Annotated in this window: 60 protein-coding genes and 1 pseudogene (2 of these 61 running past the window's edge); 22 read left to right on the forward strand and 39 right to left on the reverse strand. The window is 62.8% G+C overall.

The genetic code is table 11. The features are described 5' to 3' along the window. Window positions 1-1,455, forward strand: partial view of an ABC transporter ATP-binding protein gene (locus EB235_RS12575; protein ID WP_027030660.1) — the 3' portion only. It extends 429 nt beyond the left edge of the window; the window shows 1,455 of its 1,884 coding nt (coding positions 430-1,884); its start codon lies beyond the left edge, outside the window; the stop codon is at window positions 1,453-1,455. A 36-nt stretch (window positions 1,456-1,491) separates the two neighbouring features. Next, a complete protein-coding gene (locus tag EB235_RS12580) occupies window positions 1,492-1,803 on the forward strand; it encodes a DUF6665 family protein (RefSeq protein ID WP_027030659.1) in 312 nt (103 codons plus the stop codon). Window positions 1,804-1,806: 3 nt separating this feature from the next. On the opposite strand, the gene EB235_RS12585 is transcribed toward EB235_RS12580, so the two are convergent. Further along, window positions 1,807-2,151, reverse strand: a complete 345-nt coding sequence (locus EB235_RS12585) for a cupin domain-containing protein (RefSeq protein ID WP_027030658.1) — start codon at window positions 2,149-2,151, stop codon at window positions 1,807-1,809. Between the two features lie 374 nt (window positions 2,152-2,525). Here EB235_RS12585 and petA point away from each other — a divergent pair, with 374 nt between their 5' ends. The 6 genes from petA to EB235_RS12615 all read left to right on the forward strand — a co-directional run bounded on the left by petA (window position 2,526) and on the right by EB235_RS12615 (window position 7,937). After that, window positions 2,526-3,026 (forward strand): ubiquinol-cytochrome c reductase iron-sulfur subunit, encoded by a 501-nt coding sequence (petA, locus tag EB235_RS12590; protein WP_245268956.1) that lies wholly within the window; start codon window positions 2,526-2,528, stop codon window positions 3,024-3,026. 17 nt (window positions 3,027-3,043) lie between these two features. Next, window positions 3,044-4,345: a cytochrome b gene (locus EB235_RS12595; protein ID WP_027030656.1), complete on the forward strand. Its 1,302-nt coding sequence runs from the start codon at window positions 3,044-3,046 to the stop codon at window positions 4,343-4,345. Window positions 4,346-4,372: 27 nt separating this feature from the next. Continuing rightward, window positions 4,373-5,239 (forward strand): cytochrome c1, encoded by an 867-nt coding sequence (locus tag EB235_RS12600; RefSeq protein ID WP_027030655.1) that lies wholly within the window; start codon window positions 4,373-4,375, stop codon window positions 5,237-5,239. A 132-nt stretch (window positions 5,240-5,371) separates the two neighbouring features. After that, the gene (locus EB235_RS12605) at window positions 5,372-6,067 is read left to right on the forward strand and encodes an acid phosphatase (protein WP_027030654.1); all 696 of its coding nucleotides are present in this window, start codon (window positions 5,372-5,374) and stop codon (window positions 6,065-6,067) included. Between the two features lie 169 nt (window positions 6,068-6,236). Next, window positions 6,237-7,382: an alpha-hydroxy acid oxidase gene (locus EB235_RS12610; protein ID WP_027030653.1), complete on the forward strand. Its 1,146-nt coding sequence runs from the start codon at window positions 6,237-6,239 to the stop codon at window positions 7,380-7,382. Between the two features lie 9 nt (window positions 7,383-7,391). Beyond that, window positions 7,392-7,937, forward strand: coding sequence for an adenine phosphoribosyltransferase (locus EB235_RS12615; protein ID WP_027030652.1), 546 nt, complete (start codon window positions 7,392-7,394; stop codon window positions 7,935-7,937). Window positions 7,938-8,111: 174 nt separating this feature from the next. On the opposite strand, the gene EB235_RS12620 is transcribed toward EB235_RS12615, so the two are convergent. The 8 genes from EB235_RS12620 to EB235_RS12655 all read right to left on the reverse strand — a co-directional run bounded on the left by EB235_RS12620 (window position 8,112) and on the right by EB235_RS12655 (window position 14,705). Further along, the gene (locus EB235_RS12620) at window positions 8,112-8,582 is read right to left on the reverse strand and encodes a MaoC family dehydratase (RefSeq protein WP_027030651.1); all 471 of its coding nucleotides are present in this window, start codon (window positions 8,580-8,582) and stop codon (window positions 8,112-8,114) included. Then, on the reverse strand, window positions 8,579-9,049 hold the full coding sequence (locus EB235_RS12625; protein ID WP_027030650.1) for a MaoC family dehydratase: 471 nt from the start codon (window positions 9,047-9,049) through the stop codon (window positions 8,579-8,581). Before EB235_RS12625 ends, EB235_RS12620 begins: the two co-directional genes overlap by 4 nt. A 124-nt stretch (window positions 9,050-9,173) precedes the next feature. Further along, window positions 9,174-10,148: a magnesium/cobalt transporter CorA gene (corA, locus tag EB235_RS12630; RefSeq protein WP_027030649.1), complete on the reverse strand. Its 975-nt coding sequence runs from the start codon at window positions 10,146-10,148 to the stop codon at window positions 9,174-9,176. A gap of 143 nt (window positions 10,149-10,291) precedes the next feature. After that, a complete protein-coding gene (locus tag EB235_RS12635) occupies window positions 10,292-11,080 on the reverse strand; it encodes an APH(3')-II family aminoglycoside O-phosphotransferase (protein ID WP_027030648.1) in 789 nt (262 codons plus the stop codon). Between the two features lie 15 nt (window positions 11,081-11,095). Next, the gene (gene ychF / locus EB235_RS12640) at window positions 11,096-12,199 is read right to left on the reverse strand and encodes a redox-regulated ATPase YchF (RefSeq protein ID WP_027030647.1); all 1,104 of its coding nucleotides are present in this window, start codon (window positions 12,197-12,199) and stop codon (window positions 11,096-11,098) included. A 512-nt stretch (window positions 12,200-12,711) separates the two neighbouring features. Continuing rightward, window positions 12,712-13,431 carry an aminoacyl-tRNA hydrolase gene (gene pth, locus EB235_RS12645; protein ID WP_027030645.1) on the reverse strand — a complete coding sequence of 240 codons (720 nt, stop codon included), beginning with the start codon at window positions 13,429-13,431 and terminating at the stop codon, window positions 12,712-12,714. Window positions 13,432-13,454: 23 nt separating this feature from the next. Beyond that, window positions 13,455-14,096 carry a 50S ribosomal protein L25/general stress protein Ctc gene (locus EB235_RS12650; RefSeq protein ID WP_027030644.1) on the reverse strand — a complete coding sequence of 214 codons (642 nt, stop codon included), beginning with the start codon at window positions 14,094-14,096 and terminating at the stop codon, window positions 13,455-13,457. A 180-nt stretch (window positions 14,097-14,276) separates the two neighbouring features. Beyond that, entirely contained in the window at window positions 14,277-14,705 is a 429-nt protein-coding gene (locus EB235_RS12655; RefSeq protein WP_027030643.1) for a MarR family winged helix-turn-helix transcriptional regulator, read from the reverse strand. Between the two features lie 148 nt (window positions 14,706-14,853). Here EB235_RS12655 and EB235_RS12660 point away from each other — a divergent pair, with 148 nt between their 5' ends. Further along, window positions 14,854-15,696, forward strand: a complete 843-nt coding sequence (locus EB235_RS12660) for an alpha/beta fold hydrolase (protein ID WP_027030642.1) — start codon at window positions 14,854-14,856, stop codon at window positions 15,694-15,696. 59 nt (window positions 15,697-15,755) lie between these two features. Here EB235_RS12660 and EB235_RS12665 read toward each other — a convergent pair whose 3' ends face one another. After that, entirely contained in the window at window positions 15,756-16,505 is a 750-nt protein-coding gene (locus tag EB235_RS12665; RefSeq protein ID WP_027030641.1) for an SDR family oxidoreductase, read from the reverse strand. A gap of 149 nt (window positions 16,506-16,654) precedes the next feature. Next, window positions 16,655-17,899, reverse strand: coding sequence for an MFS transporter (locus tag EB235_RS12670; protein ID WP_032925519.1), 1,245 nt, complete (start codon window positions 17,897-17,899; stop codon window positions 16,655-16,657). Window positions 17,900-18,076: 177 nt separating this feature from the next. Between EB235_RS12670 and EB235_RS12675 the strand changes: the two genes are divergently transcribed. After that, window positions 18,077-18,967 carry an AraC family transcriptional regulator gene (locus EB235_RS12675; RefSeq protein WP_027030639.1) on the forward strand — a complete coding sequence of 297 codons (891 nt, stop codon included), beginning with the start codon at window positions 18,077-18,079 and terminating at the stop codon, window positions 18,965-18,967. Here EB235_RS12675 and EB235_RS12680 read toward each other — a convergent pair. The 7 genes from EB235_RS12680 to EB235_RS12710 form a co-directional block, all read right to left on the reverse strand. Beyond that, complete coding sequence (locus EB235_RS12680; RefSeq protein ID WP_015316090.1) at window positions 18,964-19,899, reverse strand: ribose-phosphate pyrophosphokinase; 936 nt, start codon at window positions 19,897-19,899, stop codon at window positions 18,964-18,966. The genes EB235_RS12675 and EB235_RS12680 overlap by 4 nt on opposite strands. Window positions 19,900-20,057: 158 nt before the next feature. Continuing rightward, the gene (locus EB235_RS12685) at window positions 20,058-20,684 is read right to left on the reverse strand and encodes a hypothetical protein (protein ID WP_027030638.1); all 627 of its coding nucleotides are present in this window, start codon (window positions 20,682-20,684) and stop codon (window positions 20,058-20,060) included. A 43-nt stretch (window positions 20,685-20,727) separates the two neighbouring features. After that, window positions 20,728-21,879: a M24 family metallopeptidase gene (locus tag EB235_RS12690; RefSeq protein WP_027030637.1), complete on the reverse strand. Its 1,152-nt coding sequence runs from the start codon at window positions 21,877-21,879 to the stop codon at window positions 20,728-20,730. Then, window positions 21,879-22,673 carry a peptidoglycan editing factor PgeF gene (gene pgeF / locus EB235_RS12695; protein WP_027030636.1) on the reverse strand — a complete coding sequence of 265 codons (795 nt, stop codon included), beginning with the start codon at window positions 22,671-22,673 and terminating at the stop codon, window positions 21,879-21,881. Before pgeF ends, EB235_RS12690 begins: the two co-directional genes overlap by 1 nt. 103 nt (window positions 22,674-22,776) lie before the next feature. After that, window positions 22,777-23,865: a class I SAM-dependent methyltransferase gene (locus tag EB235_RS12700; RefSeq protein WP_027030635.1), complete on the reverse strand. Its 1,089-nt coding sequence runs from the start codon at window positions 23,863-23,865 to the stop codon at window positions 22,777-22,779. Next, the gene (lgt, locus tag EB235_RS12705) at window positions 23,862-24,722 is read right to left on the reverse strand and encodes a prolipoprotein diacylglyceryl transferase (protein ID WP_027030634.1); all 861 of its coding nucleotides are present in this window, start codon (window positions 24,720-24,722) and stop codon (window positions 23,862-23,864) included. The genes EB235_RS12700 and lgt overlap by 4 nt, the downstream gene beginning before the upstream one ends. A 135-nt stretch (window positions 24,723-24,857) precedes the next feature. Next, window positions 24,858-25,091 (reverse strand): BrnA antitoxin family protein, encoded by a 234-nt coding sequence (locus EB235_RS12710; RefSeq protein WP_027030633.1) that lies wholly within the window; start codon window positions 25,089-25,091, stop codon window positions 24,858-24,860. A 221-nt stretch (window positions 25,092-25,312) separates the two neighbouring features. On the opposite strand from EB235_RS12710, the gene EB235_RS12715 reads away from it, so the two are divergent. The 3 genes from EB235_RS12715 to EB235_RS12725 all read left to right on the forward strand — a co-directional run bounded on the left by EB235_RS12715 (window position 25,313) and on the right by EB235_RS12725 (window position 26,831). Beyond that, a complete protein-coding gene (locus EB235_RS12715) occupies window positions 25,313-25,615 on the forward strand; it encodes an accessory factor UbiK family protein (protein WP_027030632.1) in 303 nt (100 codons plus the stop codon). A gap of 338 nt (window positions 25,616-25,953) precedes the next feature. Next, entirely contained in the window at window positions 25,954-26,454 is a 501-nt protein-coding gene (locus EB235_RS12720; protein ID WP_027030631.1) for a YbjN domain-containing protein, read from the forward strand. 17 nt (window positions 26,455-26,471) lie between these two features. Continuing rightward, on the forward strand, window positions 26,472-26,831 hold the full coding sequence (locus tag EB235_RS12725) for a tRNA-binding protein (RefSeq protein WP_027030630.1): 360 nt from the start codon (window positions 26,472-26,474) through the stop codon (window positions 26,829-26,831). Here EB235_RS12725 and EB235_RS12730 read toward each other — a convergent pair. The 4 genes from EB235_RS12730 to EB235_RS12745 form a co-directional block, all read right to left on the reverse strand. Further along, the gene (locus EB235_RS12730; protein WP_027030629.1) at window positions 26,828-27,850 is read right to left on the reverse strand and encodes a glycosyltransferase family 4 protein; all 1,023 of its coding nucleotides are present in this window, start codon (window positions 27,848-27,850) and stop codon (window positions 26,828-26,830) included. The two genes, EB235_RS12725 and EB235_RS12730, sit on opposite strands and share 4 nt — an antisense overlap. A gap of 207 nt (window positions 27,851-28,057) precedes the next feature. After that, window positions 28,058-29,473 carry an ATP-binding protein gene (locus EB235_RS12735; RefSeq protein ID WP_027030628.1) on the reverse strand — a complete coding sequence of 472 codons (1,416 nt, stop codon included), beginning with the start codon at window positions 29,471-29,473 and terminating at the stop codon, window positions 28,058-28,060. A gap of 123 nt (window positions 29,474-29,596) precedes the next feature. Further along, a complete protein-coding gene (locus tag EB235_RS12740; protein WP_027030627.1) occupies window positions 29,597-30,313 on the reverse strand; it encodes a response regulator in 717 nt (238 codons plus the stop codon). Further along, window positions 30,300-30,833: a MarR family winged helix-turn-helix transcriptional regulator gene (locus EB235_RS12745; RefSeq protein ID WP_027030626.1), complete on the reverse strand. Its 534-nt coding sequence runs from the start codon at window positions 30,831-30,833 to the stop codon at window positions 30,300-30,302. The genes EB235_RS12740 and EB235_RS12745 overlap by 14 nt, the downstream gene beginning before the upstream one ends. A 260-nt stretch (window positions 30,834-31,093) precedes the next feature. Here EB235_RS12745 and EB235_RS12750 point away from each other — a divergent pair, with 260 nt between their 5' ends. The 3 genes from EB235_RS12750 to EB235_RS12760 all read left to right on the forward strand — a co-directional run bounded on the left by EB235_RS12750 (window position 31,094) and on the right by EB235_RS12760 (window position 33,228). Next, window positions 31,094-31,987 (forward strand): branched-chain amino acid aminotransferase, encoded by an 894-nt coding sequence (locus EB235_RS12750; RefSeq protein WP_027030625.1) that lies wholly within the window; start codon window positions 31,094-31,096, stop codon window positions 31,985-31,987. Window positions 31,988-32,132: 145 nt separating this feature from the next. Then, window positions 32,133-32,447 carry a hypothetical protein gene (locus EB235_RS12755; RefSeq protein ID WP_027030624.1) on the forward strand — a complete coding sequence of 105 codons (315 nt, stop codon included), beginning with the start codon at window positions 32,133-32,135 and terminating at the stop codon, window positions 32,445-32,447. A 142-nt stretch (window positions 32,448-32,589) separates the two neighbouring features. Further along, complete coding sequence (locus EB235_RS12760) at window positions 32,590-33,228, forward strand: MBL fold metallo-hydrolase (RefSeq protein ID WP_027030623.1); 639 nt, start codon at window positions 32,590-32,592, stop codon at window positions 33,226-33,228. 186 nt (window positions 33,229-33,414) lie between these two features. Here the strand turns inward: EB235_RS12760 and EB235_RS12765 are convergent, their stop codons facing one another. From EB235_RS12765 to EB235_RS12775, 3 genes are all read right to left on the reverse strand, one after another. Beyond that, on the reverse strand, window positions 33,415-33,840 hold the full coding sequence (locus EB235_RS12765; RefSeq protein ID WP_027030622.1) for a BA14K family protein: 426 nt from the start codon (window positions 33,838-33,840) through the stop codon (window positions 33,415-33,417). A 183-nt stretch (window positions 33,841-34,023) separates the two neighbouring features. Then, window positions 34,024-34,236: a cold-shock protein gene (locus tag EB235_RS12770; protein WP_008877668.1), complete on the reverse strand. Its 213-nt coding sequence runs from the start codon at window positions 34,234-34,236 to the stop codon at window positions 34,024-34,026. 277 nt (window positions 34,237-34,513) lie between these two features. After that, window positions 34,514-34,726 (reverse strand): cold-shock protein, encoded by a 213-nt coding sequence (locus tag EB235_RS12775; RefSeq protein ID WP_006202520.1) that lies wholly within the window; start codon window positions 34,724-34,726, stop codon window positions 34,514-34,516. Between the two features lie 508 nt (window positions 34,727-35,234). Between EB235_RS12775 and EB235_RS12780 the strand changes: the two genes are divergently transcribed. Beyond that, complete coding sequence (locus EB235_RS12780) at window positions 35,235-35,675, forward strand: Kazal-type serine protease inhibitor domain-containing protein (protein ID WP_027030621.1); 441 nt, start codon at window positions 35,235-35,237, stop codon at window positions 35,673-35,675. 7 nt (window positions 35,676-35,682) lie between these two features. On the opposite strand, the gene EB235_RS12785 is transcribed toward EB235_RS12780, so the two are convergent. From EB235_RS12785 to EB235_RS12810, 6 genes and pseudogenes are all read right to left on the reverse strand, one after another. Beyond that, window positions 35,683-36,300 carry a flavodoxin family protein gene (locus EB235_RS12785; protein ID WP_027030620.1) on the reverse strand — a complete coding sequence of 206 codons (618 nt, stop codon included), beginning with the start codon at window positions 36,298-36,300 and terminating at the stop codon, window positions 35,683-35,685. A 118-nt stretch (window positions 36,301-36,418) separates the two neighbouring features. After that, window positions 36,419-36,637: a hypothetical protein gene (locus EB235_RS12790; RefSeq protein WP_027030619.1), complete on the reverse strand. Its 219-nt coding sequence runs from the start codon at window positions 36,635-36,637 to the stop codon at window positions 36,419-36,421. 108 nt (window positions 36,638-36,745) lie between these two features. Further along, window positions 36,746-36,883, reverse strand: coding sequence for a hypothetical protein (locus tag EB235_RS12795; protein WP_167334868.1), 138 nt, complete (start codon window positions 36,881-36,883; stop codon window positions 36,746-36,748). Between the two features lie 38 nt (window positions 36,884-36,921). Continuing rightward, entirely contained in the window at window positions 36,922-37,188 is a 267-nt protein-coding gene (locus EB235_RS12800; protein ID WP_027030618.1) for a hypothetical protein, read from the reverse strand. Further along, a pseudogene (locus EB235_RS12805) lies at window positions 37,185-37,455 on the reverse strand (hypothetical protein). The gene EB235_RS12800 and the pseudogene EB235_RS12805 overlap by 4 nt, the downstream one beginning before the upstream one ends. A gap of 185 nt (window positions 37,456-37,640) precedes the next feature. Continuing rightward, a complete protein-coding gene (locus EB235_RS12810; protein ID WP_027030617.1) occupies window positions 37,641-37,847 on the reverse strand; it encodes a cold-shock protein in 207 nt (68 codons plus the stop codon). A 325-nt stretch (window positions 37,848-38,172) separates the two neighbouring features. On the opposite strand from EB235_RS12810, the gene EB235_RS12815 reads away from it, so the two are divergent. Continuing rightward, on the forward strand, window positions 38,173-38,397 hold the full coding sequence (locus tag EB235_RS12815; RefSeq protein WP_027030616.1) for a hypothetical protein: 225 nt from the start codon (window positions 38,173-38,175) through the stop codon (window positions 38,395-38,397). A 41-nt stretch (window positions 38,398-38,438) separates the two neighbouring features. Further along, window positions 38,439-40,217, forward strand: a complete 1,779-nt coding sequence (locus EB235_RS12820) for a tetratricopeptide repeat-containing sulfotransferase family protein (RefSeq protein WP_027030615.1) — start codon at window positions 38,439-38,441, stop codon at window positions 40,215-40,217. Between the two features lie 145 nt (window positions 40,218-40,362). Here EB235_RS12820 and EB235_RS12825 read toward each other — a convergent pair whose 3' ends face one another. Both EB235_RS12825 and EB235_RS12830 read right to left on the reverse strand, forming a co-directional pair. Next, window positions 40,363-40,716, reverse strand: coding sequence for a DUF1428 domain-containing protein (locus EB235_RS12825; protein WP_027030614.1), 354 nt, complete (start codon window positions 40,714-40,716; stop codon window positions 40,363-40,365). Window positions 40,717-40,824: 108 nt separating this feature from the next. Further along, complete coding sequence (locus tag EB235_RS12830) at window positions 40,825-41,247, reverse strand: VOC family protein (protein ID WP_027030613.1); 423 nt, start codon at window positions 41,245-41,247, stop codon at window positions 40,825-40,827. Window positions 41,248-41,488: 241 nt separating this feature from the next. Between EB235_RS12830 and EB235_RS12835 the strand changes: the two genes are divergently transcribed. Next, window positions 41,489-42,103: a glutathione S-transferase family protein gene (locus EB235_RS12835; protein ID WP_027030612.1), complete on the forward strand. Its 615-nt coding sequence runs from the start codon at window positions 41,489-41,491 to the stop codon at window positions 42,101-42,103. Window positions 42,104-42,128: 25 nt separating this feature from the next. On the opposite strand, the gene EB235_RS12840 is transcribed toward EB235_RS12835, so the two are convergent. The 6 genes from EB235_RS12840 to EB235_RS12870 form a co-directional block, all read right to left on the reverse strand. After that, window positions 42,129-42,287 (reverse strand): hypothetical protein, encoded by a 159-nt coding sequence (locus EB235_RS12840; protein ID WP_080680809.1) that lies wholly within the window; start codon window positions 42,285-42,287, stop codon window positions 42,129-42,131. A gap of 92 nt (window positions 42,288-42,379) precedes the next feature. Continuing rightward, complete coding sequence (locus EB235_RS12850; RefSeq protein WP_080680808.1) at window positions 42,380-44,404, reverse strand: ATP-binding cassette domain-containing protein; 2,025 nt, start codon at window positions 44,402-44,404, stop codon at window positions 42,380-42,382. A 247-nt stretch (window positions 44,405-44,651) separates the two neighbouring features. Next, window positions 44,652-45,557 (reverse strand): DMT family transporter, encoded by a 906-nt coding sequence (locus EB235_RS12855; protein ID WP_027030611.1) that lies wholly within the window; start codon window positions 45,555-45,557, stop codon window positions 44,652-44,654. A gap of 101 nt (window positions 45,558-45,658) precedes the next feature. Beyond that, the gene (locus EB235_RS12860; protein ID WP_167334867.1) at window positions 45,659-45,937 is read right to left on the reverse strand and encodes a hypothetical protein; all 279 of its coding nucleotides are present in this window, start codon (window positions 45,935-45,937) and stop codon (window positions 45,659-45,661) included. A 142-nt stretch (window positions 45,938-46,079) separates the two neighbouring features. Next, window positions 46,080-49,247, reverse strand: coding sequence for an excinuclease ABC subunit UvrB (gene uvrB / locus EB235_RS12865; RefSeq protein WP_027030609.1), 3,168 nt, complete (start codon window positions 49,245-49,247; stop codon window positions 46,080-46,082). Window positions 49,248-49,374: 127 nt separating this feature from the next. Next, window positions 49,375-51,009, reverse strand: a complete 1,635-nt coding sequence (locus tag EB235_RS12870) for a DUF2778 domain-containing protein (protein WP_027030608.1) — start codon at window positions 51,007-51,009, stop codon at window positions 49,375-49,377. 514 nt (window positions 51,010-51,523) lie between these two features. On the opposite strand from EB235_RS12870, the gene EB235_RS12875 reads away from it, so the two are divergent. Together EB235_RS12875 and EB235_RS12880 are read left to right on the forward strand one after the other, a co-directional pair. Continuing rightward, entirely contained in the window at window positions 51,524-52,393 is an 870-nt protein-coding gene (locus EB235_RS12875; RefSeq protein WP_027030607.1) for a protein-L-isoaspartate O-methyltransferase family protein, read from the forward strand. Window positions 52,394-52,449: 56 nt separating this feature from the next. Beyond that, a protein-coding gene (locus EB235_RS12880) for a hypothetical protein (protein WP_027030606.1) crosses the window boundary here: on the forward strand, window positions 52,450-54,546 show its 5' portion. 591 nt of this gene lie beyond the right edge of the window; the window shows 2,097 of its 2,688 coding nt (coding positions 1-2,097); its start codon is at window positions 52,450-52,452; the stop codon falls past the right edge of the window.

Raw genomic sequence — 54,546 nt, forward strand, 5'->3', positions numbered from 1 at the left:
GATTTCGCCGGCCGCATCGCGACAAAAGTCTGGCAGGCGGGGCAGGCGACCGGCGATCTGATGGAAAGCTTCATCGAGGTCGTCTGGTTCATGCTCGTCTATACGGTGACGACGCTGGCGCTGGTCGCCGGGCTTGACCTGCGGCTGGCGGCGCTTGTGGTGATCTGGATCGTCGCCTTTGGCTTGCTGGCAAGGCTCTATCTGCCGGCGATCCGCAAGAATGCCGAGGCCACGGCCGAAGCAGGTTCAATGATCAATGGCCGCATCGTCGATTCCTATTCCAACGTGCAGACGCTGAAACTGTTTTCGGCCGATGGCGACGACCGCTACATCAGGAACGGCTTCGACATTTATCTCGATGCACTGCGCCCCTTCACCCGCCGGCTGACCGGCGTGCGCATGGCGCTGACCACGCTGTCGGGCATCATGATCACGGTGATCGGCTGTTTTGCCGTCTATCTCTGGGTCGAGGGTTCGATCACCGTCGGCGCGGTCGCCTTCACGCTTTCCCTCGTCTTGCGGCTCAACATGCTGCTCGGCCGGCTGATGATGCAGCTCAACGGCATCTTGCGAAATCTAGGCGTGCTGGAAAACTCCAAGGCACTGATCTCGCAGCCGCTCGGCCTCATCGATGCGCCCGACGCCAAGGAGCTCACCGTAGCGGGAGGCCGCATCGAGGTGAAGAATGTCGAGTTCCACTATGGCAAGGGCTTCGGCGTGCTGAACGGCATCGACCTCGTCGTCAAGCCGGGCGAGAAGGTTGGGCTGGTCGGCCCATCGGGTGCGGGCAAGACGACGCTCGCCAATCTGATCCTGCGGCTCTACGACCTCGAAAGCGGCAAGATCCTGATCGACGGGCAGGACATCGCCGGGGTCACCCAGAATTCGCTGCGCGCCAACATCGGCGTCGTCAGCCAGGACACAGCATTGTTCCACCGGTCGCTGCGCGACAACATCAAGCTCGGCATGCCCGACGCGACCGACGCCGAAGTGATCGTGGCGGCCAGGAAGGCCGAGGCGCACGAGTTCATCCTTACCTTGCGCGACAACAAGGACCGTGCCGGCTACGAGGCGTTTGTCGGCGAGCGCGGTGTGAAACTGTCCGGCGGCCAGCGCCAGCGCGTGGCGATCGCCCGTGTCTTCCTCAAGGATGCGCCGATCCTGATCCTCGACGAGGCGACCTCGGCGCTCGATTCCGACATCGAGGCGGCGATCCAGGAGAACCTTACCAGGCTGATGGAAAACAAGACCGTGATCGCCATCGCGCACCGCCTGTCGACGATCGCCGCCCTTGACCGGCTAGTGGTGCTGGATGGCGGCCGCATCGTCGAGCAGGGCACGCATGACGAACTGGTGGCGCTCGACGGGCTTTATGCGCGGCTTTGGAAGCGACAATCGGGCGGCTTTCTCTATCACGAGGAAAGCGTGCTGGAAGAAACACGGCCGGCTGAATAGATTTGGTGATGCTGTCTTTGATCGGAGATTGAGGCAATGTCCGTGCGCATGCCGTCGAATTTCGGGAGATCAAGCGCCCAGGAAACGGCGTTTGATGTGCTTGGCCATGAAATCCTCGCCGAAAAGGCGGCGGCGCTCGGCCGCGCCGGGCAAAAGGTCGAGGAAACGCTCGCCCGGCTGGGCGCCAATGCCGACGAGGAACTGCGCCCGAGGCTTCTCAAGGAGGCTGCAGCAGCCGTTCATGCCTATTTCATCCAGCGTGAACTGTGCGGCTTGCGCAGGCACGATGCCGTCATCCGCGAATATGCCATCCCGAAGGCCGTGCTGGTACGGTTGGGAGCGGCGTAAGGATCATTCCAGCCATTCGGTGACGAACGTGCCGTTCTCGTGAATGTCGGTGGTTTCCAGTGGACCCGGACCGAGATTGGTGAATTTGTGCGGCGTGTTGGGCGGAACGATCAGGATCTGGCCGGCGGAGGCCTCGATTTCCTGGTCGCCGACCGTGAACAGGCCGGTGCCCTGACGGATGATGAAAATCTCTGCGTAGGGATGGGAGTGCAGGCGCGGGCCGCCGCCGACATCAGGCAGGTGGTTGAAGATCAGGCAGGAGTTGGAGCCGTAGGCGCCGCATTGCAGCTCGCCCTTCCAACGGTCGGGGCGAACAGCCCATTCCTCACGATCGATGACGTGCACCATGGGCTGAGGATAGGTCACGTCGGCGTTCCCTGTCGAGGGGAGCTGGAGTGCCGGATTTTGCTGATATTTCCCGGTTGTTTAGCCGCCTTTTGCGGCCATTCGCCGTCTCGCCGCGCGATAGGGGATTTTGTCCCCGCGACAATCTGCCCTTGTGCCTTGACCCGTCTGGACAAAAACGGGCTTCACGCATAAACCGAAGTCCAAATGCCGGAGGAATTCGCTAGCCTGTTCGCCATGCGCTGTCGGGTTGGCGTAATTGAGCGGGGAACAAGGCTCAGCCACCGGCGCGGAAGAGGCGAAAGGATCAGGCACCCGTGAGCGCAACCGACATCCAGGATCCCAATCGTCGAGACTTTCTCTACGTCGCCACCGGCATGGCCGCCGTGGTCGGCGCCGGTGCCTTCGCATGGCCGTTCATCGACCAGATGCGCCCTGATGCCTCGACGCTGGCGCTCGCCTCGGTCGAGGTCGACGTCGCCTCGCTGACGCCGGGAAGTTCGTTGATCGTCAAGTGGCGTGGCAAGCCGGTCGTGGTGCGCAACCGCACTGAAAAAGAAATGAAGGACGGCGAGGCCGTCAACCTGGCCGATCTCAAGGATCCGATTGCCCGCAACGCCAACCTACCGTCCGATGCACCGGCGACCGACGCCAACCGCACCACGCCCGGCAAGGAAGCCTGGATGGTGATGGTTCAGGTCTGCACGCATCTGGGCTGTATTCCGCTCGGCCAGGAAGGCGATTTCGGCGGCTGGTTCTGCCCGTGCCATGGTTCGCAATACGACACCGCCGGCCGCATCCGCAAAGGCCCGGCACCCGAGAACATGGCTGTTCCGGTATTCAAGTTCATTTCCGATACCAAAATCCTTATCGGTTGAGGCAGGGGGACATTTCGATGAGCGAGGGACACTCGACCTACACGCCCAAAACCGGTATCGAACGCTGGTTCGACGCCCGCATGCCGCTGCCGCGGCTGGTCTATGACAGCTTCGTCGCCTATCCGGTGCCGCGCAACCTCAACTACATGTGGACCTTCGGCGGTATCCTGTCGATCATGCTGGTGGCGCAGATCCTGACCGGCATCGTGCTGGCCATGCACTATACGGCCGACACCAATCTCGCCTTCGGCTCGGTCGAGAAGATCATGCGCGACGTCAATTCCGGCTGGCTCTTGCGCTACATGCATGCCAACGGCGCGTCGTTCTTCTTCATCGCCGTCTATATGCACATCTTCCGGGGCCTCTATTACGGCTCCTACAAGGCGCCGCGCGAGCTGCTCTGGATCCTCGGCTGCATCATCTACCTCCTGATGATGGCGACCGGCTTCATGGGCTACGTGCTGCCATGGGGACAGATGAGCTTCTGGGGCGCCACCGTCATCACCGGCTTCTTCAGCGCCATACCGCTTGTCGGCAACTGGATCCAGCAGCTGCTGCTTGGCGGCTTCGCCGTCGACAATCCGACGCTGAACCGCTTCTTTGCGCTGCATTATCTCCTGCCGTTCATGATTGCCGGCGTCGTCGTGCTGCACGTCTGGGCGCTGCATGTCGTGGGCCAGTCGAACCCGACCGGCATCGAGGTCAAGTCGAAGACCGACACCGTCGCCTTCACGCCCTATGCGACCATCAAGGACGCGTTCGGCATGATCGTGTTCCTGTTCATCTTCGCCTATTTCATCTTCTTCCTGCCGAACTATCTCGGCCATCCCGACAACTACATCGTCGCCAACCCGCTGAAGACGCCGGCCCACATCGTGCCGGAATGGTACTTCCTGCCGTTCTACGCGATCCTGCGCGCCATCACCTTCAACATCGGGCCGATCAACTCCAAGCTCGGCGGCGTGCTGTGCATGTTTGGCGCCATCGTCATGCTGTTCCTGGTGCCGTGGCTCGACACCTCCAAGGTTCGCTCGGCGGTCTACCGGCCCTGGTACAAGCTGTTCTTCTGGCTGTTCGTGGCCGACGCCATCCTGCTTGGCTGGCTGGGCTCGCAGCCGGCGGAAGGCAGCTATGTGTTCATGGCGCAGATGGCGACACTGTTCTACTTCGCCTTCTTCCTGATCGCGCTGCCGGTGCTTGGCCTGATCGAGACGCCGCGCAGGCTGCCGAACTCGATCACCGAGGCGGTGCTCGAAAAGAACAAGGGCGGCAGCGGGCATCCGGTGGGCGCCACGGCCGCGCCAGAGACCAAGGGCTGAGCGGTAGAGAATCTAAGGGGATTTGGCATGAAAAAGATTCTCACCTCGCTGGCGCTGATCAGCCTTGTGGCCGCCGGCGGTGCGGCGTTCGCGGCCGAAGAAGCACACAACGCGGCGGCACCGACGCATTTCCCGATCAACGAGCCGAAGGAAATGAGCTGGAGCTTTACCGGCCCGTTCGGCACTTACGACAAGGGCCAGCTGCAGCGCGGCCTGAAGGTCTATAAGGAAGTCTGCTCGGCCTGCCATTCGATGAATTTGGTGGCGTTCCGCACGCTGGAAGGCCCGACGGGCCTTGGCTATTCGGATGCACAGATCAAGTCGCTGGCAGCCACCTATACCATCCATGACGGCCCCAACGATGCCGGCGAAATGTTCGACCGCCCCGGCAAGCCGTCGGACTATTTTCCGGCGCCGTTCGCCAACGAGCAGGCCGCTGCCGCCTCCAATGGCGGCGCCGCTCCGCCTGACATGTCGCTGCTGGCCAAGGCGCGCGGCGTCGAGCGCGGCTTTCCGCAGTTCGTCTTCGACATCTTCACGCAGTATGACGCGGGTGGCCCGGACTATATCCATTCGTTGCTGACCGGCTATGACCAGACGCCGCCTGCCGGAATGGTCATCCCCGAGGGCACGCACTACAATCCGTACTTCATGTCCGGCGTGTCGCTGAAAATGCCCAAGCCACTCTCCGACGGCCAGGTGACCTATGATGACGGCTCGCCGCAGACCGTCGACCAATACGCCCGCGATGTCTCGACCTTCCTGATGTGGGCGGCCGAGCCGCACATGGAGGCCCGCAAGCATACCGGCGTCAACGTGCTGTTTTTCCTCCTGATATTCGGCGGGCTGGTCTACCTCGTCAAGCGGAAGGTATGGGAAGGCGTGGCGCACTAAATCGCGCCAGAGCTGTACAGGAATACGAAAGGGCGCCTCTTGGCGCCCTTTCGTATTTCCGGGGCCGTGATGTCACATGGCCGTCATCGCATCTGATGATCCTGCGGCATTCTCAAACAAAGGATTGCCCCCATGAAGAAATATGCATCGCTCGCCGCGGGTCTGTTGTTGCTGGTCATCGGCTCGGCCGCCCAGGCCGAAGACGCAAAACCCTTCGTCACCAACAAGGATATCGACCTGACGATGATTCTGCCGCCACCGCCGGCAAACGATTCGGCTGAGACCAAGGCCGAACTCGGTGAGGTTCTGACACTGCAGGTGACGCGCACGCCCGAGATGGTGGCCAGCGCCGTTGCCGATGCAGAGGAGAACGTCTGGCGCTTCGCCAATGTGATGGGGCCGAATTTTACCAAGGACAAGCTGCCGAAGTTCAGCGCCTTCTTCGATCGCGTGGTCGAGACCGAAGGCGCCGTCGTCGATCCGGCCAAGGATGTCTGGAAGCGTCCGCGTCCGCACCAGCTCAGCGACCTCGTCAAGCCGGCGGTCAAGCTGTCGAGCTCCGGCTCCTGGCCGTCCGGCCACGCCACCGTCGGCACCATGATGGGCATCATCCTGGCCGACATGGTTCCCGAGAAGCGCGCCGAGATCATGGCGCGCGCGGCCGAATACGCGCACAACCGCGTGGTCGGCGGCATCCATTACCCATCGGACGTCGAGATGGGCAAGATTTCGGGCAGCGTCATTGCCGCGGTGCTGCTCAACCGGGACGATTTCAAGGCCGAATATGATGTGGCCAAGGCCGAGCTTCGTTCCGATCTCGGCATGTAGTCGTCACCAGTCGGTTGCCGACGGGAAGGGGCGCTTCTGGCGCCCCTTTTTCGTTCACAGTCCCACCAAGGGGTGAGTTCGGCAATTAGGCCGTTGGCACGGCGGCATCCGATTGGTATTCGACGCTCCGGCGGCGAAGGCTGGCCGGCATGGCATTTGGAAATCGATGATGCGGCTACGCGACTGTCACAACTTTTCCGACTTCCGGCGCATGGCACAGCAGCGGCTGCCGGGGCCGATCTTCAACTACATCGATGGCGCTGCCGACGATGAAGTCACCTATCGCCGCAACACCGAAAGCTTCGAGACCTGCGACCTTGTTCCCAACGTGTTGCGTGGGGTGAGCGAAATCGACATGTCGGTGACGGTGATGGGCCAGAAGCTGGCGCTACCCTTCTATTGCTCGCCGACAGCCTTGCAGCGGCTGTTCCACCATCAGGGCGAGCGCGCGGTCGCCAAAGCCGCGGCAAAGTATGGCACGATGTTTGGCGTTTCCTCGCTCGGCACCGTCAGCCTCGAGGAAGCGCGCAAGATCAGCAGCAGCCCGCAGGTCTACCAGTTCTACTTCCACCGGGATCGTGGCCTCAACCGGGCGATGATGCAGCGGGCAAAGGCGGTGGGCGTCGAAGTGATGATGCTGACCGTGGACAGCATCACCGGGGGCAACCGCGAGCGCGACAAGCGGACCGGCTTTGCCATTCCTTTCAAGCTCAATCTTGCCGGCATGCTGCAGTTCGCGCTGAAGCCTGGCTGGGCGATCAACTACTTCACCCATGAGGGGTTCAAGCTGCCGCAGCTCGACGAGCATGTCGACATGGGCGGCGGCACGATGTCGATCAGCCGCTATTTCACCGAGATGCTCGATCCGTCGATGACCTGGGACGACGTCGCGGAGATGGTCAAGCTGTGGTCGGGGCCGTTCTGCCTGAAGGGCATCATGTCGGTGGAAGATGCCAGGCGCGCCGTCGACATTGGCTGCAGCGGCATCGTGCTGTCCAACCATGGCGGCCGGCAGCTGGATGGCTCAAGGGCGGCGTTCGACCAGCTTGCCGAGATTGTCGATGCGGTTGGCGACAAGATCGATGTCATCATGGATGGCGGCGTGCAGCGCGGCACGCATGTGCTGAAGGCACTGTCGCTCGGCGCCAAGGCGGTCGGGGTCGGGCGCTATTATCTGTTTCCGCTGGCGGCCGCCGGCCAGCCTGGCGTCGAGCGGGCGCTCGAGCAGATGCGGATCGAGATCGAACGCGGCATGAAGCTGATGGGCTGCAGTTCGATCGAACAATTGTCGCGCAAGAACCTCCGATTCAGGTAATCTCAATCCATGAAATCCTCACTTGAAGACACGCTGCTCGCCGCCATCCGCACCATTCCGGACTATCCGAAGCCCGGCATCCTGTTTCGCGACATCACCACGCTGCTCGGCAATGCGCGCGCCTTTCGCCGCGCCATCGACGAGCTGGTGCATCCCTACGCCGGGCAGAAGATCGACAAGATCGCCGGCATCGAGGCGCGCGGCTTCATCCTTGGCGGCGCCGTTGCCCATCAGCTCTCGGCCGGCTTCGTGCCGATCCGCAAGAAGGGCAAGCTGCCCTATGAGACCGTGCGCGTCGCCTACAGCCTGGAATACGGGCTGGACGAGATGGAGATGCACAAGGACGGCGTTGCGCCCGGTGAGAAGGTGATCCTGGTCGATGATTTGATTGCCACCGGTGGCACGGCGGAAGCGGCAGTCAAGCTGCTGCGCCAGATCGGCGCCGATATTCTCGCCGCCTGCTTCGTCATCGACCTGCCGGATCTGGGCGGGCGCAAGAAGCTCGAGGCCCTTGGCGTGCCGGTGAGGACGCTGATCGGGTTTGAGGGGCATTAGATCTTTCTCCCTCGCCCCGTTTACGGGGAGAGGGAAGCAAAGCGAGCAACGCGAGCGAAGCAGGGTGAGGGGTAAGTACGACGGTCGAGTTCTAGACACTACCGCTGGCGCCGCCCCTCATCCGCCCGTTGGGCACCTTCTCCCCGTGAACGGGGAGAAGGAAGAAGCTCCGCCCTACTCCGTCTTCACCAGCACGGCGCTGTCGAACTCCAGCACCTTGTCGCCGGTCGAATCGAAAGCTTCCGCGCGCAGTGCCAGCATCCGCCAGCCAGGGCGCGAGGCGATGGGGCGGTGGGAAAGGGCTGTCCGCGAGAAGGTTACGGTCTCACCGGCATAGACCGGCTTCAGCCACTTCAGGTTCTTGAAGCCGGGCGAGGGGCCGAATTCCGGGACTGGACCGGGGCCGTTCCAGTTGGCCCCCTCGGCGTCCATGCGGGCCTCGAGGTTGAGCTTCATCCATGTGGCGGCGGTGTGCCAGCCGGAGGCGCAGAGCCCGCCGAGTACGCTCTTCCTGGCGGCCTCTTCGTCGATATGGAAAACCTGCGGATCGTATTTGCGGGCAAACGCCTTGATCGCCTCGGGCTCGAATGTGTGCGAGCCCAGCGTCACCGTGATGCCGATGCGGAAGAATTCGTCCAGGGTCATGCCTGATACCCCGCGGCATCACGAGTCAGGAACATGACGGAATTCTCAAGCTCGAAGACGCTTTCGCCACGCTGGTTGACCAGCTCGCTGCGCATGGTGACGAAGCCGAGTTGCGGCTTCGAGCGGGACAGACGCTTGGCCAGCACGACCAGGTTGCCTCTGAGCGTATCGCCGGCCAGCACCGGTTTCTTCCACTTGACCTGATCGACGCCGGGCGCACCTTGGCAGGTGGAGTCCAAAAGGAAGGCATCGCACAGCATGCGCATGAACATGGCGCAGGTGTGCCAGCCCGAAGCCGACAGGCCGCCCAGGATGCTGGCCTTGCCGGCCTCTTCGTCGAGATGCATCGGCTGGGCATCGAATTCGCTGGCGAATTCGATGATCTCGGCCGCGCTTACCTCTTTGGTGCCGAGGTCGAACGAGGCACCCTCGACGAAATCCTCATAGGCCAATGTCTTCGCCGTCATGGTCTGGCATCCCTGCAGAACGTACGATCCGGGTGGATCGGCAAATCCGGATGCAGGCCACGGGCGATTTGGTCAAGTCCTTTCTGATAAGCCAGCGAGAGGGCGCCGGCACCGGCGGCAGCGGTCAGAGCCAGCCGCGGCGGCGGAAATACCAGAAGGGCAGGATCGCCGACAGGATCATCAGGCCGATGGCGAAGGGATAGCCGAGCTGCCATTTGAGCTCGGGGATGATGTCGAAATTCATGCCGTAGATCGAGGCGACCAGCGTCGGCGGCAGGAAGATGACGGCGGCGACCGAGAAGATCTTGATGATGGCGTTCTGCTCGATCGAGATCATGCCGAGCGTGGCGTCGAGCAGGAAGGAAATCTTCTGCGACAGGAAGGTGGCGTGGTCGGCAAGCGACAGCACGTCGCGCGACAGTGTCTTGATGCGGGCGCGGACATCCTTGCTCATCTTGGTCTGGGTGGCGACATGGGCGAGGAAGCCGGCAAGACGCTGCAGCGAGATCAGGCTGTCGCGCACGGAAGAGGCGATGTCTTCCTTGCGGCCGATGGCTTTCAGCAGTTCCTGGAAGTCGCGGTTGCGCTTCGACACCTTGGTCGAGCGGGCCTCGAAAATGTCGCGCGAAATCGCCTCGATGTCGCGGCCGGCGCGCTCAAGGATATCGGCAAGACGGTCGACGATCGCCTCCAGCAGGCCGATCAGGATGGTATCGCCGCTGGTGCAGCCGGTCGCCACCTTCTCGGCGCGCAGCCGGAAGGTCTTGAAGGCCTTCGGTTCATGGTAGCGAATGGTGATCAGCCTCTTGCCGGCAAGCGCGAAGGTGACCGGCGACATCAAGGGATCGTCGACCTCGGTCTGCGCCGGCAAAGTGGCGGTCATGAAGTAGGCGCCGTCCTCGATGTAGAGGCGGCTGGAAATCTCGATCTCTTCCATCTCCTCGCGGGTCGGGATGGCGACGCCGAGCCAGGCTTCGATGGTGGCTTCTTCTTCCTTGGTCGGATTGATCAGATCGGCCCAGACGACCCTGTCGCCATCGGTCAGCAGATCGTCGGTGAGGCGCAGGCGATCATTGTCGACGACAAAGGCTTTGATCATCGCCAGATTTCCTCTGCCATTGACGTCTGGTATCGGATTGCACGGCTCCTCGTCGTATGCGCCGAGCGTGTGGCTGCCGCTTAGACCCGTGGCATGACAAAATCAAGACAGGCCCCGGCTGCTGTCAGTCTGGCCCCGGCCGCTCAGAAAAACTCGTCGAGCAGTCGATAATAGGACAGCCGGGAGGGATCGACCCCGATGAAGCCGTACCGGTCCAGGAAGGGTTGCACCCATCGCTCGCCGATGTTGTGCCGAATGCTCCAGCAGGCGAGTGCCAGGTCTTGATGGCGATCCGCCAAACCCAGCCGTCCGCAGTCGACAAAGCCGCTGAAGCGCTTACTGGCCGCGACAAAGTCCGGCATGCAGGCATCGCCATGCGTGACGACGATATCCTGGCTTGCGGGCTTCAACGCGGCCAGTTGTGCAAAGGCTTCCGCCGCGGTCATTCCCTGCCGCTCGTCGTCGAAGTCGCTTTCATCGACCGTGCCAGCCTCGAGGCGAGCCCGCGCCTCGGCGATCCGGTGCTGCAAGCGGTGATCAAACGGACACGATCCGGCATCGATTGCGTGAAGCTCACGCAGCGCGTCGGCCATGATTGCGACCGACGAAGCGGCATCGGTGGCGCCGGCTGAGGCCAGATCTTGACCAGGAAGCGCGGTCATCAGCAACCAGTGGCGACCGGCATGGTGCTCGAACGCAATAATCGCGGGGCAAGCAATGCCTTGCCCGGCAAGCCAACGCAGCCGGGCTTCCTCGGCGGCGACTTCGGCAAATAGCCCAGCTTCTTCGATCTTCAGGAACAGGCTGGGCTTGTTATCGCCCGTGAGCCGAAACACCCCGGCGTTCGACCGGCCGATGGTCTGCCGGCTCCAGTGATAGCCACCGATGCGCAAACCTTCCGGCAGGTCGGATTCGAACAGGCTGCCGGGCATGCCTGGATCGCTGCGTCAGGTGTTGAATTTGAACAGCAGGACGTCGCCGTCCTGGACGACATATTCCTTGCCTTCGTCGCGTGCCTTGCCGGCTTCCTTGGCCGCCACTTCGCCACCCAGCGTGATGTAGTCGATGTAGGCGATCGTCTGGGCGCGGATGAAGCCACGTTCGAAGTCGGTGTGGATGACGCCGGCCGCCTGCGGGGCCTTGTCGCCCTTGTGGATGGTCCAGGCGCGCGTCTCCTTCGGCCCGGCGGTGAAATAGGTGATGAGATGCAACAGGTCGTAGCCGGCGCGGATGACCTTGTTGAGGCCAGGCTCGTCGAGCCCGAGCGAGGACAGGAACTCCATCTCTTCCTCGTCCGAGAGCTGGGCGACTTCGGCCTCGATTGCGGCCGAGATCACCACGGTGCCGGCACCTTGGGCGGTCGCCATCTTCTCCACGGCCCTGGTGTGCTCATTGCCTGTGGCAGCGTCGGCCTCGGCGACGTTGCAGACATAGAGCACGGGGTGCGAGGTCAAGAGGTTCAGCCCCTGCAGGATGCGCAGATCCTCCGCCGAGATGCCCTTGAGCAGGATGCGGGTCGGTTTGCCCGCCTGGAGAAGCTCGAGTGCGGCCTCCATCATTGGCAGCACTGATGTCGCTTCCTTGTCCTTGCTGCCGGCGCGCTTGCGGATCTGGACGATGCGGCGCTCGATGCTGTCGAGGTCGGCGAGCATCAGCTCGGTCTCGACTGTATCGGCGTCGGCGACAGGGTCGATCTTGCCCTCGACATGGGTGATGTCGTCATCCTCGAAGCAGCGCAGCACATGCACGATGGCGTCGACCTCGCGGATGTTGGCGAGGAACTGGTTGCCCAGGCCTTCGCCCTTGGAGGCGCCGCGCACCAGGCCGGCAATGTCGACGAAGGAGATGCGGGTCGGGATGATCTCCTTCGACTTGGCGATCGAAGCGATCTTCTGCAGGCGCGGATCCGGCACCGCGACCTCGCCGGTGTTCGGTTCGATGGTGCAGAACGGATAGTTGGCGGCCTGCGCCGCCGCCGTCCTGGTCAACGCGTTGAAGAGCGTCGACTTGCCGACGTTGGGCAAGCCAACGATGCCGCATTTGAAACCCATTGTGTCGGTCCTATCGGGAAAAGCGAAATTTGATGAGGCTATGGGCGTAAGCAGTGAGGAACGTCAAGCCCTAGCTGCGTTGGCACCAGATCATTGAAACCGATCGGTGACATCACGCCACCAAAACCGACTGGGGCGTTCGTCCCCATCGCAGAATGTACACAGGATTGACTTGGCCTCTGCGGATGTCAGCTTCTCGTTGGCGTTCACGGTTACCTTAAAGCCGTTTGTCGCTATCGCGACTTGGCCGCTCGACCTATCGGCGGCTCGTCCCGCTACCCAATGTTTGAACGCACCATTCGCGTATTCTCGCCATTCTACGGTGAAAGCACCGTTGCCGCCTGCAGTTTGGGCATAGTTGCCATTGGTGGCCGTCAGGATGAGGAACCCAGGTCCGCCATCTGGAGTCATGCGGTCAACGGCTGCCGCGACGACATCCCTGGATGGATTGATAGCGGGCTTCTCGCCCTCAACGTCTAATTTGCATCCCATGAGAATGCTCCAATCAAGGCCTAGTCCTTGCCGAATAGCTTCTTCAGCATCGCCGCCATCGGGCCGGTCTCGGGCAGCTTGGCGGGTGCTTGCTGCGACCGCGCCTGGCGGATGTGGCTCTGCTGTTTGGGGGCCTGCATCTGCGCCGGCTTTTCCAGCTCGGCTATCGCCTTGCCCTGGAGGGCAAGCGCTGCCTTGTTCATGAAGCCGGATTCATCGCCCTTGACGATCATGGCGGCGTTGTCGGCGACCGCATCGAGCAAAGGATCGAGCCATTCGCGGTCGGCCTTGTCGAAATCGCCGAGCACATGATGCTGGACCATCTCCTTGACGCCGGGATGGCCGACGCCGATGCGCACGCGGCGATAGGCGTTGCCGACATGGCCGTCGATCGAGCGGATGCCGTTATGGCCGCCGGCGCCGCCGCCGGTCTTGATGCGCAATTTGCCTTCGGCGAGATCGATCTCGTCATAGAAGACGGTGAGCGCGGACAGCTCAAGCTTGTAAAAACGCAGTGCTTCGCCGACCGACTGGCCGGACAGGTTCATGAAGGTCTGCGGCTTGATCAGGATGATCTTTTCGCCGCCGAGCGTGCCCTCGGCGATCAGGCCCTGGAATTTCTTCGACCAGGGCGAAAAGGAATGGCGGCGGGCGATAGCGTCCGCCGCCATGAAGCCGACATTGTGCCGGTTGTTGGCGTATTTCGCGCCCGGATTGCCGAGGCCTGCAAATACAAGCATCGTCTGCTCCGGGCGTGAAATAGTTACTTCTCTTCGGCGGCAGGAGCCGCTTCAGGTGCAGCCACTTCAACCGTCTCTTCCGTCTCCGGCTTCATCGCCGACGAGCCGGCAATGGTCGCGATGGTGAAGTCGCGATCGGAGATGACCGGCTTGACGCCGGCCGGCAGCTTGACCGCCGAGATGTGGATCGAATCGCCAATGTTGGCGCCGGTGAGATCGACGGTGATGAATTCCGGGATCGCATTGGCCGGGCAGTGGAACTCGACTTCGTGACGCACGATGTTGAGCACGCCGCCGCGCTTGATGCCGGGCGACTTGTCCTCATTGATGAAGTGGACAGGCACGTCGACATTGACTTCGGTGTCCTTGCCGATGCGCAGGAAGTCGACATGGACAGGGAAATCCTTGACCGGGTCGAGCTGGAAATCCTTCGGCAGGACCTGGATCTTCTTGCCGTCGACATCGATCGTGGCGATCGTGGTCAGAAACCCGCCGCCATGGATCTTGTAGAAAATGTCCTTGTAGGTGAGCGAGATAGCCAGGGGAGGCTGCTTGTCACCATAGATTACTGCAGGCACTTTACCGTTGCGGCGAACTGCACGGGCGGACCCCTTACCGACCTGTTCGCGCGCTTCGGCCTTGAGCTCGTAAGTATCGTGGCTCATGGCTTTTCCTTTCGCGTGTTATGGAGCGTTTGCGGAGGGCAGATTGCCTGGACCGTAAACGTCGAAAGCCGCCGGGTGAGGCGGCTTTCCGCCGCGTTGCCTCCAAGGGTGTCTACGCGGGTGGCGGCTCTATAGCGGAAGGCAGCCGAAGGTGCAAGCCATGGCGGGCAAGGGCCGTGGCTACCGGTCGCCGCTCAGCGCATAGCGCAACGTCTGGATCTGCCGGTTCAGGGCGTCGAGCGCAGCCAGCGTCATGCCGGAGCGCTCGATCAGGGTTTCGTTCAGGCAATTGCACTGGACCAGCAGCGCGCGCCCTGAGGCGGTCAGGTCGACCTGCACCTGGCGCTCGTCGGTCTGGCTACGCTGGCGGGTGACCAGGCCAGCCTGTTCCATGCGCTTGACCAGTGGCGTGATGGTGCTCGATTCCAGGGCAAGCCGGTGCGCGATGCTGCCGACCGACATGCCGTCGGCCTCAGCAAGCGCGTTCAGCACGAGATATTGCGGATAGGTGATGCCCATCTCGTCCAGCATCGGCTTGTAGGTGCGGTTGATCGCCATTGAGGTGGCATAGAGCGTGAAACAGAGCTGGTTGTCCAACGGGAGAGGCACGACGCATTCCTTTGCCGACTGAGCGTTTTGGATATGTACCACGAAAAATGATATCGCGATATATATTCTTGTAGACAAGGGTTTCGATCTGCGTTAGCCATATTGTTGTCGCGATATTGATTATCGCGAAATCAATATGGAGATTGAGATGACCAAGCCTGGCAGCAGCACGATCACCACCAAGGACGGAACCGAGATCTTCTACAAGGATTGGGGAACCGGTCAGCCCATTGTCTTCCATCATGGCTGGCCATTGAGCAGCGACGACTGGGACGCCCAGATGCTGTTCTTCCTGGCGCAAGGCTACCGCGTCATTGCCCATGACCGGCGTGGCCATGGCCGTTCGACGCAGACGGATGTCGGCAACGAGATGGACACCTACGCCGCCGATGTCGCGGAACTTGCCGCACATCTCGACCTCAAGAACGCCATCCATGTCGGCCATTCGACCGGTGGTGGCGAGGTGGCGCGCTACGTCGCGAAATACGGTTCAGGCGGCCGTGTCGCCAAGGCGGTGCTGATCGGCGCGGTGCCACCAATCATGCTCAAGACGGCTGCCAATCCCGGTGGCCTGCCGATCGAAGTCTTTGACGGCTTTCGTTCAGCCCAGGCGGCCAACCGCGCCCAGTTCTTCCACGATGTTGCAGCCGGTCCGTTCTACGGCTTCAACCGTCCTGGTGCCGAAGTCTCGCAGGCTGTCGTCGAGAATTGGTGGCGCCAGGGCATGATGGGCGGCACCAAGGCGCACTATGATTGCATCAAGGCCTTCTCGGAAACCGACTTCACCGAAGATTTGAAGGCAATCGACGTGCCGGTGCTGGTCCTGCATGGCGACGACGACCAGATCGTGCCCATCGCCGACTCGGCGCTGCTGTCGGTCAAGCTGCTCAAGAAGGGCGAGCTCAAGGTCTACAAGGGTTTTCCGCACGGTATGGCGACAACCCATGCCGATGTCATCAACGACGACCTGCTGGCCTTCTTCAAGGCATAAGGCCTTTCCGTTGGGATAGACAAACACCCGCCATCCGGCGGGTGTTTTCGTATCCGGGTTCAGGCGATGCTCAGGCCGCCGTCGATCAGCATTTCCGCACCAACCATGAACTGGCATTCGTCCGAGGCCAGAAACACCACCGCGTTGGCGATTTCCTCGGCGGTTCCGAAACGGCCGGCGGGCACCAGGCCGACCACCGCTTTCGCGCGCGCTTTAGCCGCTTCCGGGTCCAGCCCAAGTTTGTCATTGAGCGGCGTGTCGATCGGGCCGGGGCTGATCACGTTGGCGCGGATGCCGCGCCCTATCAGCTCGCCGGAGAGCGTCCGGGCGAGTGAAATCATGCCGGCCTTGGCCAGTGCATAGACGTGTGTTCCGGCCATTCCCATATGCGCGTTGACCGAGCCGCTGAGGATGATCGACGACGGGTTCGAAAACAGCGGAACGAGCGCCTTGACCAGGAAGTACGGCCCCTTGAGGTCGATATCGATGCTCCTGTCGAACGCCGCTTCCGTCCAGTCGCCAAGCGGGCGCAGATCGGCGATCCCGGCGTTGAGGAAGAGGGCGTCGAGCCTGCCGAAGGTCTCCCCGATCTGCCGTGCGATGTCGGCTTGGGCCGCGGCATCTCCAGCGTCGGCGGCGATGACGAGCACATCGCCGCCCAAGACGTTGCGCGCCTCCTCGAGGCGGCCCGCATTGGTGCCGGTGATGGCGACGCGCGCGCCTTCTTCGATAAAACGTCGCGCCGTCACCAGGCCAATGCCGCTGGTGCCGCCGGTGATCAACGCGGCCTTGCCTTTCAGTCTGGACATAGTGATTGCCTTCTCCCCGTCCTGCGCATGGGTCAGTGCTGGAATCCCACGATTTTCTAACAGGCTTTTCACCCGGCGTAAGGTGAAACAATCGCGGGGGGCGTGGCAGTTGCCACGCCCTCCGCGTCAAATCGCAAGATCAGCTGATTTTAGCTGATCGCTGCCTGCGCCTTGCGGGCTTCCTTCATGTTGGGCAGGAACACCGTCAGCAGGCCCAGGAACGGCAGATACGAGCAGATCTGGAAGACGAAATCGATGCCCTTCATGTCAGCGACGACGCCGAGCACGGCGGCGGCGATGCCGCCCATGCCGAAGGCGAAGCCGAAGAAGATGCCGGCGATCATGCCGACGCGGCCCGGCACCAGTTCCTGCGCGAAGACGACGATGTTGGAGAAGGCCGATGACAGGATCAGCCCGATCAGCACCGTCAGCACCATCGTCCATTCCAGATTGGCGTAGGGCAGCGCCAGCGTGAAGGGCAGCACGCCGACGATCGAGAACCAGATCATCGCCTTCTGTCCGTAACGGTCGCCGAACGGGCCGCCGAGCAGGATGCCGAGCGCCGAGGCACCGAGGAACAGGAACAGCATGACCTGCGACATCTGCACCGAAACGCCGAACTTATGGATGGAATAGAAGGTGTAGTAGCTGGCGAGGCTGGCGATATAGGCGTTCTTGCTCAGCACCAGCAGGGTCAGCACGATCAATGCGTTCATCACCTTGCGGCGCGGGAACGGCGAGACGAAGCTTGCCGCCTTGCGATTGCCTTGCGCGGCGCGCAGCCGGCTGTACCAGCCGCCGACCTGCCAGAGCACAATGATGCCGATCAGCGAGCCGACGGCAAACCAGGCGATGCTGGTCTGGCCGAAGGGCACGACGATGAAGGCAGCCAGAAGCGGCCCCATCGACTGGCCGAAATTGCCGCCGACCTGGAACAGCGATTGCGCCAGGCCGAACCGGCCGCCCGACGCGAAGCGGGCGATGCGCGAGGATTCCGGATGGAAGATCGCCGAGCCGATGCCGATCAGAGAGGCGCCGATCAGCAGCAAATAGTAGTGTCCCGCATAAGCCAGCACGACCAGCCCGATCAAGGACGACGCCATGCCGTAGGGCAGGGAATAAGGCATCGGCCGCTTGTCGGTGACCATGCCGATGATCGGCTGCAGCAGCGATGCCGTGACCTGGAAGGTGAAGGTCAACAGGCCGATCTGCCAGAAGTCGAGGCCGTAATTCTCTTTCAGGAGCGGGTAAATGGCCGATAGCAGCGACTGCATGATGTCGTTGATGGAATGGCAGAAGCTCACCGCCAGGATGACGGTGAAGGCCGTCGCCTGGGCTGAAGCCTGACTGGTGGTCGCGGAGGGCGCGACGCCGGTTGCTGTCGTATCGGTCAAGGGTGGCTCCGTGGTCTTTTTGGCGGACAATGCCGCAGGGTGGCGCAGCGGGGCGTTCAGCCCCGCAGGGTAATTGGCGGGACGCTCTCCCGCCGGCAGCCTTATAAGCTGCTTGCGGGACGACTTCTTTCGTGGTTTGGTCCAATAGTTTCGCAAGTGGGCCAGCTGAGCACGATGATGCCGCAGGACAGGGAGATTTTTGGCGCCGGCCACACCGATCTCGAACGGTTGCACGGGCTGCGTTGGCAGTGGCTCGAGCAGGCCGTTGGACCGGCGGTGGTGTTGCCGACCGAATATCCGGACGGCTACCACGTGCCGCACCACCACCACAGCCGCAGCCAGCTGCTGCATGCGCTGGTCGGCGTCGTGCTGGTGACGACGCGGCATGGACGCTGGATGGTGCCGCCCGACCATGCGATGTGGATTCCGGCCGGCATCGAACACTCCGTCGAGATGCTGGGCGATGTCTCGATGCGCTCGGTCTATGTCATGCCGCAGGCGATCCCTGGTCTGCCGGAGGGCATGCGCGTCGTCGGTGTCACCGACCTGATGCACAGCCTGATCGTGGAATCCGAGAAGCTGCCGCAGGGCGGCGAACTGGAGGGGCGCGGGGGCCTGATCATGAACCTTCTCCTGCATGAGATCCCGCAATTGCCCGAACGGCCGCTTGGCCTGCCGTTCCCGTCCGATCCCAAACTGGCGGCGCTCTGTCGGCGCTTCGTCGCGGCACCTTCGCCACACGCAACCATCGACGAATGGGCCGATGCCGTCGGCATGAGCCGGCGCTCCTTCACGCGCGCTTTCCAGCGCCAGACCGGCCTGTCGCTGTCGACATGGCGCCAGCAGGCCTGCCTGTTTGCAGCACTGCCAAGGCTCGCCGATGGCGAGCCGATCACCCGGGTTGCGCTCGATCTCGGCTATGACAGCGTGCCGGCCTTCATCACCATGTTCAAGCGCATGCTGGGCGCGTCGCCGCGTGGCTATATGCGCGGCGCACGCGAAAACGGTGAAGGCTCGCGGCGGGCGGTGCCCGGTGCGGCAACCAGATTGCTGTCGTCAGGGGTTTAGTCGAAGAGGCTCGACACCGATTCCTCGGTCGCGGTGCGCGAGATGGCTTCGCCCATCAGGTCGGCGATCGAGATGACGCGGATGTTGGGCGCGTCGAGCACGCCTTGGGTCGGCTGGATGGAATCGGTGATCACCAGTTCCTGCAGTTTCGAGCCGCTGATGCGGGCGACCGCGCCGCCCGAAAGCACGCCGTGGGTGATGTAGGCGGTGACGCTGGTGGCGCCATTGGCCAGCAGCGCATCGGCGGCGTTGCACAGCGTGCCGCCGGAATCGACGATGTCGTCGATCAGCAGGCAGTCCTTGCCGGCGACCGCGCCGATGATGTTCATGACTTCCGATTCGCCGGGCCGCTCACGGCGCTTGTCGACGATGGCGAGCTGTGCGTCGAAGCGCTTGGCCAGCGCCCGGGCACGGACCACGCCGCCGATGTCGGGTGATACGACAACCACGTTGCCGAGCTGCTTGTATTTCGCCTTCACGTCGCGCGCCATGACCGGCACCGAAAACAGATTGTCGGTCGGGATATCGAAGAAGCCCTGGATCTGGCCGGCATGGAGGTCGAGCGTCAGAACGCGGTCGACGCCGGCGCGGGTGATCATGTTGGCGACCAGCTTGGCCGAGATCGGCGTGCGGCCGGAGGCGCGGCGATCCTGCCTCGCATAGCCGAAATAGGGGATGACCGCCGTGATGCGCTTGGCCGAGGAGCGCATGAAGGCGTCGATCATGATGAGCAGTTCCATCAGGTGATCGTTGGTCGGGAACGAGGTCGATTGCAGGATGAAGACATCCTCGCCGCGCACGTTCTCCTGGATTTCGACGAAGATTTCCTGGTCGGCGAAGCGCCTGACACTGGCCTTTCCCAAGGGGACATTGAGATAACGGGCGACCGCTTCGGCCAGCACTCTGTTGGAATTGCCCGCGAAGAGTTTCATGCACCGTTCCTGGTGGAGGATAGCGAGACCTGGCGGACTCGCCTGCGCCCTTTAACCGGGCTTTTAGCGGCCCGCGCCGGTATTGCAAGTGCTCAGATGGGGAATCCGCCGGCTAACACAGGGAAAGCCCAGGTACCATCACCGGCTTGCAACACTTGCTAGCTGGCCTTGCCGCTGAGAAATGCCGCGAACTGGTCGATGGTCTGGTCGGCGATGGCCTGCATGGTGGCTGGCGAGACACCCTTCCAACTGTCGGCGCTCCCGCCGGCGGAATTGACCGAAGGCGCCTTCAGCTGGCCGTTGATGCGGTGGAGGCGATTGCCCGAGGGATCGTAGACGTCCCAGACATAGATGACGGTGGTGTCCTTGCCTTCCGTGAGCGCCGAGAAATAGCCCTTAAGCACATGGGTCGCGGTCTGGTCCTGGCTGCCGGCCAGCGTGATGCCGCGCTGCTTGGCGCGCGTCTGCAGTTCCGCTGTCAGCGGCGTGGCAGCTTCCACCGAAGCGCCGACGATCGGTGCGATCTGCAGCCGGGTCTTGGCGAGGATAGCGGCGGTCTGGGCCGGCGTGGCCGGTGCGGTGGTGGTTGCGCCGGCCGTGGTGGTGGCGGCCGGGGCGGCGGGCGACGTGACCGTGGCCGCGCTGCCCTGAGCGGTCGGCGTCGCCGGCCCCGAAGTCGCCGGCGGGGTGATGGCGGAAGGTTCCAGAACGTCCTTTGTGTTGGTGCAGGCGGCAAGAGCCAATGCCACAAGCAATGACACGGTCGTCACATGCGATCGTCTCATTTGCCTTCTAACTCCTTGGCGAAGAACGCCTCCCATTATGGATTCACTGTACGATCAAGTCGAGATCATGGCGGGACAGCGGCTTCGGCTGGGATTCAGTGGTCAGGTAGGTGCGGCCGAGCGTCATTGCCGTCTCGGTCTCGGAGTCCATGATGATCATATGGGCAAACAGCGTCATGTTCGGCGCGATCGGTTCCGGGTTGCCCTGGTAGAACATCGGCATGTCCATCCAGGACGGCGTGAAGCGGGCGCCGACCGAGTAGCCGCAGGCGTTCAGCCGGTGCTTGGTCAGGCCGTGCGCCTCCATGGTGCGGGCGTGGGCGTCGAAGACATCGCCGAATGTATTGCCCGGCATCATCGCCTTTTCGACGGCGAGAAGGGCGGCGCGGGCGGCGTCGAACAGTTCCTGATGGCGCTTAGACACCTTGCCGGTCAGCACGGTGCGCATCATCGGCGCGTGGTAATGATGGAAGACGCCGGCCCATTCGAGTGTCAACTGGTCGTTCTTGGTGAGCTTGCGGCGGCCGGCCTTGTAGCGGCAGAGCAGCGCATCGACACCGGAGCCGATGATGAACTCGTTGGCCGGATAATCGCCGCCGCCGGCGAAGACCGCGCCCTGCATGGCGGCCAGGATGAGGGCTTCGTCGCCGCCCTGCTTGATCAGCGGCAGCGCCGCATCCAATGCCTCGTCGGAGAGGTTGGCGGCCTTTTCGGCCTTGGTGATCTCGGCCGGGCTCTTGAACAGGCGGAGCCGGCCGACAATGCCGGACGCATCGGCGATCTGGCCGAAAGTCTGCAACTGCTCGTCCAGTCGCCGGCCATTGAAGGCGGTCAGCCCGTGCGTGTCGTATTCGACGCCGATGCGGGCGCCGAGCAAATTGAGATCGTTGAGCAGATTGCGCAGGTCGACCGCCGGGTTGGCGCCATTACGGTCGGTCCACAAGACGATGTTGTCGATGATCGAGGTGTGACGGGCCTGGCGCAGGTCGGCCGAGCGGGTGAGCAGGACCATCGAACCGTCGGCCTTCACCACCAGGCACTGGAAGAAACAGAAGCCGAACGTGTCATAGCCGGTCAGCCAGTACATGCTTTCTTGCGCGAACAGCAGGATGGCGTCGAGCTTCTTCTCGGCCATCTCGATCATCAGCCGGTCGCGCCGCGCGTCAAATTCCGATCGTTCAAAATGCAGCGCCATTATTCACTCTCCAAAACGATGGCCGAAACCTGCCGGCCGTAATCGGGCTCCTTGCGGTGCGTGGTGCGCCGGTAGGAGTAAAACAGCTCTTCCTCGGCATAGGTGCAGCGGCCAAGGCCCTCAGCCGTCACGCCAGCCCTGGCCAGCCGGTCGACCGTGTAACTGACAAGGTCGAACATGGCATGGCCGGCTTTGGCCGAGGGTGCGAAGTATCGGATATTTTCAGCGTCGGCCTCGACGAAACGAGCGACGAATTCCGGCCCGACCTCGTAATTGTCCGGGCCGATCGAGGGGCCGAGCACGGCGACGATGTTTTCGCGGCGGGCGCCCAGGCTTTCCATGGCGGCGATGGTGTTTTCCAGCACGCCGGTAAAGGCGCCTTTCCAGCCGGCGTGCGCTGCCCCGATGATGCGCGCCCCGGCATCGGCGAACAGCACCGGGCCGCAATCGGCGGTCGAGGCGCCGATGGCTATGCCTGGCCGGTCGGTGACGACGGCGTCGGCCTTGGGGCGTTCGCCGGCGAAGGGTTCCCGGGCGATGATGACGTCAGGCGAATGGATCTGCCAGGCGGTCAACAGATGGCTCGCCGGCACGCCCATCCAGGCGGCGACGCGGGCGCGGTTCTCGGCGACCAGCGTCTGGTCGTCATCCGATCCGGTGCCGATGTTGAGGCCCTGGTAGATTCCGGTCGAGACGCCGCCGGTGCGGGTGAAATAGCCGTGGCGGATGCCTTGTGCCTGCGCCTTGTCCAGCAGCGGCGACCGAACGGGATCCGGTTTGGTCTGATTAAGCATGCGGGCGTTGTTGTCCGTGTGGGCGGTTTCGTCAAGAAAAAGCGGCCGGCGGTCGGGCCGCTCTTTTATCGGACGGGAGATTGGGAGGGGCAGCGGTGAAAAGTCAATCCGCCGTGGTAAAAGGACGGATGGTCACACCGCGCGGCACGACGGCAAGCACCTTGAACAGTTCGCCCATCGCTTGGGGGCCGGCGAGGCGCTCGACGGCATCGGCGATCGTGTCGCGGGCCGCCTGGCCGGCATCGGCGCCAAGCCGGCCGGCGCGCTCGAGAATGCCCATGCCGAGCAGGAAATTACCCTGCGTCGACAGATGGGCGTCGAGGCCCTGCGCGCGCACGATCGCGGCAAGGGAAGCGAAATCGACATGCGAGGTGAGGTCGGCTTCGCCGGGATTGGCCAGGACATCTTCGTGATTGTGCCGGCGCAAGGCCTGCAGCGTGTCGCCGACACCCGGTTGCAGATGGCCATAGTCGAGGAATAGCCCGGCGCCGCTGTTTCGGGCTATGCGCTCGGCGATAGCCGCAATCAGCGCGGTGCGGGCGGGCGCGACCTCGACGATCGCGCCTTGCGGCGCTTCAGCCGCGTCGACAGGCAGCAGCGTCGGGTCGACCGAGCCGGCGCCGGCGAAGAAGCGCAGGGCGTCCTCGTCGTCCAGCCCGACCATGCGCTCGCGCCAGCCGGCGCCGGCGCGGACGTACTGGCGGATCGGGACTGCGTCGAACAGTTCGTTGCCGACGATCAAGAGTGGTTGTTGCGGCAAGGTCTCGATGGTCTGGTGCCAGCCAATCGCCAGGGGTGTCGCGCCAAGCGTCTGTTTCTGGATTTCGGTCAGGCGCGGGCTGGTCTCGATCAGGGCGAAGGTCGCACCATTCGTCAGCGTGGGATCAAGCCGCGACAGGGTGCGCAGCATATCCTTCATCAGCGTGCCGCGGCCGGGGCCGATCTCGGCGATGGTGACCGGCATCGGCCGGCCGATCGCTGCCCAGGCCTCGTAAAGCCAGACGGCGACGAGTTCGCCAAACATCTGGCTGATCTCCGGCGCGGTGATGAAGTCGCCGGCAGCGCCGAACGGCTCGCGCGTCGTGTAGTAGCCGTCCGCTGGGTCGAACAGGCAGAGCGCCATGTATTCGTTGACGGGAAGGGGACCCAGCGCCTCGATCAGGTCGACGATGCGGGTCTTCAGCCGCGTCATGTCGCCTGTGGTTGGGGTTGCGGCACCGGCTTGGCTGTCGCCATCGCCCAGATGCCGGCCAGCACCATCGGCGTCGACAGGATCATGCCCATGGTCAGCCAGTTGGTACCGAGGAGGTAGCCGAGCTGCTGGTCGGGTTCGCGGAAGAACTCGACGAAGATGCGCGACAGGCCGTAGCCGCAGATGAAGGCGCCGCCGACGAAACGCGGCGTCTTCAGCTTGAGGCGCGAATGGGTGAGGATGCGCAGCACGAGGAACAGCACGATGCCTTCGAGGAACGCTTCGTAGAGCTGGCTGGGATGGCGGGTGAACGGTCCGCCATTGGGGAACTCAATTCCCCAGGGCATATCGGTCGGCCGGCCCCAGAGTTCGGAATTGATGAAGTTGGCGACCCGCACGAGGCCGAGCCCGACCGGCACCCCGGCGGCCACGACATCGAACAGCGACCAGGTGCGGATGCCGCGCTTGATGGAAAACAGCGTCATGGCCAGGATGACGCCGAGCAGGCCGCCATGGAACGACATGCCGCCTTGCCAGACGGCGAAGATGTCGAGCGGGTGGGCGATGTAACGCGCCAGGTCGTAGAACAGGATGTAGCCGGTGCGGCCGCCCAGCACGACGCCGATGGCCGCCCAGACGATGAAATCGTCGAGGTCCTCAGGCTTCATCGGCAGGATGCCGCCGGGCCATAGTTTCGGATTGGCGGCAAGCCGCTTGGCGTACCACCAGGCAAACAGGATGCCGACGATGTAGCCGATGCCGTACCAGTGCACCGCCAGCGGCCCTATCTGGATCAGGATCGGGTTGATCTGGGGAAAGGGCAGCGAGGCCAGCGGCAGCAGGAAATATTCGTTCAACGGGGAGCTCTCGGTTGCGGTGGCGTTCGGGCGCGGACCATGCGGCAGGGTTTTGGCAGGGTCAAGGCAAGGTGGTGGCCGTCAAGCGTCGCGACGGATCACCTTTTGCAAGCCATCGCGCTGTGGGTGGTGAGCTTAACCCTTGGCGGTCACCAACTGCCGTAATGCGTCGTTGATCCTGTCCTGCCAGCCGGGACCGTCTTCCTGGAAATGATCGAGCACGGCCCGGTCGATCCGGATCGAGACAAGCTCGCGGACATTCGGCGCGGTCGACGGTTCGCGAGCCGGAGCTGCCGGTTTCTTGACCGGCTTGAAGGCCGCTTCGGCGGCTTCGAATGGGTTTGTCGGTCGGCGCGGAGGCGTTGCCATTGGTTGACCTTGGATTGGAGACGAGCGGTGCTGGACGCGAGATGCGATGAAACACAATAGGCGATTTGGCGTTCTCAAGTACAGCTTAGGACTGTTTGAGAGCTTCCTATAGGCTTGCCGGTGCCATGCGCCATAGCAACGCAGAGGCCGCACCAGCCCTCAACGTTCTTGCATTCGGCGCCCAGCGCCATTACGTGAATTCGAGCAAGCGAGGATTTGCCATGTCGACCGGACCGAACCGCATTCTCGATGAATTCGCCAAGCTCTTGACCGATGCCGCGGGTGCCGCGCAAGGCGTGCGCCGTGAGGTCGAGACCGCCGTGAAGGGGCAGGCGGAGCGCATCCTCAATTCGATGGACGTGGTGCAGCGCGAAGAATTCGAGGCCGCGCGTGAGATGGCCGCCAAGGCCCGCGACGAGAACACCAGGCTTGCCGCCCGCATCGAGGCGCTTGAAGCCAAGCTCGCCGAACTGGCTGGGGATGCCGCACCAGCGGCGGCGGCAAAGCCCCGCGCAAAAAAATAATCGTTAAACTTTTCCACATAGTGCGAGCCTGAAAATCGCTTTGCCGTGAATCGCTTAACGGCATTGCATGAATCTTTGTGACAGCGCCTTTCCACATGCGAATGCCGCAGTGCGAAAAATTGGGCTGTTCACGCGACTCCCGATCAATAGACTGAATTTGTTGCATGATTCGGAGCAGGGTCATGCGGCCGGGCGGTGGGGTCCGGTCTGGGGTCTTTGCGTCGAGAAGTAGTCTTTAGCGCGAAGAAAGTCCTGGCCGTCCGAGTTCTAGATCAGATTGTTCGTCGTGTGTGCCCCGCGGAGCGTGAGGCGCTCCCCCTGAACACAGGAAGCATTCCATGGAACTTCTCGAACTCGAATACTCCCGCGAAATCCATCCGGTGGATGTTATCGAGCAGGTGGCCCACAACAATGACTGGTCCTTCGAACGGGCAGGTGACGACGAGATCTCGATCTCGGTTGCCGGCAGCTGGACCGATTATCACGTCTCCTTCTCCTGGATGGAGGATTTCGAGGCGCTGCACCTCGCCTGCGCCTTCGACATCAAGGTGCCGGAGACCCGCGCGCTGGAAGTGATGCGGCTGTTGTCGCTGATCAACGAACAGATGCTGTTTGGGCATTTCGACCTCTGGGAGCAGGAAGGCGCGATCATGTTCCGCCAGTCGCTGCTGCTCGCCGGCGGGGTCGAACCGTCGAGCCAGCAGGTCGAGGTGCTGTTGTCCTCGGCGCTGGAAGCCTGCGAATGCTATTTCCAGGCGTTCCAGTTCGTCGTCTGGTCGGGAACCTCGGCCAAGGACGCATTGGCCGGCGTGCTGTTCGAGACATACGGCAACGCCTGAGCCACGGCGGTAAGGCAATGAGTACAAGCAGCGAGCGCAAGCCCGAGATCAGTTTTGCCGATTTCGATCGTGTCGACATCCGCGCCGGCACGATCGTCGAGGCCGAACCGTTTCCGGAAGCGCGCAAGCCCGCCTTCAAGCTGAAGATCGATTTCGGGCCCGACATCGGGGTGAAGAAGTCCTCGGCGCAGATCACCAAATACTATACGCCGCAGACGCTGGTCGGCCGTCAGGTGTTCGCGGTGGTGAATTTCCCGCCGCGCCAGATCGGCCCGTTCATGTCGGAAGTGCTGACGCTCGGCTTTCCCGACGAGGAGGGCGCGGTGGTGCTTGGCGCGATAGAGCGCAAGGTGCCGGATGGCGGCAGGTTGTTCTAGGCCGCCAGCTTCCGCGTCCTGCCGAGCGCTTCCTCGACACAGTCGAGAAACATCTCCGCACAGGCTTTCCAGCTGTAGCGCATGGCGCGTTCGCGCGCCTCGGTGCGGTCGACCTTGAGGGCGGCAAGCGAGGCCTCGCGGAGATCGGTCGAGACCGCGCCGCCAATGCCGTCGCCGACAATGTCGATCGGCCCGGTCACCGGATAGGCGGCAACCGGCGTGCCGCTGGCCAGCGCCTCGATGATGACGTTGCCGAACGTGTCGGTGCGGCTGGGGAAGACGAAGACATCGGCCGAGGCATAGATTTCGGCCAGTTCGTCATTGGGGCGGTGGCCGAGGAAATGCGCCTGGGGGTAGCGCGCCTTGAGCTTGGCGAGTTCCGGGCCCTCGCCGACGATCACCTTGCTGCCGGGCAGGTCGAGGTCGAGGAAGGCGGAGAGGTTCTTTTCGATGGCGACGCGGCCGACGCAGAGGAAGACCGGGCCGGGGAAGCCGAGGTCCTTGCGCTTGTCGGGACGGAAATGCTCGGTGTCGACACCACGCGTCCATGGCCGCAGCTTGTTGAAGCCGCGTGCTGAAAGATCATCGGCGAGCGACTGGGTGGCGACCAGCGTGCCCTGGCCGGAATTGTGGAAATCGCGCAGCCAGCGATAGGCCCAGCTCTCCGGCACCGGCAGACGGGCGCTCAGATATTCGGGAAAGCGCGTGTGATAGCTGGTGGTGAACGGCCGGCCGGCATTGCGGCAATAGCGCCGCGCCATGATGCCAAGCGGCCCCTCGGTGACGATGTGGATGTGGTCGGCCTTGTAGGCATCGATCAGACGCGCGACATGGCCGGGCGTGGTCAGCGCCAGCCTGATGTCGGGGTAGGTCGGCAAGGGCAGTGTGCGAAAGATGTTCGGCGTCAGGAAATCCACCGCGACGTCGAAGGACTTCAACGTTTCGGTGAGCCGCTCCAGCGTGTGGACGACGCCATTGACTTGCGGGCGCCAGGCGTCGGTGACCATCACTATGCGCATGGCGGCCCTTTGCTGGAAAGGTCGACGGTTGCCTTGAAACGATGCCGGAACGGCGACCAGCCTGCTGCCCTCGCTTCGCTCCAGCGCACCCGGGTGGGAACGGGGTCGAAGTGAGGCGGCAAGGACGAATCAAGTGTGGTGGCGCGCTTCATGCGCGCTCTTGACCATGGTTTCATGACGGGCGGATGAAGCCCGTCTTTCTGCAGATTATGCCGGAACCTTGATGACGGCGCGCAGGCCGCCGAGCGGGCTGTCGTCGAGGCTGATGTCGCCGCCATGGCTGCGGGCGATGTCGCGGGCAATCGACAGGCCGAGGCCGGTGCCGCTGGCGTCGAGGTTGCGGGCCTCGTCGAGCCGCACGAAGGGTTTGAACACGTCCTCGCGCCTGTCGAGCGGAATGCCTGGACCATCGTCATCGACGGTGACCACGAGCGAGCCACGGCCGTGATTGGCGCTGACCTCCACCGTCTTGGCATAACGGAAGGCGTTGCCGATGACGTTGGACAACAGCCGGGCGAACGCGACCGGCCTGACATGCACGGTCGGATCGCCGGAAAGCGTCGTCGACAGCTTGCATTTGCGCAAGGCGGCTTCCTCGCCGAGCTTCTGGAAATAGGCTTCGAGATCGAAACGCCCCGGGTCCTCAGAGGCTTCGCCGCGGGCAAAGGCAAGATAGCCTTCCAGCATCGACTGCATGTCATCGATGTCCTGGTTGAGTGCGGCCTTGGTCTCGGTCTTGCCGCCGGCCAGCGCCAGCTGCAACTTGAAACGGGTGAGGATGGTTCTCAGGTCATGGCTGACGCCGGTCAGCATGGCGGTGCGCTGGTCGATCTGGCGTTCGATACGCTCGCGCATCTGGATGAAGGCAAAGCCGGCGCGGCGCACCTCTTCGGCGCCGCGCGGGCGAAAATCGCGCGGCATCGGCCGACCCTTGCCGAAGCTTTCGGCAGCCTCCGCAAGTGTGAGGATCGGCCGGATCTGATTGCGCAGGAAGGGGATCGCGATCATCAACAGCACCAGCGATGTGCCGACCATCCAGATCAGGAAGATGTGGGTGTTGGAGGCATAGGCCTGGCTGCGACGCACGAAGACGCGCAGCACCTTGTTCTCGAGCTGGACGCGCACTTCGACGATGTTGGAATTGCCGACCGTGTCGATCCAGAATGGGCGGTTGATCTGGCGGGTGATTTCGGCCGAGAGAACATCATCGAGAATCGAGAAGAACGGTTTCGGACCGGGCGGCGGCAAAGGATCGGGCGGCAGCAGATCGACCTTCAGTTGCATACGGTCCTGCGCGATGCGGATGATGTTGGCGTAATCGGCGTCGTGCGGGTAGGTCTCGATCAGGTCGATGATGGCGGCGATGTCGCGCACGGTGGCCTGCGACAGGCGCTGCGTCACCGTTGCCCAATGGCGCTCCATGAAGACGAAGGCGACGACCGATTGCAGCAGGATCATCGGCGCGATGACGATGATCAGCGAGCGCGCATAGAGGCGCTTGGGCATGTAGAGCGAGACGAGGCGCCAGAACCGGTTCCAGATACGCGGCACCGCCTTGAGCGTTCGCGTGGCGCGTGCACTCAAGCCGTCAGGTCCCGGCCCTTCCAGTTCCGTCGTCGCCATTGGCTCTTTTCATTTCGTCGGCGGCATCAGATGGAGCATGATCTCTGGACAAACGAAAGCCGTTTGTCCGCGAAAACCGGTTCCCACTTTTCGGGATCATGCTCCAGTGCCGCGTCCGATACTCTATTCCACACTGAGCCGATACCCAATACCGCGCACGGTCTGCAACCAGACCGGATTGGACGGATCGCGCTCGATCTTGCGGCGCAGACGGTTGATCTGGACGTCGATGGTACGCTCGCCGACCTCCGAATCGTCACCGACCAGTTCGTGGCGCGGGATGGTCTCGCCGGCGCGCGCGGCGAAGATCGCCAGGATCTCCTGCTCGCGGTCGGTCAGCTTCAGCGCCTCGCCGCCACGCTTCAATTCGCGCCTGGCGATCTGGAAGGTGTAGGGGCCGAAGACCAGTTGCTCGACCTTGGGCGTCGTCGCCGGGCCGCCACGGCGCAGGATGTTGTTGATGCGCAGGATCAGCTCGCGCGGATCGAAGGGTTTTGGCAAATAGTCGTCGGCACCGGCCTCCAGCCCTGAGATGCGGCTGTCGGTTTCCGACAGCGCCGTCAGCATAAGGATCGGCACATTCTTTTCGGCCCGCAGCGACTTGGTGAGGTCGACGCCGGTCTCGCCCGGCATCATGACGTCGAGCACGAGCAGGTCGAAATCGAGGCCGGCCAGCTTGCGCCTGGCTTCGCCGGCATTGCCGGCGACAGTGACGCGAAAGCCGTTTTCGGTCAGATACTGCTTGAGAAGATTGCGGATGCGGGTGTCGTCGTCGACCACGAGCAGATGCGGCGCGTCGTCATCTGGTGCGGCCTGTTCGACCCTCTCAGTGCTCTCCATGGCTTTTCCCTGACATCTTTGCGGACCCAACGTCGATCTGAGCTCTCAGTTCCGGATTGACCATCGCTTCGAGGAAGCGTTCCACCAAGGTCCGTTCGGCGGCGCCGGAATCTTCCAATGCAGCACGGATGCGGCGCGACTGTGGCCGCGCCAGGGCCAGGGCCAGCGCACGGCCCTTGGCCGTCGGATAGAGTTCGCGCTGGCGGCGATCGCGCGGACCTTGCAATTGCACGACATGGTCGGTGTCGATCAGCTGCTTGAGCACGCGCGCCAGGCTCTGCTTGGTGATCTTCAGCACATCGAGCAGTTCGGCGACCGTCAGGCCCGGCCTGCGGTTGACGAAATGCAGCACCCGGTGATGGGCACGGCCGAAGCCGTAGTCGGCCAGGATCTGGTCGGGATCGGAGGTGAAGTCACGATAGGCGAAGAAGAACAGTTCGATGATGGCGAAGTCGATGCCGTCCTCGACTGACATCGCGGTCCTGATCGGTTTTCCGGCAGCTGGGCTTCGATCCGTCATCATTTCTCCATGGGAACGGGAGATTATGTCAGTACTATTGACGTAATTTCCCTGCAATGGTAATTTTTGACAAGCTTTTGGGCGGATTGCGAACGAAAAGGCAAGGCAGGCCGGTTTTTCCGGAACTTCCTGAGTTTGCCAGAGCGCGATTATCCGCCTACGCTTCGAGACACCGGCCGGCGTCTCAAATTGCATGGCGCGGCCAAAAAGAACACGCAACGACACTGAGCTATGCGGGCCGAGGTCCGCGGGAGGTTACCATGGCATCCGTTCCCTTCGATCAACTGGACGGCTTCATCTGGATGAATGGCGAGTTCATTCCGTGGGGCGACGCCAAGATCCATGTGCTGACGCACGGTCTGCATTATGCAAGCGCGGTCTTCGAGGGCGAGCGCGCCTATGGCGGCGAGATCTTCAAGCTCAACGAGCACACCGAGCGCCTGCATGAGTCGGCGCGCCTGCTCGGCTTCAAGATCCCCTATTCGGTCGCCGAGCTTAACGACGCCTCGACCACGCTTTTGAAGAAGCAGGGTTTCCAGGACGCCTATGTCAGACCGATCGCCTGGCGCGGCAGCGAGCAGATGGGCGTTTCGGCGCAGAACAACCGCATCAATGTCGCTATCGCGATCTGGCAGTGGCCGAGCTATTTCGACCCGGCGCAGAAGCTGAAGGGCATCCGCCTCGACATGGCCGAATGGCGCCGGCCCGACCCGCGCACGGCCCCCTCGAAGTCGAAGGCCGCCGGCCTCTACATGATCTGCACCATGTCCAAGCACGCGGCCGAAGCCAAGGGCTATGCCGACGCCATGATGCTCGACTGGCGCGGGCAAGTTGCGGAAGCAACGGGCGCCAACATCTTCTTCGTCAAGGATGGCAAGATCCACACGCCGAAACCCGACTGCTTCCTCGACGGCATCACCCGCCGCACGGTCATTGGGCTGGCCAGGGATCGCGGCCTGGAAGTCATCGAACGCGCCATCATGCCGGAAGAACTTGAGGGCTTCGAGCAATGCTTCCTGACTGGGACGGCGGCGGAAGTAACGCCGGTGTCGGAGATCGGCCCTTACCGATTCGAGGTCGGCGAGATCGCCAAGAACCTTATGAATGACTATTCTGCCGCGGTTCAGCCGAAGCACGCAATCGCCGCAGAATAACGATAGTCACAGCTTTTCGTGCAAGCAGGGGCGGTTTTCGAACCGCCCCTTTTATTTCAGCGTTTCTGCATTTGACTTTCATCCAATTCGGCGTCTCATGATGGTGTCGGCCCGGGAGGCTGGCAGCTATGGAGGGACTCATCATATGGACATGAACACGCTTCTTCCGATCATCATTCAGATCATTACAGGCATCATCGGTGGTCAGGCGGTGGGTGCTGCGATCAAGACGGCGGCGCTGGGACAGCTTCCCAAGATCCTGGGTGGCGCCATTGGCGGCGTCGGCGGCGCGGCGATCCTAGGCAGCCTGCTCGGCCACGGGGTCGATCCGGCCGCGGCAGCGGCTGCGACGAGCGGCCTGGGCAGCTCGCTCAACCTGCAGAACATCGTCGGCGGCGCCGGCGGCGGTGCGATCCTGACCGGCATTATCGGTGCGGTCATGGGCGCCATGAAGAAGTAAGGTCCAACGGCTTCGGCCTGGTCAAATGGGCGGCTTCGGCCGCCCATTTCTGTTTTTGAAGCGACTGACCGTTCGTCTTTCGAGGGCTGGACGCCTTTGGCACACGCCTCTACATCACCGCGTGAACATCGAAAGGACGATCATGGGTCAGCTCAATGCCGGCATCGTGCCGGTCACACCCTTTCAGCAGAACTGCACCATCCTGTTCGACATGGATGACAAGCACGGCGTCGTCGTCGATCCGGGCGGCGACATCGACAAGGTGCTGGCGGTGCTGAAGGACAATGCGATCACGGCCGGGGCAATCTGGATCACGCATGGCCATATCGACCATGCCGGCGGCGCCATGGAGCTGAAGGAAGCACTCGGCGTCGACATCATCGGACCGCATGTGGCCGACAAGTTCCTGCTCGACAATCTGGAGAACCAGGGCAAGCGCTACGGCATTGCCGGCTCGCGCAACTGCGCGCCCGACCGGTTCCTTACCGAGGGCGAAACAGTGTCGTTCGGTTCGCATGTGTTCGAGGTGCTGCATTGCCCAGGCCATGCGCCGGGTCATGTCGTCTACTACAACCGCGCGGCCAAGTTTGCCCATGTCGGCGACGTGCTGTTCCGTGGCTCGGTCGGCCGCACCGACCTGCCGGGCGGCGACCACGCGACGCTGATTGCTTCGATCAAGGACAAGCTGTTGCCGCTGGGCGATGACATCGGTTTCATCTGCGGCCACGGCCCCGGCGGCCGTTTCGGCGAGGAGCGCAGGACCAATCCGTTCCTGACCTAGGCTAAGCGGATATTCAGCTGGATCGGCCCACCAGCGGCGGAGAGCTAAACAGCAAAAAAGCGCTTACCTCGCGGTCAGCGCTTTTTTGTTTTGGGGCAGGGAAGTCATAAAAGCGCTTCGCGCTTTAACCTCTTGCCTTGCAAGTCGTTATCCCAAAACCGCTGCGCACTTTTGGGCGACATGCACTCAGTTCGCGGTGCAGAAATGCTGCTCGCCGTCATTGCCGGTAAACGTGCCGGTGCGGCTGTTGAAGGTGCGGTAGCGGTCCGAGCAGTAGTTGTACCAGTCACGGGTCCACGGCTCGGCATAGCGGTCGGCATAGACAACCTGTGGCTCGGCGTAATAGCGGCGGACCGGGGCCGGGCGCACCACGACGTCACGGTCGTAGCCGTCATCGTAGTAGCGGTCAGCGTAGGCGGGTGGCTGGTCATTGGCCAACGCGCCACCGATCAGCGCGCCGGCCGCGAGGCCGAGGACTCCGGCGGCAATGGCATCGCCGTTGTGGTGGCGGCGGTGATGACCCCAGTCATCGGCGTTGGCCGCGGGCAAGGCCGCAAGCATGGTGCCGGCCACGGCGGCGGACAGCACGACAGTCTTGAAAATTCTGTTCATCTTGGTCTCCTTCGTACCGGGCCGTGCAGTTTGCAGGGGATGCGGTCCGGCTTTACCAAAGACTAATATGCGACCGTGGCTGAACGGGGGCTGAACGGATTTCGACGTAATAATTCAAAAAAAGGCGCCGAAAATCGCACGCTCGCTAGGCGCGGCTGCCCGCCGACCTGGTCTGAAGCCGGCTCAGCCGACCGACAGGTTGACGGCCTTGGGTCCCTTGCCGCGCTTGTCCGGCTCGGTGTCGAATGTCACTTTCTGCCCATCTTCGAGACCGGGAAGACCCGACGCCTGCACGGCCGAAATATGGACGAAGACATCCTTCGCGCCATCGTCCGGCGTGATGAAGCCGAAGCCCTTGGCATGGTTGAAGAATTTGACGGTGCCGGTCTGCGGCATGGGAAGCTCCCTTTGATCCCATAAACTCCAGTCTCGGGCCGGCAAATGCCCGAGAGGAAATTTGTCCTTTATTTTAGCGTCATCGGCAAGAGAAAGTTTTGCAGGCACTTCCGTAGCGTCAGTGCCCTGAAAAAGCTGCGGATATGAAAAAAGTTCCGACATGAAAAAGGCGCGGCGAAAATCACCGCGCCTTCAAAATTCGTTTGTGCCTCCAGTCGCCATTTATGGCCTGGAACCTCCTTCGCACGCCGTCAAGGACGTGCGGCGCGCCGATGCCTCAGGCAGCGCGGAGATTGACCGCCTTGGGGCCCTTGCCCATGCGGTCCGGCTCGACGTCGAAGGTGACCTTCTGGCCGTCGACGAGCGTGCGCAGGCCCGAAGCCTCGATCGCCGAGATATGGACGAACACGTCCTTGGCGCCACCATCGGGCGTGATGAAACCGAAGCCTTTGGTAGCGTTGAAGAATTTAACGGTGCCGGTCTGGGCCATTGGGGAAACTCCTTCACCCGTTCAGTCTTTGGTGGTTCCGCCCGCCGCCTGGCGCAATGGGCAGTTCCCGGTGGTTGCTTCGGCAGTCATGCATTGGCGCATGGTCAAACCCCCCGCCGAAAACGGGGCCGTCAGAGATTCACAGTATCGGGGAAAGGTCGTCCAAAACGTTCCGCTCTCCGGGTCGCAAATGCCCGAACACGGAATTTATCGCACGGAAACGTGAAGGTTGCAAGATAGCGCCGCGGGCCGCCGCACTGGGCGCATCCCGACGCAAGAATCGACTGATTTGAGCGTCGATGGGCCGCAGATAGGCTTGGTTGCGGATCGGGTCATCGGCCCACAGCCACAGTCACGCATGGGCCAGAGGCGGCCAACGACAGCCATTGCCGGTCGCCCTGGTTCCCGACGCCGCCCCGGTGCGAGGCTGCAAACAGGGGTTGCATTTGACAAGGGAATGGCGAGGATCGGGGCAATGGTGAGGATCGCGATCGGGGGAGAGATCAGCATGAAATTTCTGGCGTCAATGTTTTCGCGGCAAGGTTTTGGCTTCTCGCTGCAAGGGTTTGCCTTGCTGTGCGTGTCGGCGCTTCTGGCCGCCTGCACAGTGGTCGTCGATGACGGACCGGGACCCCGTCCACGCCCGCCGCGCCCCGAACCGCAATATTGCTCCAGGCAATACGAGCCGGTCTGCGCCCGCCGCGGCGACGATCGCCAGACTTTCGCCAACGGCTGCCTTGCCGACCGCGCCGGTTACCGCATCGTGCGCGACGGTCCCTGCCGTGGTGACGGCGGTGGCGGTGGCGGTGGCGGTGGGGAAGAGCAGACGTTCTGCACCCGCGAATACGCGCCTGTCTGCGCCCGCCGGCACGGCGAGATGCGCAGCTTCCCCAACGCCTGCGAAGCCCGCGCCGCGGATTATCGCATCGTTGGCGATGGGCCGTGCTGAGAAGGCGCTACTTGGCCACCCCGGTATAGGCCCTGGCCTTCAGCAGGGTGGCCAGATGCGCGGCATTTGACGCTGCCATCTCGATCATGCCGGAGACCGCTTTCGGGGTCTTCGGCAGGTCGACATAGTTGACGTCGCCCATGGCTTGGCCAACCCAGTAGACGCCGCCATTGGCGGGAATCGTAAAGCCGACATCGTTGAGCGCCTGGAAGCATTCGGCATGGCAATGGTGGGCGCCATCCTCATTGCCGACGATCGCCACCAGCGCGACCTTGCCGGCGGCCGGCATGCGGCCCTTGTCGTCGGCCTCATCGAGAAAGGCATCCATGCGCTCCATGACACGCTTGGCGATGCTGGAGGGCTGACCCATCCAGATCGGCAGGCCAAGGATGAAGATATCGGCGGCGACGATCTTTTCGCGCAGCTTTGGCCAGTGGTCGCCCTTGCCCATGTCGGAGAGCACGCCAGGCTTGATGTCATGATCGAGCGCGCGCACGACCTCGCCCTTCACGCCATGCGGTTTGAGCGCCGAGAGCAGATCGGCGATAATCTTGTCAGTCGAGGATTTTTCCTTGTCGCCGGACGCTTTCAGCGAGCAGTTCAGGGCAAAGGCGGTGAGGGACATCGTGTGGCTCCTGCAAATGGCTGTGCAGGCCCAACGTCGCAAGGCGCTTGCGGTTGCGCGGCGATGATTATCCGGATGCGGTTGCCAAGACGCGCCGCGTTGAGGCGGGCGAAATCCATCAGGCCCGATACGCTCCATCGGCCGGCCCGGCATAAAGCTCTCTGCCGTCCTCGTCGCAGATGCGCAGGCGGTCGGGGATCTGCGGCATGGCCAGGCTGTGGAACAGGGCGGTCGCACCTTGCAGGGCGGCGCGTAGCGTGGGCGCTTCCAGCGACACCTTGTCGAGCGTCGCTTCCTCGGCGTCGCGCGACCTGTAGAACTCGATGACGAAGTTCAAGCAAGCCTCCGTGTCAGAGCATTTGGCTTGTTGCGTCAGTTCATCGCCTGCTCACAGCGGGCGATGGGGCGCATGTGAAGCGCCCCAGGGGATATCAGTTCTTGGATGTCAGCTCTTGGACTTCGGCTTCAGGCTGCTCTCCGCCTGCTTGACCGATGAGCCGAAGGGAGCGGCCGCCTTGGCCACGACCTTGTCTTTCTTCGGCTTGCGCGTTTCGCGATTGCTTCGCTGTTGACCCTTGGACATGGACGCTCCTATGCGTGTTGGCTGGCTTTTCGGGGATTTCAGACCGCTGGATTGCCGGCGACAACCGGATTGTCTGCCGGTTCGAGATTGTCTTCGGTGGTGACCCGCTCGTGGGTCTCCTGCTCGCTGCGGATGCGGTATTGCGGCGAGCCGTCCTTGACCGGCAGCCTGCTCTTGATCTCGAACAGTTCCGCCGTCTTCTGGACGAGGCCGGTGCGGCTCTTCATGCGCACCGTCTGGCCGATGGCGAAAAGGTGAGAGGGGGTGTCGGTGCGCGGGCGCGTATTCTGCTGGAAACGGATCATGCTGCATTCTCCCGGTCGCGCTTCAGCGCGGTTTCGAGTTCGAGGTGGTCGATGGCGACAAGCTGGCTGGTGGTCGGGTTCTCAACCGCCCCTTGCCGGCAGGTGAATGAAGGTGGCAACGCGACGCCAGGCAGCGCGCGACATGCCCTCGATCAGCTCTTCATCATGATCGATGTCGTAGTCGCCGGCCGGCAACTGGCCCTCCAGACCACCGAGCGCGAAAGCTGCGGTGAAGTGGGCGATAGAGTGGGTGGTGCGGTCCGGCATTGTCCTGGCCTTGACTGGTTCACATCTTGATCGGTTCACGCTTTGGTCGTCACGTAAAACGGCGGCCTGAAAGCAAAAAAGCGGGGACGAGGCCCCGCTTTCCTATTTCCGGCAATCACCGGAAATAAGCCGATTTCGAGAGCTGCCAGTACATCCGTGGTCAGCGTTCATCGAATTCGGCCGGATCAGATCAGTTGCAGATTGGCGGCCGAGTCGCGGCCCTTGCCGTCACGCTCCAACTCGAATTGCAGCTTCTGGCCTTCGGCGAGGCCAGGGAAACCGGCGCGCTCCAATGCGCTGACATGGACGAATACGTCCTTGCCGCCATCGGTCGGCTGAATGAAGCCAAAACCCTTCTGGCCATTGTAGAACTTCACGGTTCCGGTGGTCATTTGTGTCTTTCGAGGACTGAGAAATCGTCGCACGGCCAATCTGCCGCGCGCCCGGTGCCGATGATTTGGAATGAGATTGGCGGGTCGAGAACCTCTGACGCCGCGAGATGCCAATTCTGGCCCAAACGATCTTTGTCATATAGCTCGATTGGGCAACCTTTTCAAGAAGATTTGTAAAATCTGCCGGCTTTGGCCGAAAAATAGATCGCTATAAATGTTCAGATAATTCTGCTATGGGTTCAAGATATTTCTAAAAAATTCTTGTGAACGTGCTGGGGGTTTTCCCTGGCATCTGTATTTTATTTGCTCCGGAAAAGGATAAAACATGGTTTCCGTCAGAACCTCGAGAGGGAAGACCGCAGCGGTCAATCCGATTATCAAGCCAACCGCCATGCACGCCATTGCCATTGGCGCCAATGGCCAGCCGATGATCGTCAAGTCGGCACGGCTGACCATCAGAAGCGATGAGGCGGCGAGGCGCACGATCTCCGACACCGATGGCACCGTGAGGCGGGCCAGGCAGGTTGCCGAAGCCAACCGCCTGATCTGATCGCTGCAAGGCGTCGAAAGGGCGCAGAACCACGCCAAGACTTGAACCTGCCGCGCCAATGGCTTAGATCGCGGCAGGCGGACAAACACGGCAGGTTTCCCATTAACAGAGATCAGAGACGAGCGGCGGGTGCGGGAGCCAGGTCTGGCGCGGGCGGACAGCCGCCGTTGGGCCTCGACCAGTACGTCCAGCAGGCCCTGCAATTGCATCAGGCCGGGCGCCGGCAAGAGGCTGAGACGATCTACCGGCAGGTGCTGGCGCGTCAGCCCAAACACGCGGCCGCGGCGCATTTCCTGGGGCTGCTGCTGCACCAGACCGGGCGCAGCGAAGAGGGGCTGGATCTCATAGAGCAGTCGGTGAGCCTGCAGCCGACGAACGCCGATTTCCTCAACAATTTCGGCACGGTGATGCGCGACCTCGGCCGCGTCGCCGCGGCAATCGATTTCTTCCGAGGCGCGGTGGATCTGCGGCCGGAGCAACTCGCGGCGCGCGACAATCTCGGCTCGTCGCTGACGCAGCTTGGCCAGTTCGAGGAGGCAGAGGAGATCTATCGCGGCACGGTCGCGCGCAATCCCTTCCATGTCCGCGCTCGGATCGGGCTTGCCGAGACGCTGCAGGAATCCGGACGCCTGGATGAGGCGCTGGCTGTCTTCCGCGAAGCGCTGACCATCCGCCCCAAAGATGCAGACCTGCTGCGCGGGCTGGGCGTCGGGCTGATGGAAAAGGGCAAGCTCGACGAGGCGGCCGACCTGTTCCGGCAGGCGCTGGCGGTGAACCCCGGCATGGCCACGGCCTGGCTGATGCTGACGCAGGTCAAGCGCCAGAAGGAGCGCGATGCCGAATTGGCCGGCATGGAAGCAGAGCATGCCAAGGCGCCGCAGGACAGCTTGGCACGCATGCAGCTGTCCTTCGGCCTCGGCAAGGCCAATGACGATTTGAAGGATTACTCCAGGGCCTTCGACTATTTCGCCGAAGGCAATGCCATTCGCCGCAAGGGCATCAACTATGATCCCGTCAAGACGCGCGCCGAATTCGAGGCGATGAAGACGGTGTTCGATGTCGGCTTCTTCGAAAGGCGCAGACCGAGCCCGATCACCGATGACGCGCCGATCTTCGTCGTCGGCATGCCGCGCTCCGGCACGACGCTGGTCGAACAGATCATCGCCAGCCATCCCAAGGTCTATGGCGCGGGCGAGCTTAGCATCTTGAAGAAGGTGGTCGGCAATCAGTTCCCGGCAAACATGCCAGGCGGCTTTCCCTGGGGCGTGTCGGAGACGGATGATGCGGATTTTGCCGAGGCAGGCCAAGCCTATCTCGACATGCTGCATGCCCGCTATCCCCATATCAGCCATGTCACCGACAAGATGCCGGGCAACTTCCTGCTAATCGGCTTCATCCACATGATGATGCCGAAGGCCAGGATCATCCACGTCGCCCGCGATGCCGTTGCGACATGCCTGTCCATCTTCAAGGTGCATTTCCGGGGTGACAGCCACCGCTATGGCTATGAGCTCAGCGAACTCGCCGACTTCCACAATCTCTACACAGACATCATGGCGCATTGGCACAGCGTGTTGCCCGGCGTCGTGCATGATGTGCGCTATGAGGATTTCGTCGCCGATCAGGAAGGGCAGAGCTGGGCGCTCATCGACTATCTCGGCCTGCCATGGGACGATGCCGTCTTGTCGTTCCACGAGACCGACCGGCCGGTGCGCACGGCTTCCGCCGCGCAGGTGCGCCAGCCGATGTATCAAGGCTCGGTCGATCTGTGGAAGCGCTATGGGGACCGGCTGAAGCCGCTGCTCGACAAGCTGGGCTGATATTGAGGTGAGGCCGGCCTGCGAACGGCGGTCCCCTTCGCTTCCGGTACTCACGTACTTGAAGTACGTTCCGTTCCGGTTCTCGGAAACCACCGTTCTCGGTTCGGCCTGACCTCAATCTCAACCTACCCTGGGGCAGAGCAATTCAAAGCTCCATGAACGGCTGGAAGCCGCCGAAGATCATGCGCTTGGCGTCGAAGGGCATGGTCCCCCAATCGGGTTTCAAACGCGGGTCGGCCATCACCTTGGCCATCACCGTGTCGCGGCTCTGCCTGGATTCATAGACCGCCCAGGCGAAGACGACGATCTCGTCGTCTTTCGCCTGAACGGCGCGTGGAAACGAGGTCAACTCGCCATAGGGCACGTCGTCGCCGATACATTCGACATAGGCAAGCGCGCCGTGTTCCTTCCATATCGGGCCTGCGAGGCTGGCCAGCTTCTTGTAGTCGTCGAGTTTTGCCTTTGGCACGGCAAGTACGAAACCATCGACATAGGACATGGCGAACTCCTTTGCTGAAAAACGAGCGCCGGGTCGGCGGGGATACGACCCGGCGCGGTGAGCGCGTCAGCCCTGACATTGGCGGGCGACGCCTGCTCGCTAGGAAGCCTATTTCACCGGCGCGTTCATCGCCCAGGCGACGCCAAATGGATCTTTCACCTGGCCCCAGCGGTCGCCCCAGAACATCACCTGCAGCGGCACCACTTCCTCGCAACCGGCCTCGATGGCGCGCTGCCACCAGGTTTCGATCGTGTCGTCCTGGAGATGCAGCTGCAGCGTGTAGCCCTGTGGGTTCTGGTGGGGGTGGCCGTGTTCGGGAAAGGCGTCGCCCAGCATCAGCGTCGAGCCGTTGACGTGAAGATGGACATGCATGGTGCGGCCTTTTTCGTCAGGCGGATAGGAAAAGACCTGTTCCGCGCCAAAGGCCTTTGCGTAGAATTCGGCAGCCTTGAAGGCGCCGTCGACCTGCAGATAAGGGGTCAATCCGCCGAGCACTTCTGCCCTGGGCTGAACGGGGGTCTGGTCAGTCATGTCTTGCTCCTCTTTGCTTCTGGCTTGGGCGTTTGGCTTGGCCTTGCGAACCCTAGGACGCGTGAGGTGACGGCGATCCTACACGGTCGCGAAATTTTTTGGCGGGCAGTGCAAACGGCGGTTTGAACAGAAGGCGTGAAACGAACTTGCGTCGACGGCCCCCAATCAGAGCGCAATTCTCGCAGCGCGCAGGCTAGAAACGGGGGCTTCGTGCCGCTTCCTCAAAGCCCCTGAGACGACAATGATCCTCTACTACCAGACCCACTCACCCTTCGCGCGCAAGGCGCTTGTCTTCGCCCATGAGGTCGGCATTGCCGATCGGCTCGAGGTTATCCATCACGAGACCAGTCCAACCTTGCGCAATGCCCGCGTCTATGCCGAAAATCCGCTCGGCAAAGTGCCGGTGCTGCTACGGCCGGACGCATCGGCGCTCTTCGATTCCGACGTCATCTGCGCCTATCTCGACACGCTGCATGACGGCCGCAAGCTTTTGCCGCAAGACGGCGAGGCGCGCTGGCAGGCATTGCGGCTGCAGTCGGTCGCCCAAGGGTTGGCGCAGACGGGCATAGCCTTGCGCTGGGAGACGGAAAGGAGACCCGAACCGCTGCGCTATGGTGCTCTTGCGCAGGGATACCGGGACAAGATCGAAGCGAGCTACGACTGGATCGAAAGCACGCTGGACGACGAAGCGCCGCTCCATGTCGGCCATATAGCGCTCGCCACCACGCTGTCCTGGATGGCGTTCCGCAACCTGCCGCCTTTCCGCTCTCGGGCGCGGCTGACGCGCTGGTTCGAGGCTTTCGAAACGCGCGGATCGATGCAGGCGACGCCGCTTTCGGGCGACACGCATGATTGACTGGAGGCCACCTTGGCGGCCGGCGTCAATCGCGAGGGCCGTAATGGGTGTCGAGGATTTCCGGAAAGCCGATATCCTTGCGCACTGCTGCCGGCAGTGAAAGCAGGATGCGTTCGCTGCGGTGGCGGGCACGCGCTGCCGCATACCGGGTTGCGATGCGACCGATGGATGAAAAGACCGACATGATGGTTCTCCCTGGGTTGATGCCGGCATCATCGTGTCGGCATCCCAAGGACGAGGCAGGTTCAGGCGATCCGACAGGTCGTCGAAACTATTTCAGATGACCGATGCGGCGAGCGCGGTATCGTAATATTCCACCATCTCGATGATCTCGCCGTCGCGTAGCGTCCAGAAATCAGCGATTCGCATGACAAGCTCCTGGCCGGTGGTTTTGCGCGTCATATGGATTTCGACCTGTGCCGCGATCCTGTCGCCGCCGTCGATGATGTCCACCGGGACGAAGCTCCGATATTCGAAATCCTTGTCCAGCGCCATGAGGCGGGCAAGGAACTCCTGCTTGCCGTTGCCTGCCGCGATGAAAGGGGCCTGCGGTTCGGCGACCCAGCGGAAGACGACATCGTCGGAACAGTGGGCCAGCGCGCCCACGATGTCGCGTTTTGCATAGGCATCATAAAGGTTATTGACGACGTCCACCCCGCGCATGACCGGTTTCCTCCCTCGGCTCGCGAAACCCTGAGGATGCGCCTTTTCCGGCTGGCGGGAAAGTGCGGGCCGGCAACCCTCGAATGCCGGCCCGACGGAGGCGTGGCCTTCTTCAACCGCCCGCTTCGGCCACGTCGCGGAAAAGCCCTCCGGGTCTTCCACCTCGGTCAGCTTCCGCTTCTCGATCAGCCAGAAGCGGTTGGCGACATTGCGGATGAAGGAGCGGTCGTGCGAGGCCAGCACGCAGCTTGCCTGGTGCCTGAGCAATTCCTCCTCCAGCGCTTCCTGGCCGTCGATGTCGAGATGGTTGGTCGGCTCGTCGAGCAGGTAGAAGTTGGGGTTGGCGAGCCTCAGCGCCAGCATCATCAGCCGCGCCTTCTGGCCACCGGACAGCACGCCGATCTTTTTCTCCTGCATCTCGATGACCACGCCGGCGCCGGCAAGCAGCGAGCGGGCTCGCTGTTCGCCGACATCATAGCGGCGCGAGACCATCGCAAGCGGCGTGTCGTCGCCGCTGATGCCGGATAGCGCCTGGTCGCTGTAGCCGAGCACTGTCGACGGCGTCACCTTCACGTTCGGCACCGTGTCGGGCTCGACGATGGCGTTGCGGATCAAATTGACGAAACGCGACTTGCCGACGCCGTTGCTGCCAAGCAGCACAATGCGGTCGCCCTGGCAGATGTGGCGCTTGCCGGTCCTGAACAGCAGCGTGCCGTCAGGCGTTTCGACCGCCGCGTCGTCGAGCGTGATCAGCACCTTGGCGTGGGTGCCGCGATTGGCAAGCCGGATCGCACCGGCCGACTTCTCGCGATGCGCCGGGTTCGCGGCCTCTTCCAGCTTCTCCGCACGTTCCTTGAGCTGCTTGGTTTTCACCGTCAGCAGGTCGCTGCCCGAATTGATACCGATGTTGTTGAGCTTGGCGGCTTGCTTTCGCAGCTGCTGAGCGACCTTCATGTCGCGCTCGAACTTGCGCGCCGTCGAGGCGTCGACCTCGTCGAGAGCCTGTCTGGCGCGGGAATAGGGCAGCGCGAAAACCGGCGATTGTTCCGGGCGCAGGAACAGCGTCCGGTTGGTAGCGGCGTCGAGGAAGGCGCGGTCATGGCTGGCGATGACGACGGGCACCTCGCGCGGCAATGCGTTCAGCCAGCTTTCCAGCTGGGAGATGCGGGCAAGGTCGAGATGGTTGGTCGGCTCGTCGAGCAGCAGCACGTCGGGATCAGTGACCCAGACGCGGGCGATCAGCGCCAGCCTTTGCCAGCCGCCGCTCAGCGCCTGCATTTTTCGCTCGCGCATCGCCTCCGGCACATCAAGCGAATCCAGCACCACGTCGACACGCCACAGCTCGCTGTCGGCCTGCTCCGGCGGCAAGGCATCGGCAACCACCTGATAGAAGGTGCGGCCGAGCAAAGCGGGGGGAACGGCCTGTTCGACATGGCCGACGCGCAGGCCGCGCGTGCGGGTGATGTCGCCGGAGGTCGGCTCCATCTCGCCGGTCAGGCATTTCAGCAAGGTCGACTTGCCGCGGCCGTTGGCGGCAACGATGCCGAGCCGGTCGCCGGCGCCAATGGTGAGGTCGAGGTTTGCAAACAGCGGCGCACTCATGGTGACGCCGAGGTTTTTGAGGCTGATCAAGGCCATTTTGATTTCTCTGGTCTTGCCGGTGTCCGGCTCAATGCACTTTGACGGTGCGCATTCCGGCCATCAGGCTCAGTGTTGCGCACCACGAAGGGCAGACCAAAAAATCGAAGCGGGAAAAACCCGGACCGTCCCTGGTCAGCCCTGCAAGCGAACTCGCAGGGCAGAAATCGGGCCACGCTGACGATGGTGACGAAAAAACGTAAACACGTGAGCCCTCCTTTCGAGACGTTCGAGTGTTAGGGAGCGATTACACCAAAGGCGGGGATGATGGCAAGGCGGTCGCCTTCACCCGGCGCGGAAACGGGTCCAGCACCAATATGCATCCGCCGATGATCGCCAGCGCGCCGAAACCCTGGATGATGGTCAGCGACTCGCCGAGCATGACGGTGCCAACCAGCACCGCGATCGTGGTCACGGCGAATTCGACGCTGATCGTCCTGGTCGCGCCGATGCTGGCCACCAGCCGGAAATAGACGACATAAGTCAGCGCGCTCATCACGCAGGCGAGAAGGACAAGATACAGGACGTCGGCAAGGGTTGGCATGGCCGGCACCGGCACGACCAACAGCAATGGCAGCGTCATCAGGCCGCCGAACAGGAAGGCGGCGCCGGTGAGTTCGAACGAGCCTGCCGAGCGCAAATGGCGGTTGGCGTAATTGCTGCCGAAGGCAGCGGAGAAGGAGCTGAACAGCGAGGCGGCGCACCCGAACGCGAAGGAGGCCGTGATCGGGACAGCAGGGAAGCCGACCAGGATGATGATCCCCGTGGCGCCGACCAGCAACCCTGCCAGTCCACGAAGTGTGATGCGCTCCAGCCCCCACAACTGGCCGAGGATCATCGAGAACAGCGGGATCGCGGCAACGAGGATGGCGGCCATCGCCGTGCCGATGCGCGGCGTTGCGTAGGACAGGCCGATCAGCTGTGCCGCGACTGTCGTCGCGCCAACCACGACGAAATGCCGCCAGCCGGCGCTGAAATCAAGCCGCCGCCGTGTCGCGGCGGCCAACAGGAAGAGCGTCGTGCCGGCGATCAGCGACCGCAGGGTGACCGCGCCGACCCAGCCAAAGGCATGCACGACCTTGAGCAGGACAAGGAACGACAGGCCCCAGGTGACGGCCAGGAAGGCGTAGGCGGCGATGTCCCTGGGTTTCATGGGTGGGGCCCGGTGGGAAGGTGCGAAGGAGACGCTGCCACGGCCCTATCGTTTCAACCAGCGACTGACAAGGGCGGGTGCATGGTCCAGGGGCACGCGGATCAGACAGGTCTCAGATGGCCGCCGCTTACTCCATATTCCTCGTTAAGGTCGAGCAGGAAATGGCCGAAAACCGTGCTTCTGCTAAGATCAACCACGATCACAAGAAGGGCGTTGAACCTGCCTGTGCCGATCAGAACTTGGTCAAACCGGTTTTGGGCGTCCCGATAAACATAGTGTACGTCGTTCAGATAGGGCACACCGATTTCGTCCAGGTCTAGCGCGTCGACATAAGGCCATATGTCTACTGGAGCCTCCGCAACGGTGGTGACGTTCGTCATGGGCTCTGCAAAGCAAGCCTTGAACTCGTCTTCCTGAAGTCTGCGAGTGACGACCATCGCGCATTCTAGTGGCTTGCATCGAAAGTTCGCAACGGTGGCAGACGGGTACTTCCTTTTCCCATACGGGGAGAACGGAAAAGCTCTACTTCCCCGGTCGCCCCGTCTTGCCAGGCCGGCGCTTTTCGCGGCGGGCGTCGCCTGGATCCTCGTAGGAGCCGATGCCAGCGCGCTGGCGGACGGTTGGTTTGGCGCCGTGATCCTTCGCGCCCCCCTCTGTCCTGCCGGACATCTCCCCCACTTGGGGGGAGATCGGCGGCTTTGCCGGCACTTTTCCTTCGACCGGCTTTTCCGTCCGCCGCACCGTCATCTCGTCCAGCGAATTCTTCTTGAACAGCGGCTTGGTGGCATCGCCGGGGATGCCGAAGTCGGAGCCATGCGCCTCCTCGGCCGATTGCTTCTTGAACAGCGATCGCGATACGGCACCCGCTGGCGTCGGCATGTCGGTGCCCGGCCCCATATCGTCAATCGAGGGTTTGGAAAACAGCGGCTTTTTCACCGGCACGGCGCCGTCGGCGCCCATCTCGTCAAGCGCCGGCTTCCGGAAGAGGTTGGTCCGGGCAGCCCTGGCCGCCTCTTCGGCGGCGCGGGCTTCGTCGAGCTTGCGGAAACGCTCCTGTTCCTCGGATGTACGATGTTTGGCCACGCCCTTGTTGTGCTTGCCCTTTTCGCGACCCGAGACCGGGCTTTCCATGTCGGCATATTTGGCCAGCGGGTCTTCGGAGATCGACAGTTCCATCTCACGCAGGCGCTTGATTTCGTCGCGGATACGGGCCGCCTTCTCGAAGTCGAGATTGGTGGCGGCGTCGCGCATCTGCTTCTCCATGGCGTCGAGATGCGCCTTGAGATTGTTGCCCATCATGGCGCCGGCGCTGTCGGTGAACTGCGAGATGTCGGCGCGGACATGGTCCTTCTCGTAGACCGAGTCCAGAATGTCTGAGATGCGCGACTTCACGGATTCCGGCGTGATGCCGTTGGCCTCGTTCCACTCCATCTGCTTTTCGCGGCGGCGGCTGGTTTCGGCCATCGCGCGTTCCATCGAGCCGGTGACCTGGTCGGCATAGAGGATGACCTTGCCGTCGACGTTGCGGGCGGCGCGGCCGATGGTCTGGATCAGCGACGTCTCGGAACGCAGAAACCCTTCCTTGTCGGCATCGAGAATGGCGACGAAACCGCATTCGGGGATGTCGAGACCTTCGCGCAGAAGGTTGATGCCGACCAGCACGTCGAAGGCGCCAAGGCGCAAATCCCTAAGGATCTCGATGCGCTCCAGCGTGTCGATGTCGGAGTGCATGTAGCGAACGCGCACGCCCTGTTCATGCAGGTATTCGGTCAGGTCCTCGGCCATGCGCTTGGTCAGCACCGTCACCAGCGTGCGGTAGCCGGCCTTGGTGGTGTCGCGGATCTCGCCGACGACATCGTCGACCTGGCTTTTGGCCGGGCGCACCTCGACCGGCGGATCGATCAGGCCGGTCGGCCGGATGACCTGCTCGGCGAAGACACCGCCCGCCTGTTCCATTTCCCAGCCGCCCGGCGTCGCCGAGACAGCGACGGAGAGCGGGCGCATGGCGTCCCATTCCTCGAAACGTAGCGGCCGGTTGTCCATGCAGGAGGGCAAGCGGAAGCCGTATTCCGCCAGCGTCGCCTTGCGCCGAAAGTCGCCGCGATACATGCCGCCGATCTGCGGCACGGTGACGTGGCTTTCGTCGATGAAGACCAGCGCATTGTCGGGAATGTATTCGAACAGGGTCGGCGGCGGATCGCCTGGCTGGCGGCCGGTGAGATAGCGCGAATAGTTCTCGATACCAGCGCAAGAGCCGGTGGCTTCCAGCATTTCGAGATCGAAGCGGCAGCGCTGTTCCAGCCGCTGGGCTTCGAGCAGACGGCCGGCGCGCTCCAGCTCGACGAGCCGCTGTTTGAGCTCTTCCTTGATCGACTTGATCGCCTGGTTGAGCGTCGGGCGCGGCGTCACATAGTGCGAATTGGCGTAGATCTTCACGCTTTTCAACTCGCCGGTCTTCTGGCCAGTCAGCGGGTCGAATTCGGTGATCTGCTCGATCTCGTCGCCGAACATCGAGATGCGCCAGGCGCGGTCTTCCAGGTGGGCGGGGAATATCTCGATCGTGTCGCCGCGCACGCGGAACGAGCCGCGGACGAAATTGATGTCTTGGCGCTTGTACTGCTGGGCGACGAGATCGGCGAGCAGGGCGCGCTGGTCGAGCCGGTCGCCGATCTGCATCTGGAAGGTCATCGCCGTATAGGTCTCGACCGAGCCGATACCGTAGATGCAGGACACCGAGGCGACGATGATGACGTCGTCGCGCTCAAGCAGCGAGCGCGTCGCCGAATGGCGCATGCGGTCGATCTGTTCGTTGATCGAGGATTCCTTCTCGATGAAGGTGTCGGTGCGCGGAACGTAGGCTTCCGGCTGGTAATAATCGTAATAGGAGACGAAATACTCCACCGCATTGTCGGGGAAGAATTTCTTGAACTCCGAATAGAGCTGCGCGGCCAGCGTCTTGTTGGGCGCCAGGATCAAGGCAGGGCGCTGCGTCTGCTCGATCACCTTGGCCATGGTGAATGTTTTTCCCGAGCCGGTGACGCCGAGCAGCACCTGGGTGCGGTCGTTGTTGTCGACACCTTCGACCAGGTCCTTGATCGCGGTCGGCTGGTCGCCGGCGGGCTCGAAGTCCGACACCATCTTGATGGCGATGCCGCCTTCGGATTTTTCCGGGCGGGCAGGGCGATGCGGCGTCCACAGCACGCCGTCCTTGTGCAGCGGATTGCCGGATTCGATCAGCGCCGACAGCGCCGCCACCGTGGCTGTGACGCTGCTCGAGGCCATGGTCTCGGCGTCTTCCAGCGAGATATCGAGGCCTGCGACCGGATTGAGGCCGGCCGCAGTCCGCTCCCTGGCCGTTGCCGCGCCACCCATCGAAGTGCCACGCGAACTGCGACCCGGGGCGGCGGAGCGCTCGGGAATCTTCTTCGACGGTTTTGGCGATTTGCCGCCGTCGCCCTTGCCGATCTGACGCCCTTCCTTCTCGGCCTCCTGCTCGATCTGCTCTGCCCAATCCGCGATCGACCCCGCGAGCGGCGTGCCCGACAGTTCGGGCTGCGGCATCTCGGCGAAGCCGCCTCTGTGCAGCGGCTCCGAAGCGTCGAGGAAATCGGTCAGCGGACTGCGCCGCTTGGGCGCGGCGCGGTCGTCATTCGCCGTCGGGGGCGTTCTCTTGTCGGGGGATTTGGCCATGTCCGGAATATGGGAGGTCTTGGCCAAAATGGAAAGAGCGGGATGGAGCGAGGCGTACGTCCGGATGCGGCTCCTGACAGAAGGCTGTCAGGAGGAGTCAGGCCCGGAGTGGTGCTGCCTGTCGCGCTCAGGCGCCGCGTGCGTTGTCCGTCGCCACCTGGGTCGGCGATCCGTTCAGGCGCGGCACCACGACGAGACGCGTGATCTTGCCCTTCTTGAAGGCGGCGAGGAAGCGGGCATAGTCCCGGAAGACGACGCAGCCATTGGACTCCGCGCGGCCGCCGCGCAGCATGTAGGTGTGGGCGAGCAGGCCGTTGCGATTGTACTTGTTGCCGCCACCGACCGGGGTCAGGCGCAGGGCCTCGACGCCGTGGAAGCGGGATTCACGCAGCGACAGATTGTAGGTGTTGGGCGGCGTCGGGCCACGATCCTTCACATGGACATAGCGTGGCTGGTCGACCATGGCGCCGAGACCCGAATGCGCCTCGAGCCGCTGGCCGTCCGGCATGTAGACGGTCTTGGCGCTGATGTCATAGACGGCGACACCATGTCCGGCTCCGCTTCCGGGGTTCGGCCCGTTGAACAGGTTCCTGAACGCCTGGCCGAGGCCGCCCGAGGGCGTGTCTGGCTTGGCATAGGCCAGCACATCGCCGCCATCGCGGCCTTGCCGGGCCGGTTGCCTGGCCTGCTGGACCGGCTTTGCCTGCGGCGCCGGTTTCTGCTGGGCGAGCTTGGGCTGAGCAATCTTGGGCTGCGGCTCCGGCTTGTCCTGCTCGACGGCCTTGGGCTGCGGCGCGTCGAACTGCGGACGGCGGGTCGGCAGCGGCACGTCGTCGGTCAGCGCATCCGGCAGCGCGGCGGCGTCGCCGGGCTGTTCCTGCTGGGTCTCGACAGGCGAAACCGCGACATCGGCCGAGGAGTCGGTCATCGGCAGCGGTGAAGCGAAGGCCTCATCTTCGACCGGCAGCGACCGGACAAGGGCCAGCGCCAGCTGTGCGTTGTCGGGCGTCTCGGGCTGGGCGAAGCCCTGCGGCGCCGGTGCGGTCTGGACGACGGTATCGGCACGGGCAAAGCGTTCCGCCGCGGGAGCCGGCATGTCATCAGACAGGCTGGCCATGACCTGGGCGGACGGCACCAACGACGCCTCCGCGATTTGCGGCGCGGTGCTGGAAATTACGGGACGGGCGTTGGCCGTCGCGACAGGCATGCCGGCGGTGGCAAAGGCGACAGGCTTGTCCGCGCCGGCAAAGGCGGCAGCGAGCTTGGTCGGCGACAGCGACGCTTCCATGCGTTCGAAGCGCTCCTGCGCCTTCGACTTCAGAATAGGCTGTTCCGGCTTGGCATGTGCCACGAGGCGTGCGGATTTCTCCATCTGCGGGCTGACGCCGGCCAGCTTGAAGCAGCTGGCGCCGCATTGCACGGCGTGGTCGTGCAGGGCCTGTGCGCCGCCATGGGCATTGGCCAGCACGAATGGCGCCGAGGTTCTCAGGAAATGCTGCTTCAGCGGATCGGCCATCGCCAGCGAGCCCGGCATGGACAGCGTCTGCTGCAGGCCACCCGATGTCGCCGACAGCGAGGCGCCGACGGAGCTGAGGCCGGCCATGGTGCCGATCAGCCAAAGGCCGACGGCCGCGCTGACGCCGGGCACCGCGACCCAGCGGACGATCCGTTGCGGGTTGAAGGAAGGGGAACGCAATGCGTCGACTTGCTCGCCGCCTTCACGCTGTTCCCAGATTATTTTGTGTTTACGCGACAACGCCATGCAACCAATCTTGCTCCAATCGGTTTTCCCCGTACGTGGCCTTGTGAGCCGCGACGACCATTCTGCGAGTGATCCCAGGTGGTCCCCGACGCGTTTGCCGCGCCTGTCGTTGGTTGCCGATTGCTTCAAAATATGGACAAAGTTGGTTAATCAATCCCTCTCAAAACCAACGACGAGATGTGGATTTCGCCAAATGAGGTTCCATCCACGCGTAGGAAAGTGGTGTTGTTGCCCTTCCGAGGCAGTTTTGCTGCCTGCTTTTGGCGGCCAAGTCAAGCAAAACAGCCCCTGCTAATTTGTGAAACAGGCGGCCCGGCGAGCCATGCGACGATGGCACGCGCCATTCCAGGACGCCAAATCAGTCGCTTGCGGGGGCAAAACTGTTGCCCGCTTGCCACAAATTCTCCGCCCGGACGGCCGCTCCCTGACGGCCATTGACTCGTTTTCGGAGGCGGTGCATCGGATCAAGTGCTTGGTTTTGGGGTGGCAAAGGCCACTTTTGGAGGCTTTTTCCATGAGGCGTCGGGATTTCTTGACGCTGTCGGCGGGTGCGGCGGCGTTCTCCATTCTTCCGGCCACTGTCAGGGCTGCCCTGCCGGTGCCTTATGATCGCAACGCCGAAATCCCATTCAAGGATAAAAAGTCGTTCATCGACTGGATGGTGGCCAATCGCGGCGAGGATCCGAAGTTTTTGGCCGAGCGATTCGACCGCTTCCAGATCATGGTCTACAACAAGGATGTGCTGGACGACCGCAACAAGCGCGCCTTCCTTGCCACGCCGCGTGAAGAATTCGTGCTGCAGCAGAATCTGGGGCGCGCCTATGATCACGCCTTCCTCGACATCGGCTATGGCGTGACGATCTCCGGTCCGCATCTGGTCGGGCGCATGACGACGGCCATCGACGTGCAGTTCGGCGAAGCCGTGCTCGAGGTCGGCACCGGCTCCGGCTATCAGTCGGCCTATCTCGCCAACCTCACCGACAAGGTGCACACGATCGAGATCATCAATCCGCTGGCGCAGCGCACGCGCCGCACCTATGACGCGCTGATCGATCGCGGCTACAGCGTGTTCGGCTCAGTCACCAGCCGCAACGCCGACGGCTATTATGGCTGGGAGAGCGTCGGCCCGTTCGACAAGATCATCGTCACCTGCGGCATCGACCATATCCCGCCGTCGCTGCTGCAGCAGTTGAAGCCCAATGGCGTGATGGTCATCCCGGTCGGCCCGCCGGGCGCCCAGCATGTGCTCAAGGTGATCAAGCAGCAGCTTGCCGACGGCACGTTCAACATCGTCCGCTCGGACATCTACAATGGCAAGGTGGTGCCGTTCGTGCCGTTCACCAAGCTGGAAGGCGACCAGATCGTCGGCACGCATAACGGCTGAGCATTGCCGCGCGGGTCCAGGCCTGCCGAGCCAAGCCGCCGCATCAAGGGGCCTGAATGACGGCTGTCGTATCGACCTCCCGACCAAGCATCGCCTCGCTGGAGGCGCCTCGGCTCGCGCATTATCTCGCGGTCGGGCTGATCGCCGGCGCCATCATCGCGCTGCAGATAGCGGTCATGCGGGTGTTCGCGGTTGGCAGCTGGTCGCATTTCGGCTCGCTGGTGGTCAGCCTCGCCATGCTCGGCTTCTCGCTGTCCAGCGTCGTCATCTTCGCCGGCAAGGGCTGGTTCGACCGCCACTGGCAAGGCGCGGCCACCGGAGCCCTGTTGCTGATTGGCCCGCTCGCCGTCGGCGCCAATTTGATTGCCCAGACGGTGCCGTTCAACGCCATCTTCCTGGTTTCCGATCCCGCGCAGAAATGGCGGCTGCTCGCCAATTTCCTGCTCTATCTCCTGCCGTTCCTGGCTGGCGCGTTCTTCCTCGGCATCGTCTTCCTGAAGAGCCGCACGGCCTTCGGACGCGTCTATTTCGCCGACCTCACCGGCTCGGGTCTGGCCGGCCTGGTCGTGCTGGTGTCGCTCTATCTGTTTGCGCCGGAAACCATCATCGTCGTGCCGCTGCTGCTCTGGGCCGCTGGCTCGATCCTGTGGTTCATCGCCTTCGGCGCGTGGAAGAGCGTCGTCGCCGGCGTGGTCGTGGCAGCGCTGTCGATTGCTGGCTATCTCATGCTGCCAGGCTGGCTCGGCATCCCGGACATCGCCGTATCGCAGTACAAGGGCGTCGCCTATGCCCGCAATTTTCCCGACGGCAAGCGCATCTACCGCAGCATCTCGCCGTTTGGCGATCTGCAGGTCTATGCCAGCTCCTACATGCATTTCGCGCCGGGCCTGAGCGACAATGCGGCCTTCGGCATGCCCGAAGTGCCGGCCAACACCTATGTCGGCATGTACCGCGACGGCGATGGGCCGGAAGGCATCATGCGCAATCTGGCGCCGGCCGAGCAGGTCTATTTCCGCTATCTGCCGATGCACTATCCCTATGTCATAAAGGACAAGCCCAAGACATTCGTCGTGCAGTTCGGCGGCGGTATCTCGACGCAGGCCGCGCTGAATGCCGGCTCGACCTCGGTGACCGTGGCCGAGAGCAATCCGATGACGTTGCGGGCGTTCCGCGATCCGATCCTGAGGGATGTCACAGGCGACATCCTGGCCGAGCCGCGTCTCAACGTGATCGACTATGACGGGCGCCTGTTCCTTGCCAACACGGCGGAGCGTTACGACGTCATCGACGTCAGCCTCGCCGACAGCGTCGGCCTGTCCAATCCGGGCGGGTTCGCCATCTCGGAAAAGTATGCCTACACGCATGAGGCGATGCTGAGCTACATGCATGCTCTCGCCGATGGCGGTGTCTTGTCGATCACCTTGTGGAACAAGGAAGAGCCGCCGAAATCGGTGTTGAAGCTCTATTCGACCATTGCCGAGGCAGCCAGGACGTTCGACCCACAGGGCGCGGCCAACGACATCTTCGCCGTGTCGAGTTACCTCTCGACCACGACAGTGCTGTTCAAGCGTGGCGGTTTCACCGAGGCCGAAATCAAGACCTTGCGCGACTACACCAAGTCGATGTCGTGGGAGGAAGTCTATTATCCAGGGATGGCCCATGATGGCTCGGGCGCGCAAAAAGTTCTCGATGATTACCGAGCGTCGATCTTCGGCAGCGGACAGGATGCGACGCTGACGCAGCCTGCCGCCGATGCGACCGCGCCGGTCAACCCCGATTGCGACCCCACAGCACCGGCAGATCCGACACTGGATGCCTGCGCGGGCGCTGGTGGCGATGCTGGCCCGCAGGTGCTGCCGGCGACGGAAATGCAGCGCATGACATGGCACGCACTTTTGACCGGCGGTTGGCAAAAACTCGCTAGCGATTATGTCTTCGACACGCGTGCGCTCAGCAACGACCAGCCCTATTTCGCTGCCTATGTGAAGGTCGCCGACCTGCCGCGCACGCTGGACCGGCTCGACCTGTTCCAGGACGATTGGGGTTATCTGCTGATCTGGGCAACGCTCGGCATTGCCTGCATTACCGCGGCGTCGCTGGTGCTGCTGCCGGTTATCTTCGGCTGGCGCATCGTGTTCTCGCGCTCGCGCGGC

This window comes from Mesorhizobium loti R88b, assembly GCF_013170845.1.
GTDB lineage: Bacteria > Pseudomonadota > Alphaproteobacteria > Rhizobiales > Rhizobiaceae > Mesorhizobium > Mesorhizobium loti_B.

Coding starts and splice junctions, on each gene's coding strand:
- petA (WP_245268956.1), top strand. CDS start 2,526: ATGGCCGCCGTGGTCGGCGCCGGTGCCTTCGCATGGCCGTTCATCGAC.
- EB235_RS12875 (WP_027030607.1), top strand. CDS start 51,524: ATGAGGCGTCGGGATTTCTTGACGCTGTCGGCGGGTGCGGCGGCGTTC.
- EB235_RS12835 (WP_027030612.1), top strand. CDS start 41,489: ATGATCCTCTACTACCAGACCCACTCACCCTTCGCGCGCAAGGCGCTT.
- EB235_RS12620 (WP_027030651.1), bottom strand. CDS start 8,582: ATGACCCTGGACGAATTCTTCCGCATCGGCATCACGGTGACGCTGGGC.
- EB235_RS12600 (WP_027030655.1), top strand. CDS start 4,373: ATGAAAAAGATTCTCACCTCGCTGGCGCTGATCAGCCTTGTGGCCGCC.
- EB235_RS12660 (WP_027030642.1), top strand. CDS start 14,854: ATGACCAAGCCTGGCAGCAGCACGATCACCACCAAGGACGGAACCGAG.
- pth (WP_027030645.1), bottom strand. CDS start 13,431: ATGCTTGTATTTGCAGGCCTCGGCAATCCGGGCGCGAAATACGCCAAC.
- EB235_RS12615 (WP_027030652.1), top strand. CDS start 7,392: ATGAAATCCTCACTTGAAGACACGCTGCTCGCCGCCATCCGCACCATT.
- EB235_RS12675 (WP_027030639.1), top strand. CDS start 18,077: ATGCCGCAGGACAGGGAGATTTTTGGCGCCGGCCACACCGATCTCGAA.
- EB235_RS12725 (WP_027030630.1), top strand. CDS start 26,472: ATGAGTACAAGCAGCGAGCGCAAGCCCGAGATCAGTTTTGCCGATTTC.
- EB235_RS12730 (WP_027030629.1), bottom strand. CDS start 27,850: ATGCGCATAGTGATGGTCACCGACGCCTGGCGCCCGCAAGTCAATGGC.
- EB235_RS12605 (WP_027030654.1), top strand. CDS start 5,372: ATGAAGAAATATGCATCGCTCGCCGCGGGTCTGTTGTTGCTGGTCATC.
- EB235_RS12775 (WP_006202520.1), bottom strand. CDS start 34,726: ATGGCCCAGACCGGCACCGTTAAATTCTTCAACGCTACCAAAGGCTTC.
- EB235_RS12770 (WP_008877668.1), bottom strand. CDS start 34,236: ATGCCGCAGACCGGCACCGTCAAATTCTTCAACCATGCCAAGGGCTTC.
- EB235_RS12795 (WP_167334868.1), bottom strand. CDS start 36,883: ATGTCCAAGGGTCAACAGCGAAGCAATCGCGAAACGCGCAAGCCGAAG.
- EB235_RS12800 (WP_027030618.1), bottom strand. CDS start 37,188: ATGATCCGTTTCCAGCAGAATACGCGCCCGCGCACCGACACCCCCTCT.
- EB235_RS12765 (WP_027030622.1), bottom strand. CDS start 33,840: ATGAACAGAATTTTCAAGACTGTCGTGCTGTCCGCCGCCGTGGCCGGC.
- pgeF (WP_027030636.1), bottom strand. CDS start 22,673: ATGCTTAATCAGACCAAACCGGATCCCGTTCGGTCGCCGCTGCTGGAC.
- EB235_RS12815 (WP_027030616.1), top strand. CDS start 38,173: ATGGTTTCCGTCAGAACCTCGAGAGGGAAGACCGCAGCGGTCAATCCG.
- EB235_RS12650 (WP_027030644.1), bottom strand. CDS start 14,096: ATGAGCCACGATACTTACGAGCTCAAGGCCGAAGCGCGCGAACAGGTC.
- EB235_RS12750 (WP_027030625.1), top strand. CDS start 31,094: ATGGCATCCGTTCCCTTCGATCAACTGGACGGCTTCATCTGGATGAAT.
- EB235_RS12755 (WP_027030624.1), top strand. CDS start 32,133: ATGGACATGAACACGCTTCTTCCGATCATCATTCAGATCATTACAGGC.
- EB235_RS12665 (WP_027030641.1), bottom strand. CDS start 16,505: ATGTCCAGACTGAAAGGCAAGGCCGCGTTGATCACCGGCGGCACCAGC.
- ychF (WP_027030647.1), bottom strand. CDS start 12,199: ATGGGTTTCAAATGCGGCATCGTTGGCTTGCCCAACGTCGGCAAGTCG.
- EB235_RS12740 (WP_027030627.1), bottom strand. CDS start 30,313: ATGGAGAGCACTGAGAGGGTCGAACAGGCCGCACCAGATGACGACGCG.
- EB235_RS12700 (WP_027030635.1), bottom strand. CDS start 23,865: ATGACGCGGCTGAAGACCCGCATCGTCGACCTGATCGAGGCGCTGGGT.
- EB235_RS12840 (WP_080680809.1), bottom strand. CDS start 42,287: ATGTCGGTCTTTTCATCCATCGGTCGCATCGCAACCCGGTATGCGGCA.
- EB235_RS12870 (WP_027030608.1), bottom strand. CDS start 51,009: ATGGCGTTGTCGCGTAAACACAAAATAATCTGGGAACAGCGTGAAGGC.
- EB235_RS12780 (WP_027030621.1), top strand. CDS start 35,235: ATGAAATTTCTGGCGTCAATGTTTTCGCGGCAAGGTTTTGGCTTCTCG.
- EB235_RS12710 (WP_027030633.1), bottom strand. CDS start 25,091: ATGGCAACGCCTCCGCGCCGACCGACAAACCCATTCGAAGCCGCCGAA.
- EB235_RS12585 (WP_027030658.1), bottom strand. CDS start 2,151: ATGGTGCACGTCATCGATCGTGAGGAATGGGCTGTTCGCCCCGACCGT.
- EB235_RS12860 (WP_167334867.1), bottom strand. CDS start 45,937: ATGACGAACGTCACCACCGTTGCGGAGGCTCCAGTAGACATATGGCCT.
- EB235_RS12825 (WP_027030614.1), bottom strand. CDS start 40,716: ATGTCCTATGTCGATGGTTTCGTACTTGCCGTGCCAAAGGCAAAACTC.
- corA (WP_027030649.1), bottom strand. CDS start 10,148: ATGATCAAAGCCTTTGTCGTCGACAATGATCGCCTGCGCCTCACCGAC.
- EB235_RS12635 (WP_027030648.1), bottom strand. CDS start 11,080: ATGCCCGGCAGCCTGTTCGAATCCGACCTGCCGGAAGGTTTGCGCATC.
- EB235_RS12595 (WP_027030656.1), top strand. CDS start 3,044: ATGAGCGAGGGACACTCGACCTACACGCCCAAAACCGGTATCGAACGC.
- EB235_RS12735 (WP_027030628.1), bottom strand. CDS start 29,473: ATGGCGACGACGGAACTGGAAGGGCCGGGACCTGACGGCTTGAGTGCA.
- EB235_RS12610 (WP_027030653.1), top strand. CDS start 6,237: ATGCGGCTACGCGACTGTCACAACTTTTCCGACTTCCGGCGCATGGCA.
- EB235_RS12785 (WP_027030620.1), bottom strand. CDS start 36,300: ATGTCCCTCACCGCCTTTGCCCTGAACTGCTCGCTGAAAGCGTCCGGC.
- EB235_RS12680 (WP_015316090.1), bottom strand. CDS start 19,899: ATGAAACTCTTCGCGGGCAATTCCAACAGAGTGCTGGCCGAAGCGGTC.
- EB235_RS12580 (WP_027030659.1), top strand. CDS start 1,492: ATGTCCGTGCGCATGCCGTCGAATTTCGGGAGATCAAGCGCCCAGGAA.
- EB235_RS12715 (WP_027030632.1), top strand. CDS start 25,313: ATGTCGACCGGACCGAACCGCATTCTCGATGAATTCGCCAAGCTCTTG.
- EB235_RS12625 (WP_027030650.1), bottom strand. CDS start 9,049: ATGACGGCGAAGACATTGGCCTATGAGGATTTCGTCGAGGGTGCCTCG.
- EB235_RS12690 (WP_027030637.1), bottom strand. CDS start 21,879: ATGGCGCTGCATTTTGAACGATCGGAATTTGACGCGCGGCGCGACCGG.
- EB235_RS12760 (WP_027030623.1), top strand. CDS start 32,590: ATGGGTCAGCTCAATGCCGGCATCGTGCCGGTCACACCCTTTCAGCAG.
- EB235_RS12720 (WP_027030631.1), top strand. CDS start 25,954: ATGGAACTTCTCGAACTCGAATACTCCCGCGAAATCCATCCGGTGGAT.
- EB235_RS12745 (WP_027030626.1), bottom strand. CDS start 30,833: ATGACGGATCGAAGCCCAGCTGCCGGAAAACCGATCAGGACCGCGATG.
- EB235_RS12810 (WP_027030617.1), bottom strand. CDS start 37,847: ATGACCACCGGAACCGTGAAGTTCTACAATGGCCAGAAGGGTTTTGGC.
- EB235_RS12685 (WP_027030638.1), bottom strand. CDS start 20,684: ATGAGACGATCGCATGTGACGACCGTGTCATTGCTTGTGGCATTGGCT.
- EB235_RS12850 (WP_080680808.1), bottom strand. CDS start 44,404: ATGGCCTTGATCAGCCTCAAAAACCTCGGCGTCACCATGAGTGCGCCG.
- EB235_RS12855 (WP_027030611.1), bottom strand. CDS start 45,557: ATGAAACCCAGGGACATCGCCGCCTACGCCTTCCTGGCCGTCACCTGG.
- EB235_RS12830 (WP_027030613.1), bottom strand. CDS start 41,247: ATGACTGACCAGACCCCCGTTCAGCCCAGGGCAGAAGTGCTCGGCGGA.
- uvrB (WP_027030609.1), bottom strand. CDS start 49,247: ATGGCCAAATCCCCCGACAAGAGAACGCCCCCGACGGCGAATGACGAC.